Source organism: Klebsiella sp. CN_Kp097 (assembly GCF_040064495.1).
GTDB classification, from domain to species: domain Bacteria; phylum Pseudomonadota; class Gammaproteobacteria; order Enterobacterales; family Enterobacteriaceae; genus Klebsiella; species Klebsiella aerogenes.
This window is the reverse complement of record NZ_JBEAIL010000030.1, coordinates 1-57671: the sequence shown is the minus strand read 5'-3', so window position 1 is coordinate 57671 and position 57671 is coordinate 1. Positions and strand designations below refer to the sequence as shown.

Genomic DNA, 57671 nt, shown 5'->3' with positions numbered 1-57671 from the left:
ACTGTATTCTCGGCGTTGACGATTCGCTGCGTGAAAACCAAAGAGGTGCCTCGCATCGAGGTAATTTCCGTCTGGATTTCGAGCATGTCGTCGAGTCTGGCGGGCGCAAAATACTCCAGCGTCATTTTGCGAACGACAAAGGCAACTCGTTCAGCCAACAGAACCTGCTGACTGAAGTGATGGTGGCGCAGCATCTCTGTGCGTGCTCTTTCATAAAAAGCGACGTAACTGGCGTGGTAAACCACACCACCGGCATCGGTATCTTCGTAGTAGACCCGGACCGGCCATCGAAACAGCGTTGTATTCACTTTACATCCCGGTAATGCAAAAAAAGAGTAGTGCTTTCAAACTTCGCTACTATACGCGCGGGAATCGTGGTTTGGAATGGGAGAAAGTAAACGGCGAGTAAATTTTTATGGGCTTATGCAAGCCCATGCGGTTAACAGACTTCTCTTATACTCTTATCTTTCAAAAGAAGAAAAAGATCAGGCCTGCAAAGAGAACAATATCAGCGATAAGCGGACAGAAAATCCCCTGCCAGTGCACGGCTTTCGGACGGAAGCCCACACCGTGAATGACGCCGGCGCACACCGCCCACATCAGCAAGAAACCATGCCAGATTTCAAGCCCACTGGTCTTCGCCGCAAAGCGCGACGGGTCCCAGAAGATGCAGCCTGCCAGCAGCAGCGCCATTAATAAGGAAAGCGCCCTTAACGGGCGCTTGTCCATCATCGCGTAAAGGGTCGCGATAATTTTCATCAATGCTCTTCTTTACCTGCTTTGGTTGCTTCCACGTGCTCAAGCGCCAGCGCGGTAATCACCCCAAAGGCACAGGCAAGCAGCGTTCCCAAAATCCATGCGAAGTACCACATATATAGCTCCTTACCTTAGTACAGCGAGTGGGTGTTCTTTTCGATGTCTTCGCGGGTAATGCGGCCAAACATCTTCCAGTAACACCAGGTGGTGTAGCCGAGGATAATCGGCACAAACACGATAGCCACGTAGGTCATCACATTCAGCGTCAGCTGGCTGGAGGTGGCATCCCACATCGTCAGGCTCGCATTCAGCATCGTGCTGGACGGCATGATGAACGGGAACATCGCGATACCCGCGGTCAGGATGATGCAGGCCAGCGTCAGCGAGGAGAACAGAAACGCCATGGCGCCTTTATCTGCTTTTGTCGACGCGACGGTCAGCAGCGGCAGCACCACGCCCAGGGCAGGAATAGCCCACAGCGCTGGCATATTGTTAAAGTTAACCATCCACGCGCCGGCTTCACGCGCCACTTCTTTGGTCAGCGGGTTAGACGGACCGGTATGATCCAGCACCGATTTCACCACGTAACCGTCGATACCGTAGTAGACCCATACGCCCGCCAGCGCGAAGCAAACCAGCGTCACCAGCGCCGCCACCGTGGAGACGGTGCGGGTGCGCAGATGCAGTTCGCCTACGGTACGCATCTGCAGGTAGGTCGCGCCCTGCGTCAGGATCATCGCCACGCTGACGATACCCGCCAGCAGACCAAACGGATTCAGCAGCTGGAAGAAATTGCCGGTGTAGTACAGACGCAGATACTCATCAATATGGAACGGTACGCCCTGCAGCAGGTTGCCGAAAGCCACGCCGATAACCAGCGGCGGCACAAAGCTCCCCACGAAGATGCCCCAGTCCCACATGTTGCGCCAGCGGGTATCTTCAATCTTGGAGCGGTAGTCGAAGCCCACCGGACGGAAGAATAAAGACGCCAGTACCAGAATCATTGCCACATAGAAGCCGGAGAACGCGGCGGCGTATACCATCGGCCAGGCAGCAAACAGCGCGCCGCCAGCGGTGATGAGCCACACCTGGTTTCCGTCCCAGTGCGGGGCGATGGAGTTGATCATGATTCGACGCTCGGTGTCATTACGACCGAGGAAACGGGTGAGCATGCCCACCCCCATGTCGAAACCGTCGGCGACGGCGAAGCCAATCAGCAGGATGCCGATCAGTAGCCACCAGATTAAACGCAATACTTCATAATCGATCATTTGACGACTCCTGTCTTAACGTGCCGACTGAATAGCCGCGGAGGACTGTTCAAAGTGATAGCGACCCGTTTTCAGGCTGCTCGGTCCTTTGCGGGCAAACTTGAACATCAGGAACAGTTCAGCCACCAGGAACAGCGTATACAGACCGCAGATCAGCAACATCGAGAAGATCAGATCGCCCGCGGTCAGCGATGAGTTCGCCACCGCTGTAGGCAGCACTTCACCAATCGCCCACGGCTGACGGCCATATTCGGCAACAAACCAGCCCGCTTCAACGGCAATCCACGGCAGCGGCAGACCGAAGAACGCGGCGCGCAGCAGCCATTTTTTCTCGCCAATGCGGTTACGAATCACGGTCCAGAAAGAGGCGCCGATAATCAACAGCATCAGTACGCCGCACGCCACCATGATACGGAAGGCGAAGTACAGCGGCGCTACGCTCGGAATAGAGTCTTTGGTCGCTTTAGCAATCTGCTCTTCCGTGGCGTCGGCGACGTTCGGGGTATAGCGCTTGAGCAGCAGGCCATAACCGAGGTCTTTCTTAACATCATTGAACCGATCGCGTACCGCCTGATCGGTGGAACCGGCGCGCAGCTGTTCCAGCAGCGCATAGGCTTTCATCCCGTTACGAATACGCTCTTCATGCTGCGCCATCAGATCTTTCAGGCCGATAACCGGCTTATCCACCGAGCGGGTAGCGATGATACCCAGCGCGTAAGGGATCTGGATGGAGAAGTGGTTGGTTTGCGCTTCCTGATCGGGAATACCAAACAGGGTAAAGGCAGCCGGCGCCGGCTGAGTTTCCCATTCTGCTTCAATTGCCGCCAGTTTGGTTTTCTGCACGTCACCCATTTCGTAACCGGACTCATCGCCGAGGACGATAACGGAGAGGATAGCGGCCATACCAAAGCTTGCAGCAATCGCGAAGGAGCGCTTAGCAAAGGCGAAATCACGGCCTTTAAGCATGTACCAGGAGCTGATAGCAAGGATGAACATCGCGCCAGTCACATAGCCGGAGGCCACGGTGTGGACGAATTTAACCTGAGCAACCGGGTTCAGGACCAGCTCAGAGAAGCTGACCATCTCCATACGCATGGTTTCAAAGTTGAAATCCGATGCGATCGGGTTCTGCATCCAGCCGTTGGCCACCAGGATCCACAGCGCGGAGAGGTTAGACCCCAGAGCGACCAGCCAGGTCACCGCCATGTGCTGAACTTTGCCCAGACGATCCCAACCGAAGAAGAACAGACCTACAAAGGTAGATTCGAGGAAGAAGGCCATCAGACCTTCAATGGCCAGCGGCGCACCGAAGATATCGCCCACATAGTGAGAATAGTAAGACCAGTTAGTCCCGAACTGGAACTCCATGGTCAAACCGGTTGCGACACCCAGAGCGAAGTTGATACCAAACAACTTGCCCCAGAACTTGGTCATATCTTTATAAATCTGTTTGCCGGAAAGGACGTAGACCGTTTCCATGATGGCCAGCAGGAACGCCATACCGAGCGTTAGCGGCACAAAAAGGAAGTGGTACATCGCGGTCAAGGCAAACTGTAAGCGCGACAGTTCGACTATATCTAACATCATGACTCCTTGCTCATCGCATGAAGACTCCGAGAACGAACCCAAAATTCAGGTTCATACGCATGCCCCAATACAAAATTATTTGCTCCCTGGTACGTTACTGCTCATCTGGCGATGAAACAGTGCCCTCGCAAAGGTTACAAATACGTTAACGAAAAAACCAAATGATTCTCTAATATATTACGCCGCAATAACCTTACAATAAATAGGATTTTATTGTTCCAGCTTTACATTTTTCGACGGTGATCAATATATAGCGAAAATGCCCGGAATAGGCCAATTTGATTTGCGACAATTTAACGTTTTTTGGTGATTTTTTCCAAGGATTAAGCATTGATATAAATCAATTTTTTCTTCTTATGTTAATTATGTGGCGCAATAAAGAATAACGGTGAAATTGATGTTAAAAATGTGTTTAAAGTCTGCCGCTAGCGGTTACTAAAAAGGGGGGAATGAGAATTATAGGTAATATAATTTTAACTTTAACCAATTTAAGGCAAGAAATGATGCGATCCTAATAATGTTAGACCGGTCACACTATTTTTCCCAATCGAAATGCAAAAAAATAACGTCTGCGTTTTCCTGTTTATTTTCACATAAAATTAACCACCTCCCCTCCCCCGGACAAGCGGCGAGTGATTATTCCCAATAATATTCATCAAATCAATAGAATAGCGTTTTTTAACGTAAGAGAGCGCCTGCGGCTGACGACAAGGCAAAAAAAAGGCCACCTGACGGTGGCCAACCATGTCGAAATCGGACATTAGTCTGCTCCTGAGAGCAGTGAGGGTTTACTTGATGATAGCTTTCAGCGCTTCGCCGATATCCGCCAGGCTGCGAACGGTTTTCACACCGGCCGCTTCCAGCGCAGCAAATTTCTCATCAGCGGTGCCTTTACCGCCAGCGATGATGGCGCCTGCGTGGCCCATACGCTTACCTTTCGGCGCGGTAACGCCCGCGATGTAGCCGACAACCGGCTTAGTCACGTGCTCTTTAATGTAAGCTGCCGCTTCTTCTTCCGCGCTGCCGCCGATTTCACCGATCATGACGATCGCTTCGGTCTGCGGGTCTTCCTGGAACATTTTCAGGATATCGATGAAGTTGGAGCCCGGGATCGGGTCGCCGCCGATACCGACGCAGGTAGACTGGCCAAAGCCATAGTCGGTGGTCTGCTTAACCGCTTCATAGGTCAGGGTACCGGAACGGGAAACGATGCCCACTTTACCCGGCTTGTGGATGTGACCCGGCATGATGCCGATTTTGCACTCGCCCGGGGTGATAACGCCTGGGCAGTTCGGGCCGATCATGCGAACGCCAGCTTCGTCCAGCTTCACTTTCACGGTCAGCATATCCAGGGTCGGGATACCTTCAGTGATGGTGATAATCAGCTTAATGCCCGCGTCGATAGCTTCCAGAATGGAGTCTTTGCAGAACGGCGCCGGAACGTAGATGACGGTCGCAGTCGCGCCGGTGGCTTCAACGGCTTCACGCACGGTGTTAAATACCGGCAGGCCCAGGTGAGTGGTGCCGCCTTTACCTGGCGTTACGCCGCCAACCATCTGAGTGCCGTAAGCGATCGCTTGTTCAGAGTGGAATGTACCCTGGCTACCGGTAAAGCCCTGGCAGATAACCTTGGTGTCTTTATTAATTAAAACTGACATTATTTCCCCTCCACTGCGGCAACAACCTGCTGTGCTGCGTCCGTCAGACTTTTCGCTGCAATAATATTCAGGCCGCTGTCAGCCAGTTTTTTCGCGCCCAGTTCGGCGTTGTTACCTTCGAGACGTACAACAACCGGTACGTTAACACCCACTTCTTCAACCGCGCCGATGATGCCGTCAGCGATCAGGTCGCAACGTACGATACCGCCGAAGATGTTAACCAGAACCGCTTTAACGTTGTCGTCAGAGAGGATGATTTTGAACGCTTCGGTTACGCGCTCTTTGGTGGCGCCGCCGCCAACGTCGAGGAAGTTAGCCGGTTCGCCGCCGTGCAGCTTAACGATGTCCATGGTGCCCATCGCCAGGCCTGCGCCGTTAACCATGCAACCGATGTTGCCGTCGAGCGCAACGTAGTTCAGTTCCCACTGCGCCGCCTGAGCTTCGCGCGGATCTTCCTGAGACTGGTCGCGCATTTCACGCAGATCCGGCTGGCGGAACAGCGCGTTGCCGTCAGCGCCCAGTTTACCGTCGAGGCAGATCAGGTCGCCCTGCTTGGTGATAACCAACGGGTTGATTTCGATCAGCGCCAGATCGCGCTCCAGGAAGATGGTCGCCAGACCCATGAAGATCTTGGTGAACTGCTGAACCTGTTTACCTTCCAGACCCAGTTTGAACGCCAGTTCGCGACCCTGGTAAGGCATCGGGCCCGCCAGCGGATCGATGGCGATCTTGTGGATCAGGTGCGGGGTTTCTTCCGCTACTTTTTCGATTTCCACGCCGCCTTCGGTAGACGCCATGAACACCACGCGACGGGAGCTACGGTCAACAACCGCGCCCAGATACAGCTCTTTATCAATATCGGTCGCGGCTTCAACCAGAATCTGGTTTACCGGCTGGCCGTTAGCATCTGTTTGGTAAGTCACCAGGCGTTTGCCCAGCCAATGCTCAGCAAAAGCGCGAATCTCTTCTTTGCTCTTAACTACTTTCACACCGCCCGCTTTACCGCGGCCACCAGCGTGAACCTGACATTTCACTACCCACGGACCCGCGCCGATTTTTGAAGCGGCTTCTTCTGCTTCACGCGGAGTAGTACAGGCATAACCCACCGGCGCCGGTAAGCCATAGCGGGCAAAAAGTTGTTTTGCCTGATATTCATGTAAGTTCATGTGTTCAGTCCATCCTTCAGGTAATAATTATCTTTAAACCTGTAGGCCTGATAAGACGCGCAAGCGTCGCCATCAGGCATCTCATCAACGCCGGATGGCGGCGCGAACGCCTTATCCGGCCTACGGTAGGTAATACTCTTACTGACTACACGTCCAGCAGCAGACGAGTCGGATCTTCCAGCAGCTCTTTAATCGCTACCAGGAAGCCTACCGATTCACGTCCGTCGATCAGACGGTGGTCGTAGGAGAGCGCCAGGTACATCATCGGCAGAATTTCTACCTTGCCATTGACCGCCATCGGACGGTCTTTAATGGCATGCATACCCAGAATGGCGCTCTGCGGTGGGTTGATGATCGGCGTGGACATCAGAGAACCGAATACGCCGCCGTTGGTAATGGTGAAGTTACCGCCGGTCAGGTCATCTACGGTCAGCTTGCCGTCACGGCCTTTCACTGCCAGCTCTTTAATATTCTTTTCGATATCCGCCATGCCCAGCAGGTCAACGTCACGCAGCACCGGAGTCACCAGGCCACGTGGGGTCGAAACCGCCATGCTCACGTCGAAGTAGTTGTGATAAACCACATCGTCGCCATCGATGGAAGCATTCACTTCCGGGTAGCGTTTCAGCGCTTCAACAACCGCTTTCACGTAGAAGGACATGAAGCCCAGACGGATACCGTGACGTTTTTCGAACGCTTCGCCGTACTGCTTACGCAGATCCATAATCGGCTTCATGTTGACTTCGTTGAACGTGGTCAGCATGGCGGTAGAGTTTTTCGCTTCCAGCAGACGCTCGGCAACGCGTTTACGCAGACGGGTCATCGGTACGCGTTTTTCAGAGCGGTGGCCCAGTTGCGCAACCGGCGCCGCAGCAGCGGCTGGCGCTTTCGCTTCAGCTTTCGCCGGCGCGCTCGCCAGATGTTTCTCAACGTCTTCGCGGGTCAGGCGGCCGCCAACGCCGGTGCCTTTAATCGCCGCCGCGTCGAGGCTGTGTTCAGCCAGCAGACGACGGATAGCCGGGCTAAGCGCGTCGTTGCTCTGCTCTTCCAGAGACGCTTGCTGACGCTGAGCCGGGGTGGACTCTTTGGTATCAGCTTTCGCATCAGCGGCTTTACCGGCGCTGTTGCCTTCACGCAGGCGGCCCAGAATCTGACGAGACAGCACGGTGGCGCCTTCGTCTTCCAGTACTGCATCCAGAATGCCGTCCGCTGATGCCGGTACTTCCAGTACCACTTTGTCAGTTTCGATTTCGACCAGAACTTCGTCGCGGACTACCGCGTCGCCCGGTTTTTTGTGCCAGGTGGCGACGGTTGCGTCAGCTACGGACTCAGGAAGGTCGGGAACCAGAATATCTACGCTACTCATTGTGTATCCTTTAATTAATCGACGTTCAGCGCGTCATTGACCAGATCTTGTTGCTGTTTCTGGTGAACGGACATATACCCTACCGCCGGAGAGGCGGAGGCCGGGCGGCCTGCATAACGCAGAGAGGCCCCAAATGGAACTACTTCACGAAGGTGGTGCTGGCTGCAGTACCATGCGCCCTGGTTGAGCGGCTCTTCCTGGCACCAGACAAAATCGTGGACGTGCGAGTAAGCTTTCAGCGCTTCCTGTACCGCCTGATGCGGGAACGGATAGAGCTGTTCGATACGCACGATGGCGACATCTTTTTGCTCGTTTTTACGGCGCTGTTCCAGCAGGTCGTAGTAAACCTTACCAGAGCACAGTACGACGCGTTTCACGGCTTGCGGATCGAGCTCGTCGATTTCGCCAATCGCCGGCATAAAGGTGCCGTTCGCCAGTTCGTCCATGCTGGAAACCGCCAGCGGGTGACGCAGCAGAGATTTCGGCGACATGACCACCAGCGGACGGCGCATACCGCGCAGCGCCTGACGACGCAGCATGTGGTAAACCTGTGCCGGAGTGGACGGTACGCAAACCTGCATGTTCTGCTCAGCGCACAGCTGCAGATAACGTTCCAGACGCGCGGAGGAGTGCTCCGGGCCCTGCCCTTCGTAGCCGTGCGGCAGCAGCATCACCAGGCCGCACATCCGGCCCCATTTCTGCTCGCCGGAGCTGATGAACTGGTCAATCACCACCTGCGCGCCGTTGGCGAAGTCGCCGAACTGCGCTTCCCAGATGGTCAGGGTGCGTGGTTCCGCGGTGGCGTAACCATATTCGAATGCCAGTACCGCTTCTTCAGACAGCACGGAATCCCAGACGCGGAACTGGCCCTGACCGTTGTGTACGTTCTGCAGCGGCGTATAGGTAGAACCGTTGCTCTGGTTATGGATAACCGCATGACGGTGGAAGAAGGTACCGCGACCGGAGTCTTCGCCGGACAGACGCACCGGGATACCCTCATCAACCAGGGTGGCGTACGCCAGGTTTTCCGCCGCGCCCCAGTCGAACAGTTTCTCACCGGCGGCCATCAACTGACGGTCGCCGTAGATTTTCGCTACGCGAGACTGCATCTCAACGGTTTCCGGCACCGTACTGATGCGTTTGGCCAGCTCTTGCAGACGTTTTGGCTCAACTTTATCCGGGTAGCTCTCGTCCCACTCATGGTTGAGGTATGGAGACCAGGTAAAGGAGTGCATGTTCATCGGACGCCATTCCGCTACCACGCAATCGCCGGCATCCAGCGCATCGCGGTAGAGGTTAACCTGTTCGGTAGCGTCTTCCAGCGTCGCGACTTTGTCCTGTTCCAGCTTGTCAGCATAGATTTTGCGCGGAGTCGGATGCTTTTTGATTTTCTGGTACATCAGCGGCTGGGTTGCACTCGGCTCGTCGGCTTCGTTGTGGCCGTGACGGCGGTAGCACACCAGGTCGATGAAGACATCGCGTTTGAAGGTATTACGGAAATCCAACGCCAGACGGGTAACGAAAGCAACCGCTTCCGGGTCATCCGCGTTAACGTGGAAAATCGGCGCCTGAACCATCTTACCGATATCGGTGCAGTACGGCGTAGAACGCGCATCCAGCGGGTTGGACGTGGTGAAGCCAACCTGGTTGTTGATAACGATGCGAACGGTTCCGCCCACTTCGTAACCGCGCGCTTTGGACATGTTCAGGGTTTCCTGAACCACGCCCTGGCCGGCTACCGCGGCGTCGCCGTGGATGGTGATTGGCAGCACTTTGTTGCTGCTCGGCTCGTCCAGACGATCCAGACGGGCGCGTACGGAGCCGATAACCACCGGGCTAACGATTTCCAGATGCGACGGGTTAAACGCCAGCGCCAGGTGAACCAGACCGCCTTCGGTTTCCATATCGGAAGAGAAGCCCATGTGGTACTTCACGTCGCCGGTGCCGAGGTGTTCTTTATGTTTGCCCGCGAATTCGTCGAACAGGTCCTGCGGTTTTTTACCCAGCACGTTGACCAGTACGTTCAGACGACCACGGTGCGCCATGCCCAGCACCACTTCACGGGTGCCGCTTTTACCGGCGTGGCGGATGATCTCTTTGAGCATCGGGATTAACGCATCGCCGCCTTCCAGCGAGAAGCGTTTCGCGCCCGGGAATTTGGCGCCGAGATAGCGCTCCAGGCCTTCCGCGGCGGTCAGCTCGCTCAGGAAGCGCTTTTTCTCTTCCGCGGTGAAGCTCGCTTTGCCTGCTACTGACTCAATGCGCTGCTGGATCCAGCGTTTTTCTTCAGTAGAGGTGATGTGCATGTATTCCGCGCCGATGGAGCCGCAGTAGGTTTGCTTAAGCGCCGCGATCAGGTCGCCCAGCTTCATCGTGTCTTTTCCGATGGCGAAAGAACCTACGTTATAGCTTTCCTGGAAATCGGCCTCGGTGAGATCGTGGTAAGCCGGATCGAGATCCGCCACTCTCTCTTGCTGCCACAGTCCCAGCGGATCGAGATTCGCCTGCTGGTGACCACGGAAGCGGTATGCGTTGATGAGCTGCAGGACTTTAACCTGCTTCACATTGGTATCAGGGTCGGATATCGAAGAAGTGTAACGTGAGGCATCCTTCGCCAGTCGACGGAAATAATCACGCGTTTTCGAATGAAATTGATCCGGTTTAACTCCGGTGCCAGGTAACTGCTGGAACATCGAACGCCAGTTGGCGTCAACAGAGTCAGGATCGGTTAAGAAGTCTTCATAGAGCTGTTCTATCCAGCTCTGGTTCGAACCAGAGAGGTAAGAAGAGTCCAGCCAGGCTTTCATTGCGCCGTTCTGCATCGTGATCCCTTAAGCATTTTTATGCTTATTTCGCCGTAGAAACTACCACGCACACCGAGTGCACGTGCCGGGGTTCACTTGTTGCGGACGAGTTGTGGTTTCTATCCGCTAAGGAACCTTTAAAAACTGTCTAACTATCAGGGGCAGTTTTTAGAGGTTTCCTGCTATCTCTATTGCCTGATGGCGCTTCGCTTATCAGGCCTACACATTACTGGTACATCTTGTGGCGGTTTTTAAAGATTTCCTGCTATATCCCCGGCGGCGCTCAGGCTTGCCGGGGCTACTGCTTTGGTAGCCCGGATAAGCGCACGCGCCATCCGGGACAGACCGTGTTGCTTACGCGCTGCGCTGCAGCAGCATCGACTTAATATGGCCGATAGCGCGCGTTGGGTTCAATCCCTTAGGACACACACTGACGCAGTTCATAATGCTGTGACAGCGGAATACGCTGAAAGCATCGCTCAGACCTTCCAGACGCTCGCTGGTTTCGGTATCGCGACTGTCGATCAGGAAGCGATACGCGGCCAGAAGGCCTGCCGGGCCGATGAACTTGTCCGGGTTCCACCAGAACGACGGGCAAGAGGTCGAACAACATGCGCACAGAATACACTCGTACAGACCATCGAGTTTCTCGCGCTGCTCAGGCATCTGCAGATGCTCGCGAGCCGGAGGATTTTGCCCATTATTCAATAAGTAAGGCTTGATCTTCTCATATTGTGCGTAGAATTGCCCCATGTCTACCACCAAATCGCGGATAACCGGCAATCCAGGCAGCGGACGGATAACAATTTTCTTACCCGGCTGATTCAGCGCGGAGATCGGCGTGATGCACGCCAGACCATTTTTACCGTTCATGTTCAGACCATCGGAACCGCACACCCCTTCACGGCAGGAGCGGCGGAACGACAGCGACGGATCTTTTTCTTTCAGCTGGATAAGCGCATCCAGCAACATCATGTCGCGACCTTCTTCCGCTTCGAGGGTGTAATCCTGCATATGCGGAGCGTCGTCAACATCCGGGTTATAGCGATAAATTGAAAACTCGAGTTTCATATTCCTGTCTCCGCATTAATAAGTACGAATCTTCGGCGGGAATGCCGGACGCAGTTTCGGTTCCATGTTGACCGCTCGACGCGTCATGGATTCCGACTCTGGCAGATACAGGGAATGGCACAGCCAGTTTTCATCATCACGTTCCGGGAAGTCGAAGCGGCTATGCGCGCCGCGGCTTTCGGTACGGAAGTTTGCGGATACCGCCGTGGAATAAGCCGTTTCCATCAGGTTATCCAGCTCCAGACACTCGACGCGCTGGGTGTTGAACTCGCTGGAAGTGTCGTCCAGGCGCGCATTTTTCAGACGCTCGCGGATCTCTTTCAGCTGTTCCAGACCTTTATGCATCGCGTCGCCTTCACGGAAGACCGAGAAGTTATGCTGCATACATTCCTGCAGCGCTTTGCGGATAGCAACCGGGTCTTCGCCGGAACGGGTGTTGTTCCAACGATTCAGACGGTCCAGGGAAGCTTCGACATCGGACTCGCTGGCAGCGCGCAGCGCGCCCTGCTCGGCGATGGATTCCTGCAGATGCAGACCCGCCGCGCGGCCGAAGACCACCAGGTCCAGCAGCGAGTTGCCGCCCAGACGGTTGGCGCCGTGTACCGATACGCAGGCGATTTCGCCAACGGCGAACAGGCCCGGGATCACCACATCTTCGCCCTTCTCGTTCACGGTCAGCGCCTGGCCGGTCACTTTGGTCGGAATACCGCCCATCATGTAGTGGCAGGTTGGGATAACCGGAATCGGTTCTTTAACCGGGTCAACGTGGGCAAAGGTACGAGACAGTTCAAGAATGCCCGGCAGACGGGATTCCAGCACTTCTTTACCCAAGTGATCCAGTTTCAGCTTGGCGTGCGGGCCCCACGGACCATCGCAGCCGCGGCCTTCGCGGATTTCGATCATGATGGAACGCGCCACCACGTCACGACCCGCCAGGTCTTTCGCGTTCGGCGCATAACGCTCCATAAAGCGCTCGCCGTGTTTGTTCAGCAGGTAACCGCCTTCGCCGCGGCAACCTTCGGTGACCAGCACCCCCGCCCCGGCGATACCGGTCGGGTGGAACTGCCACATTTCCATATCCTGCACCGGAACGCCCGCGCGCAGAGCCATACCGACGCCGTCGCCGGTGTTGATGTGGGCGTTGGTGGTGGATTGATAAATACGGCCTGCGCCGCCGGTCGCCAGCACGGTAGCGCGAGCTTTGAAGTACACGACTTCACCGGTTTCGATGCACAGAGCGGTACAACCGACCACCGCACCGTCCTGGTTTTTCACCAGATCGAGGGCATACCATTCGGAGAAGATAGTGGTGTGGTTTTTCAGGTTCTGTTGATACAGGGTGTGCAGCAGCGCGTGACCGGTACGGTCGGCCGCCGCCGCGGTACGTGCCGCCTGCTCGCCGCCGAAGTTTTTCGACTGGCCGCCAAACGGACGCTGATAAATACGGCCGTCATCAAGACGGGAGAACGGCAGACCCATATGTTCCAGCTCAAGAATCGCTTCCGGGCCGGTCTTACACATATATTCGATGGCGTCCTGGTCGCCGATATAGTCCGACCCTTTTACGGTGTCATACATGTGCCATTCCCAGTTATCTTCATGGGTATTACCGAGCGCGACGGTGATGCCACCCTGCGCGGAAACGGTATGGGAACGGGTAGGGAAAACTTTAGAGAGCAGCGCACAGGTCTGTCCGCTCTGGGAAATCTGCAGCGCCGCGCGCATACCTGCGCCGCCGGCACCAATTACAACTGCATCAAATTCTCTGACTGGCAATTTCATTACACACCCCACACCACAACAAATCCATAAAGAACGTAAGCCACCAGCGCCACAACGATAATCAGTTGCAGAACTAAGCGCACGGCCAGTGGTTTAACGTAGTCCGTCAACACCTGCCACATACCGATCCAGGCGTGAATCAGGATGGAAACGAGAGCCAGCAGGGTAAAGACTTTGGTGAACGCGGAGGAGAAGAATCCGGTCCAGATTTCCCAGGAGATCTCACCGGAGGTGGCGAAGAAGCCAACCATGTAGATGATGTAGAGGGTCAGAACGATGGCGGTAGCACGGACCAGAATAAAGTCATGTACGCCGTTGCGTCCCAGTGCTGAGGCGTTGCTTACCATACGAGGACTCCTGCGAGAAGTGAAAGCACGACAGTAATAACAAAAGAAATTTTGGCGGAGCGTGTCCCTGCTTCGAGGGTTTCTTCCAGATAGCCAAAGTCCATCAGCAGATGGCGGATACCGACAACGGCGTGATAAGCCAGCGCGGTGAGGATGCCCCACATGATGAACTTCACGAAGAAGCTATTCATGATGGAAGCGGCCGTCAGGAAGCCCTCCGGAGAGGAAAGGCTGGTGCCCAGCAACCAAAGCAGAATACCGACCGCCACAAAAGTGATCACACCGGATACGCGATGGAGAATGGACGCTATCGCCGTGATTGGGAATCGAATCGTTTGTAGATCCAGATTGACAGGTCTTTGTTTTTTCACATTTCTTACCATGAATAACGCCCACATGCTGTTCTTATTGTTTCCTTCCTCCGGTCTGCTTGCGGGTCAGACAGCGTCCTTTCTATAACCAGAAGTCATGTTAAAACCCCTTTCCAGGAGTAAAAGCGTGACCAAACAACGCTGGGTGGCTCGGGATTGCAGGGTGTTCCGGAGACCTGGCGGCAGTATAGGCCGTTCACAAAATCATTACAATTAACCTACATATAGTTTGTCGGGTTTTGTCCGGAACAGTGATCAAGGTCACGATTACAACATTATTTTAAATTTTAATCACCTGATTTGACAAATATTAAACATTCTTGTTACAACCATTACTAGATTAATGCAATAATGCCCAAAAGTTATGGGGTCACTCTTTCACCTGAGAATAAGTTATGTAACAGTGTGATGGTATTGACCGATGTAATCAGGACAGTTATTAGTGGTATACAGGTTTTAATATTCGGGCTGCTAAAACGCTGATTTGCTGCCGTTTCACTCCCGGGCTGAAGACGTACCATCAAGCGCCTGCGCTCTGTACCCTGCAATTTTCGCGACACAGAGCTGTGAGCAACATAACAATCTGGTAACGTAGTCAGGTTCGGGCCGAATGCAAATCCACCACCCGGCAGTCTTAAGCAATAAAAGGCGCTAAGGAGACCATAAATGTCTGATGCTAAAGCAAAAATCACCCTGGGTGGTGACACTGCTATTGAACTTGATGTGCTAAAAGGCACGCTCGGTCAGGATGTTATTGATATTCGTAGTCTTGGTTCAAAAGGTGTCTTCACCTTCGACCCCGGTTTCACTTCAACAGCCTCGTGTGAATCTAAAATTACTTTTATCGACGGCGATGAAGGGATCCTGCTCCACCGCGGTTTCCCGATCGATCAGCTGGCTACCGAGTCAAATTATCTTGAAGTGTGCTACATCCTGTTGAACGGCGAAAAACCGACTCAACAGCAGTACGACGAATTCAAAACTACCGTTACCCGCCACACCATGATCCACGAGCAGATTACCCGTCTGTTCCACGCGTTCCGCCGCGACTCTCACCCGATGGCGGTGATGTGCGGGATTACCGGCGCGCTGGCGGCGTTCTATCACGACTCCCTGGACGTAAATAACCCACGTCACCGTGAAATCGCCGCCTATCGTCTGCTGTCCAAAATGCCGACCATGGCAGCGATGTGTTACAAGTATTCTATCGGCCAGCCTTTCGTGTATCCGCGCAACGATCTCTCCTACGCGGGTAACTTCCTGAATATGATGTTCTCCACGCCGTGCGAAACCTATGAGGTTAACCCGGTGCTGGAACGCGCGATGGACCGTATCCTGATCCTGCACGCTGACCACGAACAGAACGCCTCAACCTCTACCGTGCGTACCGCTGGCTCTTCCGGCGCTAACCCGTTCGCCTGCATCGCTGCGGGTATCGCCTCCCTGTGGGGGCCGGCGCACGGCGGCGCCAACGAAGCCGCGCTGAAAATGCTGGAAGAGATCAGCTCCGTTGAACACATTCCGGAATTCGTGCGCCGCGCGAAAGACAAGAATGACTCTTTCCGCCTGATGGGCTTCGGTCATCGCGTGTACAAGAACTACGATCCGCGCGCCACCGTAATGCGTGAAACCTGCCACGAAGTACTGAAAGAGCTGGGCACCAAGGACGATCTGCTGGAAGTGGCGATGGAACTTGAGCATATCGCGCTCAACGACCCGTACTTCATTGAGAAGAAACTGTATCCGAACGTCGATTTCTACTCCGGCATCATCCTGAAAGCGATGGGTATTCCATCCTCGATGTTTACCGTCATCTTCGCGATGGCGCGTACCGTCGGCTGGATTGCCCACTGGAACGAAATGCACAGCGACGGTATGAAAATTGCCCGTCCGCGTCAGCTGTATACCGGCTACCAGAAGCGCGATTTCAAGTCCGATCTCAAGAAGTAATTTCAACCCTGTCGGGGTTAGCAAAAAAAATCGGGGACCTTCCCCGATTTTTTTATTTAAGCGTACAAAAAAATTTGAATCACTCAACAACTGGCGTTAGTGCTGGCAGCCAGGGCACCAGTAAAAGGGTCGCGATGACAGCATGGTTTTCTCAATGATACTGCCGCAGCGTTCGCAGGCCTCACCCTCGCGATGAAAAACCTTAAAGCGGAATAGCGCGCCATGATGTTTGTTTTCATCCACTTGCCCGCGGGTGCGGTAAGAAAGGCGCGGGATATCCAGCAGCGCGTGCGCCAGCGCATCGAGCTGCGTGTCATTGAGCTCGGCGGCTCTATGCTGCCCGGTCAGCCCCACCTGCCACAGGATCTCCACCCGCAGATAGTTACCAAGTCCGGCGAGAAACGCCTGGTCCAGCAACAGGCCGGAAAACTGGCGATTGCGAAATTTCGCCGATAACAGCCGCTCTCTGACCTGCCCGGCGGTTAACGTCATATCCAGCACATCCGGCCCGACCCGTTGTAAAAACGGATGATGGGCCAGCTGTTGCGCCGTCAGTATCTCAATCTCGGAGGCGCTATAGAGCAAAATCGCCTTGCGTGCGGTCTGTAACCTGACGCGCAGCACGCGCTTCGATTGCGGCTCAACGCCCGCATCCACCACGCGCCAGACGCCATACAGCTGGTTATGGCTATACAGCGTCAATCCGCCGGAGAAGTGGGTTAACAAGGCCTTGCCGCGGGTGGCGATATGGGTCACCCGCTGACCAATTAGCTGAGTTTGATAAGGTTGCAACTGTGGAAAGGCGAACCAGGCTTCGGTTAACGGTTCGCCTTTGATAGCCGCCTCCAGGGTATCCGCCGCGCGGCGGATCTCCGGGCCTTCAGGCATAGTTTCGTCCTTCTGTTAGTGCGTGGCGCCGCCGCCAATTTTGACGTCGTCATCCTGTTCAAGGGCGACGGTAATCGCCGTTTCCAGCGCCGCGCGTACCGTCTCGACCGACATACTCGCCTGCCCCGGATGGGCCGCCGCCTGTTCAGGCAGATAAGGAATATGGATAAAACCGCCCTTCTGCCCGCTTTTTCCCTGCAGCTGATGCAGCAAACCATACATCACGTGATTGCAGACGAAGGTGCCCGCGGTTTGCGACACCGAGGCCGGGATCCCCTGCTGGCGCAACGCGCTAACGATCGCTTTGATCGGTAGCGTACTGAAGCATGCCGCGGGGCCGTCAGCGACGATCGGCTCATCGATCGGCTGCTGGCCTTTATTGTCGGGGATCCGCGCATCATCGACGTTGATAGCCACACGTTCGACGGTAATATCGACACGGCCTCCGGCCTGCCCGACGGCAATCGTTAGCTGTGGTTGATAGGTTTCCAGCGCGGCGTTCAGCACCGTTAGCGCCTCGCCGAACACGCAGGGTAACTGTTTAGCCACCACCTGCTGCCCGCGAATAATCATGCCATCAAGCTGCTTAACCACTTCCCATGAAGGATTAACCGTTTCGCCGCCGAACGGCTCAAAACCGGTAATTAATACGCCAGCCATCATCCCTCCTTACAGGAACATCAGGAAATAGAGTAAGAATACGTTGACGATCAGCAGCAGGATACCGGTCGGTACCTGGGCTTTGATCACCGCGTTTTTATCCGGCAGTTCCAGCAGCGCCGCCGGTACGATATTAAAGTTCGCCGCCATCGGCGTCATCAGCGTGCCGCAGTAGCCGGAAAACATACCAATCGCCGCCATTACCGCCGGATTGCCGCCGTGCTGCAGAACTAAAATCGGAATGCCAACCCCGGCTGTCACAATCGGGAAAGCGGCAAAGGCATTGCCCATCACCATCGTCAACACCGCCATGCCGATGGCGTACACGGCCACGGCGATAAAACGGTTATCTACCGCCAGATAGTGCTCGGTCAGCCACGAAATGCTGGTTCCGACACCCGCCGTGGTGAACAGCAGCCCCAGCACCGCGAGGATCTGCGGCAGGATAAAGGCCCAGCCGACGGAATCAAGCAAACGGCGCGCTTCCTGCATCGGCTGCGCCACCGTTTCATGGGTCATACGAATCGCCATCGCCAGGCCAATCAGCGTACCGACGGTCATCGAGAACAGGGTAATCAGCGTCGCGTGATTGCCCGGCCCGAAGAGCGCCACCTGCCATGAAGGCAGATTGTTAAACAGCAGCACGCCAATGACGGTGACGACCGGAATCGCCAGCGCCGGATAGAAAAGCTTGTTGCCGAGGCGTTTCGCGCTGGCGGTTTTCTCTTCCTGGCTACGCTGATGGTAGCTGCCGAGGCGCACACCGCCAAAGCCAGCGATCAGCGCCAGTACCACCACCACCCCGCCGACGGCGATATTCACCGTACGCTTATCGCCCACCAGTTGATACGTCCAGTCGCCGAGCAAGAACACCAGCCCGTACAGGCCCCAGAACAGGCCGGTTGTCAGGCGCCGCGGATTGCTTTTGTCGCGCCAGGACATGATAGCCACGACCAGCAGTACCGCGCCGGCCAGCCAATATAAATACGTTTGTTGGAAGTTCATGCCGCACCGCCTTTCGCCTGCCCGGCGTTAACCCGGTCCAGCTCGCGCTGGAGATGGCGATCGAGGCGCCACAGGCGCGCGGCGTGGATCAGGAAGGCGCAGATCGCCGTCGGGATCCCCCACAGGGCAATATGCAACGGCTCGGTCTGGATCCCGCCCGACTCCAGCATAAAGTTGTGCATGAAGATGATCGCGCCAAAGGCGACAAAAATATCTTCACCGAAGAACAGGCCAACGTTGTCGGTCGCCGCCGACATCGCGCGCAGGCGGTAGCGCACATGACCCGGCAGCGGGCCAAAGCGCTTTTCCGCCGCCCCTTCCGCCATCGGCGCCAGCAGCGGGCGCACCATTTGCGGATGCCCGCCGAGGCTGGTCAATCCCAGGGCGGCGGTGGCTTCACGCACAAACAGATAAACGATCAGCAGTCGTCCGGCGGTCGCGCTATGGATCTTCGCGATCCACGCCTGCGCCCGCTCTTTCAGACCATGGCGTTCCAGCAGCCCGATCACCGCCAGCGGCAGCAGCAGAATAAACGGCAGATTACGGGTATTGAGGAAGCCCTCGCCCAGTTTCTCCAGAATAGTGGCTATTGGCATATGCGCCGCCACGCCGGTGACGATCCCGGAGATTATCACCACCAGCACCGGGTTAAAGCGTAATACAAAACCGACCACAATCACGGCAATGCCGATCAGCGGCCAGAGGGATATCGCCTCTTGCATAATAACGTCCTGTTCAGTTGTGAGTGTTGTTTATTGTTTGATTTAATTATTATTAAAATACTCAGGCGGACGATTAATCGATGTCCGCGCTGACGTCAATATTGCGCCCGGCAAACGCGGCGCGCAGGCGTCGGGCGAAATCGAGCGCATGAGCACCATCGCCATGCAGACAGACCGTTTCCGCCTTCACATGCGCCCATTCGCCGCTCAGGCTGCGCACCCGATTGTGCTGCACCATTTCCAGCGTTTGCGCCAGCGCCTGCTCTTCGCTCTCTATCAGCGCGCCCGGCTGGCTGCGCGGCACCAGGCTACCGTCGGCGAGATAACCGCGATCGGCGAAGACTTCCTGGCGCGTCGTCAGCTGATAGCGCTGTCCGGCGCGGATAAGCTCGCTCCCCGCCAGCCCGACCAGCACCAACCCGGCGTCGGCATCGCGCACCGCACGGGCGATGGCATCGGCCAAAGCCGGCTCTTTCGCCGCCTGGTTGTACAACATGCCATGCGGTTTGACGTGCCGCAGCTCGCCGCCCTGGGCATGCACGATTGCCGCCAGCGCGCCAATTTGATACAGCACCTGGGCATAGACCGTCTCTGGCGGTAACTGCATCGCGGTGCGGCCGAAATTTTCCCGGTCCGGGAAGCTTGGGTGCGCGCCAATAGCGACGCCATTTTTCAGCGCCTCGCGCACGCACTGCTGCATGAGCAGCGCATCGCCGGCGTGAAAGCCGCAGGCGATATTGGCGGAAGAGACCAGCTGCAGCAGCGCGCTATCGCTGGCGCAGCCTTCGCCGAGGTCGGCATTTAAATCAATTTTCATCGCTTAATCTCCAGGCCAGTTGTTCAAGGTAACGCTGCTGGTCGGCGCGCGCTTTCAGCGCATCTTCCAGCGAACAGGGGACGAAATGGATCGGCTGACCCAGCGGAATTTGCGCCAGTTGGTACATATCAGCTTCAATAATGCACGCTATACGCGGATAGCCGCCAGTGGTCTGCGCATCGTTCATTAACACAATCGGCTGGCCGTTATGCGGTACCTGTACCACGCCGGGCAGCAGGCCATGGGAGAGCATTTCCCGGTCGGTTGTGCGCTTGAGCGGCTGACCCTGCAGGCGGTAGCCCATACGGTTGCTCTGCGGGCTCAGCTTCCACGGCGAGCGCCAGAAAGACTCCTGCGACACGCTATCGAATTCGTGATACTCCGGCCCCGGCAGCGCGCGAATAATATTGCCTATCGGCAGCTGTTTAACGCCGCGCGAAGCGCTAAAGCGGCGGGAGGATTTCCCAATCTTCAATTGATCGCCATCCTGCAACCGGCGCCCTTCGATTCCGCCGATACCGACTTTCAGATCGGTAGAGCGGGAACCTAAAACTTCAGGAACGTCGATACCTCCCGCCACCGCCAGGTAGCTGCGGATCCCATGCTGAGGATTTTTTAGCACCAGCCGCTGTCCTGCCTTCGCTTCCATTCGCCAACCCAGCCAGACCGGCGCGCCGTCGAGCGTCGCTTCGCAGGCGGCGCCGGTCAACGCGAACCAGCAATGACGGGTAAACTGTACATCGACCTGACCCAGCGTAATTTCCAGCGCCGCCGTCTCCGGCGCATTGCCCACCAGCAGATTGGCAATGGTCATCGCCGGTTTATCCAGCGCGCCGCAGCGGCTAATTCCCCACTGGCGCTGGCCTTCCCGGCCGCCATCCTGTACCGAGGTGTACATGCCGGCGCGGATAAATTTCAACATACCCCCTCCTTCTGCGGCACAAAGCGCACGCGATCGCCAGAACGCAGCAGCACCGGCTCTTCACGCTTTGGATCGAATAATGCCAGCGGCGTGCGCCCCAGCAGCTGCCAGCCGCCCGGCGTCGCCAGCGGATAAATACCGGTTTGCGATCCGCCGATACCAACCGATCCCGCCGGTACCAGTACGCGCGGCTCGGCGCGACGCGGCATCGCCAGCTGCTCCGGCAGGCCGCCAAAGTACGGAAACCCCGGCTGGAAACCCAGAAACCACACCATGTACTCCACCGAAGAGTGCAGTTCGACCACCTGCTTTTCGCTCAATCCGCAATGGCGCGCGACGTCGCCAAGGTCTGGCCCCGCCTCGCCGCCATAGATAACCGGGATACTTATCTCACGGGATTCCGGCTCCAGCGCTTCGCTCTCTTCCCACCAGCGTTGCAGCTTGTCAATCGCCTCCCACGCCATCTCCTGCGGGCGGCGCAGTACAACGGTGATGTTGTTCATCCCCGGTATCACTTCAACCACTTCTTCGTGGTCGGTTAACCGCTGCGTCAGGCCCCAGATACGTTTTTGGCTCTCCAGGGTCACCGGAGGCTCAAGCTCCAGGACCACCGCCGTTTCACCTAATAGATAACAACGCGCTCGCTGCACTTTTTTCTCTCTCATCAGGCCGGGTTAGGGATATCAATAAAGGTGACGTCCAGGTCGGTATTTTCCGTCAACCACTCGCTCAGGGCGCGAATACCGCCACGCTCGGTGGCATGATGGCCAGCGGCATAAAAATGCAACCCTTGCTCACGGGCGGAATGGATGGTCTGCTCAGACACTTCGCCGGTAATAAAGGCATCGACGCCAAAGCGGGCCGCGCTATCGATAAAGCTCTGGCCGCCGCCGGTACACCAGGCGACGCGGGCGACTTTGTCCGGCCCGGTATCGCCGCACCACAGCGGTTTACGTCCCAATCGCGCTTCAATCCACGAGGCCAGTTCCAGCCCGGATACCGGCATAGACAGCTCGCCCCACGGCACCAATGGTTCGATTTCCCCCATTACGTTGATCCCCAGCAGTTGCGCCAGTTGGGCGTTATTGCCCAGTTCCGGATGCGCATCCAGCGGTAAATGCCAGCCATAAAGGTTGATATCGTTGGCCAGCAACGTTTTCAGCCGATTGCGCTTCATGCCGCGGATCACCGGCGACTCGCCTTTCCAGAAGTAGCCGTGATGCACAATCACCGCATCCGCCTGCAGACGCACGGCTTCATCGAGCAGCGCCTGGCTGGCGGTCACGCCGGTAACGATTTTCCGCACCGACTCCCGCCCTTCGACCTGCAGGCCATTCGGGGCGTAATCACTGATGGCCGCGCTATTCAGTTTTTCGTTAATTAATTGTTCCAGTTCGCTATTTTTCATTGCCGCTCCATCAGAAAATCAGTTTGTACAAACCTATAACATAACCACATCCGCCCGAGTCGTCGATAGCGACGCCAAAGGGTCTATTTCAGCCATTCGCATAATCGCCCAAATTGCCTCTTCCCCTCACCGCGCATTAGTGTATATTTATGCACTTATAAAGCATATTAAATAACCAGAAAGCCATTTAGGCCATGAATAACACCAAACAAACGCTATTCATGCAGAAAGATCGACTTTCGTTTTACGGCCAGGAAATGAACGTTACATGAACAGACAAACTTCACAGCCACGGGCGATTTATTACGTCGTTGCGCTGCAAATTTGGGAATACTTCAGTTTTTACGGCATGCGGGCGCTGTTAATCCTGTACCTCACCAACCAGCTCAAGTACGACGATAACCACGCTTATACCCTGTTTAGCGCCTACTGCTCCCTGGTCTATGTCACCCCTATTCTCGGCGGCTTCCTCGCCGACAAACTGCTCGGCAACCGCATGGCGGTGATGCTCGGGGCGCTACTCATGGCTATCGGTCACCTGGTGCTCGGCGCCAGCGAAATCGCCCCCACCTTCCTCTATTTATCGCTGGCGATTATCGTTTGCGGTTACGGGCTGTTTAAATCCAACGTCAGCTGCCTGCTTGGCGAACTGTATGAGCCGACCGATCCGCGCCGCGATGGCGGCTTCTCGCTGATGTACGCCGCGGGAAATATTGGTTCGATCATCGCGCCTATCGCCTGCGGCTACGTGCAGGAAGAGTACAGCTGGGCGATGGGCTTTGCGCTGGCGGCAGTCGGTATGATTGCCGGTCTGGTGATCTTCCTCTGCGGCGGTCGCCACTTCCGCCATACCACCGGCGTTAACCGCGAGGCGCTGTGCGCGCGGACCTTCCTCCTGCCGAACTGGGGCTGGCTGCTGGTATTGCTGGTGGCGACGCCGCTGTTGATTACCGTGCTGTTCTGGCAGGAGTGGTCGGTGTATGCGCTGATCGTCGCGACGGTGATTGGCCTGGCGGTACTGGCGCGTATTTACCTGCGCGCGGAGAACGACAAACAGCGTAAAGAGCTGCGTCTGATTATCGTCCTCACCGGTTTTAGCCTGCTGTTCTGGGCCTTTGCCCAGCAGGGCGGCAGCTCCATCAGCCTGTATATCGACCGTTTCGTGAACCGCCACGTCATGAGCTATGAAGTACCAACCGCGATGTTCCAGTCGGTTAACGCCTTCGCGGTAATGCTCTGCGGTATGGTGCTGGCATGGCTGGTCAAAGAGAACATCAAGGGCAACCGCACCGTGCGTATCTGGGGGAAATTCGCCCTCGGTCTGGGGCTAATGAGCGCCGGGTTCTGCATTCTGACTTTAAGCGCCCGCTGGTCGGCCGCTTATGGCCACTCCTCCATGCCGCTGATGGTACTGGGGCTGGCGGTGATGGGCTTCGCCGAACTGTTTATCGACCCGGTGGCGATGTCGCAAATCACCCGGATCGAAATCCCCGGCGTCACCGGGGTGCTGACCGGTATCTATATGCTGCTTTCCGGGGCGATCGCCAACTATCTGGCCGGCGTCATCGCCGACCAGACGTCGCAGGCGTCGTTTGATGCCGCGGGCGCGGTTAACTATTCGATTGAAGCCTACATCGACGTCTTCAGCCAGATCACCTGGGGCGCGCTGGCCTGCGTCGGCCTGGTGCTGGTCATCTGGCTGTATCACTCCGTGAAGGTCAAAACCCGCCAACTGGCGGTAGAGTAGAAACTATCTGGCGGCTTCCCAGGCCGCCAGCGTCTCCAGCCGCGCCTGCTTATGGTCAACCAGCGGGCGCGGATACCTCAGCGTTACCCCCTGTTTATCCGCCCACAGCCACGGCTGATGCAGCGCTTTCTCTGGCACTTCCGCCAGTTCCGGCAGCCAGCGGCGAATAAACTCGCCCTGCTTATCAAATTTCTCGCCCTGGGTCGTCGGATTGAAAATACGAAAATAAGGAGCTGCATCGGTACCGGTCGCGGCCGCCCACTGCCAGCCGCCGTTGTTGGCCGCCAAATCGCCGTCTATCAGTTGGCTCATGAAATAGCGCTCGCCTTGCCGCCAGTCGAGGCGCAGGTCTTTCGCCAGGAAGCTGGCGACAATCATCCGCAGGCGGTTGTGCATCCAGCCGGTGGCGTTAAGCTGCCGCATGGCGGCATCGACGATGGGGAAACCGGTTTGCCCCTGTTGCCAGGCCCGCAGTTCATCCTCATTGCTGCGCCAGGCGACCTTGTCGGTCCAGGCGACAAAGGGCCGGCCTTTACACAGTTTCGGGTAGTAAACCATCAGATGACGATAGAACTCGCGCCAGATAAGCTCGTTCAGCCAGCTTGCGCCCGCTTCGCCATCCAGCGCGCCGGGCTGCTCCCGTAACAAGCGATGCAGGCACTGGCGCGGCGACAGTACGCCTACCGCCAGACACGGCGACAGTCGGCTGGTTCCTTCTATTGCCGGGAAATCGCGCTGCTGATCGTAATCCGCCGCCGGCTGCTGGCAAAACGCGCGCAATCGAGCCAGCGCTGTTTTTTCATCCGCCGCGAACAGCTCGGTGTCAAATGCCGTTTGCGGATAGTTGATCTCAGGCAGCGGCGGCGCCTGACGGGCGGCTGACGCGCGTGGTTTAGGCGCCGCCACGCACTCCGGCAGCCCTTCACGCAGGCGGCGGATAAAGGCATTTTTAAACGGCGTAAAGACTTTATACATCTCGCGGTTGCCGGTCATCACGCTGCCCGGCGGCAACAGCACGCTGTCGTCAAACCCCTGACAGGTAACTTCTGTCAGGCTTTTCTCAACACCGGCGTCGCGCCGGCGCTCATTAAACTCATACTGATAGTTATAAAATAGATGGCTAACCTGGTGCTGTTTACAGAAGCGCGTCAGCAGCTCGATGCTGGCGGCGAAATCGCCCGCTTCTTCTACCAGCAGCGGAATACCGCGTTCCGCTAATGCCGCGTGCAGGCTGCGTAAATGGCTGGCGATAAAGGCCGCCTGGCGCGGCGCCATATCATGTTGGCGCCACTGCTCTGGCGTGGCGATATACAGCGCCAGCACCTGCGCCTGCGGGTCGCGGCAGGCGGCGGCCAGCGCCAGATTATCGTTAAGGCGTAAATCCATGCGAAACCAGACCAAATGGGTGGCCATAAAACTCCTCACTCTCCGTAAGCAAAACTCAGCACTCAGGCCGGCAAAATAGCGCGCTGCGGTAAAATACGCACCTGCCAATTCTGCCACGGCGCGTGAAAGCTAAGTGTAGACAGCAGACGAAAAAAAACCGCCGGTCGTCAACCGGCGGTTTTGATATTCGTCGCAGCAGCGCGGATTTAGTAGAAGTCATGCGCGGCTTTTTCCGCCTGCGCCATCCATACCGGCTGTTCGCTGGTTTTCGCCCATACCCGATGCAGCCAGCTGTAATAACGGGCGCGATCTTTCCAGAACAGCATTACCGGCAGCGCAGCGACCCCGGCCACGACGGCGAAAGCGCGACGCATCAGGATAATGTGAGCAGGATAAGCTTTGTACAACGCCATAATTTCTCTCCCCTTTGTCAGGCCGGCAAGCAACGCCGGTAAATGTCACAATGTTTGTCTGCACAAATAGTACCGCGCTGGTTGTAATTTTACTACTCATCCGACCACTAAAAAGCACTTATTTATACTTAATTTACATTCACGGCGTAACTGAGTTACAAAAAAGTTAAATTAATACTAACCATTAGTTAAATTGTGCCTTTAGCCATTTTTATACTTTTTTTACACCGCCCGCGGCGATTTTTGCGAAATCTTTGCGCCGAAATTCCTACCCTCTCGGTATATCAATAAGAGACACACCCGGAGGTGGAAAGTGACTACAGGCATCATTGCCGGCGTAACGCTGGTGTTCCTGCTGCTGGCGTATCTGGTCTATGCCCTGATACATGCGGAGGCATTCTGATGGCCGCGCAAGGGTTCTTACTTATCGCCAGCTTCCTGCTGGTACTGCTGGTGCTGGCGCGGCCACTCGGTTCGCTGCTGGCGCGAATGATAAACGACGTTCCGCTCCCGGGGCTTGCCGGCGTTGAGCGCGGTATCTGGCGGCTGGCGGGGATTCGCCGCCAGGAGATGGACTGGCGGCAGTACCTGATCGCCATTGTGCTGTTTAACGCCATTGGTCTCGCGGCGCTGATGGCGCTGCTGATGTGTCAGGGGTGGCTGCCGTTCAATCCGCAGCACTTCCCCAGCCTGTCATGGGATTTAGCGTTGAATACCGCGGTAAGCTTCGTCAGCAACACCAACTGGCAGGCCTACGCCGGGGAAACCACCATGAGCTATCTCAGCCAGATGGTGGGCCTGGCGGTGCAAAACTTCCTGTCGGCCGCGACCGGTATTGCGGTGATCTTCGTGCTGACCCGCGCCTGGGCGCGACAGAAAGTCAGCACCCTCGGCAACGCCTGGGTCGACCTGACCCGCATTACACTGTGGCTGCTACTGCCAATCTCTCTGCTGATTGCGCTGTTCTTTGTGCAACAGGGCGTGCCGCAGAACCTGCAGGCTTATCAGCCGTTCACCAGCCTGGAAGGCGTTCGCCAATGGCTACCGATGGGGCCGGTCGCCTCGCAGGAAGCGATCAAAATGCTCGGTACCAACGGCGGCGGTTTCTTTAATGCCAACTCATCGCATCCGTTTGAGAACCCGACGGCGTTAACCAACCTGGTGCAGATGCTGGCGATCTTCCTGATCCCGGCGGCGCTGTGTTTTGCCTTTGGCGAAGCGGTCGGCGATCGCCGTCAGGGACGCGCCATCCTGTGGGCGATGGCGCTGATTTTCGTGGTCTGCGTGGCGGTGGTGATGTGGGCGGAAACCCGCGGAAATCCGCATCTGCTCAGCCTTGGCGCCGACAGCAGCCTGAATATGGAAGGGAAAGAGAGCCGCTTTGGCATTCTCGCCAGCAGCCTGTTTGCGGTGGTCACTACTGCGGCCTCCTGCGGCGCGGTCAACGCGATGCATGATTCCTTCACCGCGCTGGGCGGTATGGTGCCGATGTGGTTGATGCAGATTGGCGAGGTGGTCTTCGGCGGCGTAGGCTCCGGGCTATACGGCATGCTGCTGTTCGTCATGCTGGCGGTATTTATCGCCGGGTTGATGATTGGCCGCACGCCGGAATATCTCGGCAAGAAAATCGACGTGCGCGAAATGAAAATGATCGCGCTGGCGATTCTGGTGACCCCGACGCTGGTACTGCTCGGCACCGCGCTGGCGATGATGACCGAAGCCGGACGCAGCGCCATGTTGAATCCTGGGCCGCACGGCTTTAGCGAAGTGTTGTACGCCGTCACCTCGGCGGCCAACAACAACGGCAGCGCCTTCGGCGGCTTAAGCGCCGGCACGACATTCTGGAACCTGCTGCTGGCGTTCTGCATGCTGGTGGGCCGCTTCGGGGTGATCGTCCCGGTGATGGCGATTGCCGGGTCGCTGGTGAATAAGAAAATTCAGCCCGCCAGCTCCGGCACGCTCGCCACCCACGACGCGCTGTTTATCGGCCTGCTTATCGGCACCGTCCTGCTGGTCGGCGCCCTGACCTTTATCCCCGCACTGGCGCTCGGCCCGGTGGCGGAACACTTCTCTTTACTTTAAGCGATGCGGAGCAGCCTGTTATGAGTCGCAAACAATTAGCCCTGCTGGAGCCGACGCTAGTGCGTCAGGCGCTGCTGGATGCGGTGAAAAAACTCAGCCCCTCGGTGCAGTGGCGTAACCCGGTGATGTTTATCGTCTGGATTGGCAGCGTGCTGACCACCCTGCTGGCGATGGCCATGGCCGGGGGGTATCTCACGGGTCACGCCGGCTTTACCGCCGCCGTCAGCCTGTGGTTATGGTTTACCGTGCTGTTCGCCAACTTCGCCGAAGCCATGGCCGAAGGCCGTAGTAAAGCGCAGGCCAACAGCCTGAAAGGGGTGAAGAAAACCGCTTTCGCCCGTAAGCTGCGCGCGCCGCAGCACGATGCTCCGATGGATCACGTCCCGGCGGAAGAGTTACGCAAAGGCGATATCGTGCTGGTCGAAGCTGGCGACATTATCCCCTGCGACGGCGAAGTGATCGAAGGCGGCGCTTCGGTAGATGAAAGCGCCATCACCGGGGAATCCGCGCCGGTGATCCGCGAGTCCGGCGGCGATTTCGCCTCGGTCACCGGCGGCACCCGGCTCCTCTCTGACTGGCTGGTGATCCGCTGCAGCGTCAACCCTGGCGAAACCTTCCTCGACCGGATGATCGCCATGGTTGAAGGCGCGCAGCGCCGTAAGACCCCAAACGAAATCGCACTGACGATCCTGCTGATCGCCCTGACGCTGGTGTTCCTGCTGGCCACCGCCACCATCTGGCCATTCTCGGCGTGGAGCGGTAATGCGGTTAGCGTTACCGTGCTGGTCGCGCTGCTGGTGTGTCTGATCCCGACCACCATCGGCGGCCTGCTCTCCGCTATCGGCGTCGCCGGGATGAGCCGGATGCTCGGCGCCAACGTTATCGCCACCAGCGGCCGCGCGGTGGAAGCCGCCGGCGATGTCGACGTACTGTTGCTGGATAAAACCGGCACCATCACCCTCGGCAACCGTCAGGCCTCGGCTTTCCTGCCGGCGCGCGGCGTCGAAGAGCGCGTGCTGGCCGATGCCGCACAGCTATCGTCGCTGGCGGATGAAACGCCGGAAGGCCGCAGCATCGTGGTGCTGGCGAAACAGCGCTTTAATCTGCGCGAACGCGACCTGCAGTCGCTGCACGCCACATTTGTCCCCTTTACCGCCCAGACCCGTATGAGCGGTATCAACATCGACCAACGCATGATCCGCAAAGGGTCGGTGGACGCGATTCGCCGCCATATCGAAGCTAACGGCGGCCACTTCCCGGCCGATGTGGATAAGCAGGTAGAAGAGGTCGCCCGCCAGGGGGCCACGCCGCTGGTGGTGGCGGAAGGCGAACGCGTGCTGGGCATTATTTCACTCAAAGATATCGTCAAAGGCGGCATTAAAGAGCGTTTCGCCCAGCTGCGCAAAATGGGCATTAAGACGGTGATGATCACCGGTGATAACCGTCTGACCGCCGCCGCCATCGCCGCCGAAGCGGGGGTTGATGATTTTCTTGCCGAAGCGACACCGGAAGCCAAGCTGGCGCTGATTCGCCAGTATCAGTCGGAAGGACGGCTGGTGGCGATGACCGGTGACGGTACCAACGACGCCCCGGCGCTGGCGCAGGCTGATGTGGCGGTCGCGATGAACTCCGGCACCCAGGCAGCAAAAGAGGCGGGCAATATGGTGGATCTCGACTCGAACCCGACCAAGCTGATTGAAGTGGTGCATATCGGTAAACAGATGCTGATGACCCGTGGGTCGTTAACCACATTCAGTATCGCCAACGACGTCGCCAAGTATTTCGCGATTATTCCGGCCGCCTTCGCCGCCGCCTATCCGCAGCTGGCGATGCTGAACGTGATGCATCTGCACTCGCCCTCTTCGGCGATCATGAGCGCGGTTATTTTCAACGCCCTGATTATCGTCTGCCTGATCCCTTTAGCGCTGAAGGGCGTGAGCTATCGTCCGCTGTCGGCATCGGCGATGCTGCGCCGCAACCTGTGGGTTTACGGCCTCGGCGGGCTGATTGTGCCGTTTGTCGGTATTAAAGCTATCGACCTGTTGCTGACCCTGACGGGTCTGGTGTGAGGAAACTACCATGTCATTAATTCGTCCGGCACTTGTGCTATTTATTCTGTTAACCCTGCTCACTGGCGGCCTGTATCCGTTGCTGACTACCGCCTTAGGGCAGTGGTGGTTCCCGCAGCAGGCTAACGGCTCGCTGATCCAGATCGAGGGCGAGGTGCGCGGCTCCGCTCTGATCGGGCAGAACTTTACCGCCGCCGGTTATTTCCATGGACGCCCTTCCGCAACGGCAGAGGTGGCGGATAATCCGCTGGCCTCTGGCGGCAGTAACCTGGCGGTCAGCAATCCGGCGCTGGATAAAGCGATTAGCGAGCGGGTAGAGGCGTTACGCGCCGCTAACCCGCAAGCGAATTCGACGGTGCCGGTCGAGCTGGTTACCGCGTCGGCCAGCGGGCTGGATAACAACCTGACCCCTGCCGCGGTTCTGTGGCAGGTACCGCGCGTCGCCAAAGCGCGCAATCTTAGCGATGCGCAGGTGAAACAGTTAGTGGATCAGGCGACGCAAAAACCGTTGCTCAGTTTTCTCGGTCAACCTGTGGTAAATATACTGCAACTGAATATGGCGCTGGATGCCCTGAAGGATTAATCAATGAGTGACGAGCCGCTGCGCCCGGACCCCGACCGTCTGCTGCAACAAACCGCTGCACCGCATCGCGGCAAGCTGAAGGTGTTTTTCGGCGCCTGCGCCGGGGTGGGTAAGACCTGGGCTATGCTGGCGGAAGCGCAGCGGCTGCGCGCTCAGGGGCTGGATATTCTGATCGGCGTGGCGGAAACCCACGGCCGCAAAGATACCGCCGCCATGCTGGAGGGGCTTAGCGCCCTCCCGCAAAAGCGCATTTCCCATCGCGGACGCTACGTCCATGAGTTTGACCTCGATGCCGCGCTGGCCCGCCGCCCGGCGCTGATCCTGGTGGACGAACTGGCGCATAGCAACGCGCCGGGTTCGCGCCACCCGAAACGCTGGCAGGACGTCGAAGAACTGCTCGAAGCCGGTATCGACGTCTTCACCACCGTCAACGTCCAGCATCTTGAAAGCCTCAATGATGTGGTCAGCGGTATTACCGGCGTGCAGGTACGCGAAACCGTCCCCGACCCCTTCTTTGACGCCGCCGATGATGTAGTACTGGTGGATTTGCCGCCGGACGATCTGCGCCAGCGCCTGAATGAGGGCAAGGTGTACATTGGCGGCCAGGCCGAACGCGCCATCGAAAACTTCTTCCGCAAAGGTAATCTGATCGCCCTGCGCGAGCTGGCGCTGCGCCGTACCGCCGACCGGGTAGATGAACAAATGCGCGCCTGGCGCGACCGCCAGGGGCAGGAAAAAGTCTGGCACACCCGCGACGCCATTCTGCTGTGCATCGGCCACAACACCGGCAGCGAAAAACTGGTTCGCGCCGCCGCCCGGCTGGCGGCCAGGCTCGGCAGCGTCTGGCACGCGGTCTATGTAGAAACGCCCGCACTGCACCGTCTGCCGGAGGCCAGGCGGCGGGCGATCCTCGCCGCGCTGAAGCTGGCGCAAGAGTTAGGCGCCGAGACCGCCACCCTCTCCGACCCATCGGAAGAAAAAGCGGTGCTGCATTACGCTCGCGAGCACAACCTCGGCAAAATTGTGATTGGCCGCCAGGGAGAGCGCCGCTGGTGGGAACGAGCCGGGTTTGCCGACCGTCTGGCGCGTCGCGCCCCGGACCTCGATCTGGTGGTGATCGCGCTGGATGAAAAACCGGCCTCCCTGCCCGCCCGCGCGAACGACAATCGTACGGCGCTCGACAAATGGCGCCAGCAGTTGAAGGGCTGCCTGCTGGCCGTGGCGCTGTGCGCCATTATCACCGTAGTCGCCATGCAGTGGCTGATGGCCTTCGAAGCCGCCAACCTGGTGATGCTCTATCTACTGGGCGTGGTGATTATCGCCCTGCTGTATGGCCGCTGGCCATCGGTGCTGGCGACCTTTATCAACGTCATTAGCTTCGATCTCTTTTTTGTCGCCCCACGCGGCACGCTGGCGGTTTCCGACGTCCAGTATCTGCTGACGTTCGGCGTGATGCTGACCGTTGGTCTGGTGATCGGCAACCTGACCGCCGGGATGCGTTACCAGGCGCGGGTGGCGCGTTACCGCGAGCGGCGCACCCGCCACCTGTATGAAATGTCGAAAGCGCTGGCGGTCGGCCGCAGCCGCGAAGATATCGCCGCCACCAGCGAACGCTTTATTACCTCCACCTTTCAGGCCCGCAGCCAACTACTGCTGCCAGATGAGAACGGGCAGCTGCAGCCGATGACCCAGCAATCCGGCGTTTTCTCGTGGGATGATGCGATTGCCCGCTGGAGCTTCGATAAGGGCCAGCCAGCCGGAGCCGGTACCGACACTCTCCCCGGCGTGCCGTATCAAATTCTGCCGCTACAAAGCGCCGCCCGCACCTGGGGACTGCTGCTGGTCGAACCGGAAAATCTGCGTCAGCTGATGATCCCCGAACAGCAACGGCTGCTGGAAACCTTTACCCTGCTGGTGGCCAGCGCCCTTGAACGTCTGACCCTGACCGCCAGCGAAGAGCAGGCGCGCTTGACCAGCGAACGCGAAAGCCTGCGCAACTCACTACTGGCCGCCCTCTCCCACGATCTGCGGACGCCGCTGACGGTCCTGTTCGGCCAGGCGGAGATCCTGACCCTCGATCTGGCCAGCGAAGGTTCGAAGCACGCGCCGCAGGCCAACGAAATTCGCCAGCACGTGCTCAACACCACCCGGCTGGTGAATAATTTACTGGATATGGCGCGTATTCAGTCCGGCGGCTTTAATCTGCATAAAGAGTGGTTAACGCTCGAAGAGATAGTCGGTAGCGCCCTGCGTATGCTGGAGCCAGGGCTTGGCGGCCAGCACATCCAGCTGTCGCTGCCGGACCCGCTACTGCTGGTCCACGTAGACGGCCCGCTGTTTGAGCGGGTGCTAATCAACCTGCTGGAAAACGCGCATAAATACGCCGGCGCGCAGGCGCAGATTGGCATTCACGCCGAAGCGGATAGGCAGCAGTTGATCATTGAAGTCTGGGATAATGGTCCGGGGATCCCGGCAGGCCAGGAACAAGCTATCTTTGATAAGTTCGCGCGTGGTAATAAAGAATCGGCTATCCCCGGCGTCGGTCTGGGGCTGGCGATTTGCCAGGCCATTGTCGAGGTGCACGACGGTAGCATTACCGCCAGCAACCGTCCGGAGGGCGGAGCCTGTTTCCGTGTTACACTGCCGCGAGAAGCGCCCCCAGAACTGGAAGAGTTAACCGAGGACATGTGATTAACGTTTTAATCATCGAAGACGAACATGCTATCCGCCGCTTTCTGCGCACCGCGCTGGAAGCCGACGGTATGCGCGTATTTGAAGCCGAAACCCTGCAGCGGGGGCTCATCGAAGCCGCCACCCGCAAACCGGATTTAGCGATCCTCGATCTCGGCCTGCCGGACGGGGACGGTAATGATTTTATCCGTGAAGTTCGCCAGTGGAGCCAGATGCCGATTATCGTGCTGTCGGCGCGCAGCGAAGAGCATGACAAAATCGCCGCCCTTGACGCCGGCGCCGATGACTACCTGAGTAAACCGTTTGGCATAGGCGAACTGCAGGCGCGACTGCGCGTCGCGCTACGCCGTCACGGCAGCGCGCAGGCCGATGAGCCGGTGGTGCGCTTTGCCGATATTAGCGTCGATATCCCCGCCCGCCGTATCATGCGCGGCAGTGAAGAAATTCATCTGACGCCCATCGAGTTTCGCCTGCTGGCGGCGCTACTGAACAATCCGGGCAAAGTGCTTACCCAGCGCCAGCTTCTGAATCAGGTATGGGGACCTAACGCCGTGGAGCACAGTCACTATTTGCGGATTTATATGGGGCACTTACGGCAAAAACTGGAGGCTGACCCGGCGCGGCCGCAGCATCTGCTGACCGAAACCGGTATTGGCTATCGCTTTATGCCTTGAAGGGAACAAATCAATGACCCCGGCGGTCGGTTAACGCCGCCGGGGTAAACAGGATCAGGCGTTTTTCAGCACTTCACTGACAATCTCTACCGCTTCTTTTTCAATCAGCTTGCGATGCTCTTCGCCAAGGAAGCTCTCGCAGTAGATTTTGTAGGCGTCTTCAGTGCCTGACGGACGGGCCGCGAACCAGCCGTTGTCGGTCATCACTTTCAGCCCGCCGATAGAAGCGCCGTTGCCCGGCGCCGCGGTCAGACGCGCGGTGATCGGATCGCCCGCCAGCGTGTCGGCGCTCACCATTTCCGGCGACAGCTTAGACAGCGCCGCTTTCTGCGCGGAAGTGGCCGATGCCTGCAGACGGTTGTAACTCGGGGCGCCAAAGCGTTCCGCCAGCTCGTTGTAGTGCTCCTGCGGGTTCTTACCGGTCACCGCGGTGATTTCCGCCGCCAGCAGGCACATGATGATACCATCTTTATCGGTGGACCACGGCGTGCCATCGAAACGCAGGAATGATGCCCCTGCGCTCTCTTCGCCGCCGAAGCCGAAGCTGCCATCGAACAGACCGTCAACAAACCACTTGAAGCCCACCGGCACTTCCACCAGCTTACGGCCCAGATCGTTAACCACGCGGTCAATCATCGCCGAGGAAACCAGCGTTTTACCAACCGCAACGTCTTTACCCCACTGCGGACGATGCTGGAACAGGTAGTTGATAGCCACCGCCAGATAGTGGTTCGGATTCATCAGGCCAGCCGGGGTCACGATACCGTGACGGTCGTAATCCGGATCGTTGGCGAAGGCCAGATCGAACTTATCGCGCAGCGCCAGCAGACCCGCCATCGCACACTCGGAGGAGCAGTCCATGCGGATCGCGCCATCTTTATCCAGGTGCATAAAGCGGAACGTCTGATCGACCTGATCGTTAACGATGGTCAGATCCAGCTTGTAATGCTCGCCGATGCGTTTCCAGTATTCGATACCCGAACCGCCCAGCGGGTCGACGCCCAGTTTCAGGCCCGCTTTCTGAATAGCCGCCATATCGACGATATCCGCCAGCCCTTCAATAAACGGCTGTACCAGGTCCTGCTCTTTCACGTGGCCGGAAGCCAGCGCGGCGTCGAGAGAAATACGCTTCACGCCCTGCAGACCGGCGGCCAGCAGTTCATTCGCGCGGTTCTCCACCACTTTAGTCACGTTGGTATCGGCCGGGCCGCCGTTTGGCGGGTTGTACTTAATACCGCCATCTTCCGGCGGGTTGTGCGACGGGGTGATAACGATACCATCCGCCAACGGGCCGCCTTTTTTGTTATGCACCAGAATCGCGTTGGAAACCGCCGGCGTCGGGGTGAAACCGTTGTTTTCCTGAACGATCACATCAACACCGTTCGCCGCCAGCACTTCCAGCACGGAAATGAAGGCCGGTTCGGATAAAGCGTGGGTATCCTTACCAACGTAGCATGGGCCGGTGATGCCGTTTTTCGCGCGGTTTTCCGCAATCGCCTGCGCAATCGCCAGAATATGCTGCTCATTGAAATTGTGGCGCCCTGCGCTACCGCGATGGCCGGAGGTGCCAAACTTAACCGCATGCTCCGCATTACCCGCTTCCGGCTTCAGCACATAGTACTGAGCGGTCAGCTGGGCGACGTTAATCAAATCACTCTGTTGTGCCGGCTGACCCGCACGTTTATCGATTGCCATTGCCTGATCCTTCTGGTGCAAAGTTTAATTAACTAGATCGTGCCGCATACCTTTTCAATCAGCTCCGCAGGGAACTGCATTGATTGCATGATGTGTTCGATCATGCTGCATTTACGGCCGGTATTAGTATTGGTGATAACCCACCACGGCGTACCAGGAACCTGTTTCGGTTTGGTCTGATTACCGCTTTTCAGCAGCGTCCGTGAGTCTTCGGCGAAGTATACGCGGGTGCGTCCGTGCAGAGACTCAGTGGCTTCTGAAAATGCCTTGCTGTCTAACGAGTAAAGCGTAGTCAATACCAGCATGAAGCGGTTAACCGCGCGCTTTTGTTCAGCGTATTCGTCAGATAACAGCAGCTCGCGCATGGCGCGGACTTTATCTTTAACCGGGTTGGCCGGCTTCGCTTCGACGACTGGCGCCGCCGCAGGAGCAGCCGCCGGCGCGGCTTTCGCCGCTGGCGCGCCAGATGCAGGCTGAGAAACGGCGGAAAATTTCAGCATGCGCCGTAAAATGTCGGATGCGCTCTCGCCGATATGCAGAGTGTGGCTGGCAATATAGCGGTAGAGCTCATCATCAACTTCGATTGTTTTCATCTTAATCCAGTGCGATTTCTTTGTTTCTGAATACAAGTCGTCGGGATTAACTATCCTTTGTCTTTCACACTACAGCACAAAAGGCATCAGATAGAGGACAAATCCCAACCGCGAATAGCGTCAAACCAGGATGGCGGTAAAACTCAGAATGCTTCCGGGTCTTGCAGCCTAATGGCAGAATGTCCAACATAATACCCTAACCCGACGGAGCGAAAAAAAGAACTTTGCCATGAAATTAAATAGCCGAGCGCAATCTGCACAAAACCCGCACAATAAATCCCCAATCGTCCTGGTACACGGCCTGTTCGGCAGCCTGGACAACCTTGGGATCCTCGCCCGCGATCTGGTCGCCGACTACGATATATTGCAGGTCGATATGCGCAACCACGGCTTATCGCCGCGTTCACCGGAGATGACCTACCGCGCGATGGCGCAGGATCTGCTCGATACCCTCGACGATCATCAGATCGAGAAAGCGACCTTTATCGGCCATTCGATGGGCGGCAAAGCGGTGATGGCGCTGACCGCGCTGGCGCCGGATCGCATCGCCGGGCTGGTGGCGATTGATATTGCGCCGGTGGCTTATCACGTCCGCCGTCATGATGAGATCTTCGCGGCGATTAACGCCGTCAGCGAATCCGCCGCCAGCACCCGCCAGCAGGCGGCGCAGGTAATGCGCGAGTATATAAATGAAGAAGGCGTCATTCAGTTTCTGCTGAAATCCTTTGTCGACGGCGCGTGGCGCTTCAACGTGCCGGCGCTGTGGGATCAATACCCGCATATTGTCGGCTGGGAAACCGTGCCCGCCTGGCCGCACCCGGCGCAATTTATTCCCGGCGGCAACTCCCCTTATGTCACTGATGAATACCGCGACGCGCTGCTGGCGCAGTTCCCGCAGGCCCGGGCCCACGTCATTGCCGGCGCCGGACACTGGGTTCATGCGGAAAAACCCGAGGCGGTTTTACGCGCAATTCGCCGTTATCTGAGCACAATTGAAGCCTGAGTGGCTAAAAAACGCCCGACCGCGCGGCATAATGCCCGCGGTCGTTGGCGCAGCGGTTCGCCTGATGTATTATGGCGCGCTATCTGCGCCGGCTATAGCCCGGCAGCTTGTTTCCCCGAAGTCACTCTGAATCATGGCAAAAGAACAAACGGACCGAACGACATTAGATTTGTTCGCAAATGAGCGTCGCCCGGGTAGACCGAAAACCAATCCGCTTTCGCGCGATGAACAACTGCGCATCAACAAACGCAATCAGCTCAAACGCGATAAGGTTCGCGGCTTGAAGCGCGTTGAGTTGAAGCTCAACGCCGATGCGGTCGACGCGCTTAATGAGCTGGCGGAAGCCCGCAACATGAGCCGCAGCGATCTTATCGAAGAGATGCTGATGCACCAACTGGCCTGCCTGCGTAACCAGGGCGAAGTCTGAAAAACGCAAAAAAATCGCTTTCATGTAGCAGAGTGTGCACCAGGACGTTATTGCTGTTTCCGCGCCCTTCCCTGTTCTGCTATGATTGCCGTTAACTGTAGGCATAATGCCACTACCACATCATTAAGTTTCAAGAGGTTATTTTACTCATGGCAATCATCGGCATCTTTTTTGGCAGCGACACCGGCAACACCGAAAATATTGCAAAAATGATCCAAAAGCAGCTCGGTAAAGACGTTGCTGAAGTTCACGACATTGCCAAGAGCAGCAAAGAAGATCTGGAAAGCCACGATATTCTGCTGCTCGGCATCCCAACCTGGTACTACGGCGAAGCGCAGTGCGACTGGGACGACTTCTTCCCGACGCTGGAAGAGATCGACTTCAACGGTAAGCTGGTAGCCGTCTTTGGCTGCGGCGACCAGGAAGATTACGCAGAATACTTCTGCGATGCGCTGGGCACCATTCGTGACATCATTGAACCGCGCGGCGCAACCATCGTTGGCCACTGGCCGACCGCGGGCTATCACTTCGAAGCGTCTAAAGGCCTGGCGGACGACGATCACTTCGTCGGTCTGGCGATTGATGAAGACCGTCAGCCGGAACTGACCAACGAGCGCGTTGAGAAGTGGGTGAAGCAGATTTCCGAAGAGTTGCATCTGGAAGAAATCAAAAACGCCTAAGAATCAAACAGCGCAGCTATTAAGCTGCGCTGAATTAATAGATAAAAGCAATCAAACTAATAGCTACAAGTTTTTAACTTTTCATCACATATCTGTACAATGTCCTCTGATTCCACGAGGTCACGTGACACAGTTTGTAGCTGGTAATTCGTTTTTGACAGCTTACAAGGCGCGATGCTTGCAGTTTTCATTTCAGAGTAGCAGCTCTATAATGAGACGCATTACATCGGGTGATTCTCTGTATTGCTTCCCTTTAAAGGAAGCCGATCTTTAGCAACAGGACAGATTCCGCATGACTGACAACAATATCGCATTAAAGAAGGCTGGCCTGAAAGTCACACTTCCCCGACTGAAAATTCTGGAAGTGTTGCAGGAACCGGATAACCATCACGTCAGTGCGGAAGATTTATACAAACGCCTGATCGATATGGGTGAAGAGATTGGTCTGGCTACCGTTTACCGCGTGCTGAACCAGTTCGACGATGCAGGCATCGTGACTCGCCACAACTTCGAAGGCGGTAAATCCGTATTCGAGCTGACTCAGCAGCACCACCACGATCACCTGATTTGCCTCGATTGCGGCAAAGTGATCGAGTTCAGCGATGATTCTATCGAATCCCGCCAACGTGAAATTGCTGCGCAACACGGCATCCGCTTAACCAACCACAGCCTGTACCTCTACGGCCACTGTGCGGAAGGCGACTGCCGCGAAGATGAACATGCCCACGATGCGGTGAATAAATAATTTCCCGTCTCGTATGTAATGAAAAGCCAGCCTTCAGGTTGGCTTTTTTTATGGGCGAAATCCGCCTGAATGCGTATTCTGTCAGAGCCTAACGCCTTGTACGGAGAGTCACTATGGAGCTGCGCCAGCTACGCTATTTTGTCCGCATCGTGGAAACAGGCAGTATGGGCCGCGCCGCGCTCGATCTGAATATTGGCGTCTCTGCGCTCAGCCAGCAAATGGCGCGTCTGGAAAATGAACTCGCTATCCGCCTGCTGCAACGGACTTCGCGCGGCGTAATGCCCACCAGCGCCGGCCTCGCCTTTTACTCGCAGGCGCAACTGGCGCTGCGCCATGCTGACGATGCCATTCTCGCCGCGCGTGAAGCACGCCTTTCCGGTCACGTCAGCGTCGGTATGGCACCGAGCACCGCTTCTGTGCTGGGCGTACCTTTTATCAACGCCATGCGCGAAAGCTACGCCGACGTCCGCCTGCACCTGGTGGAAAGCCTCTCCGGCAATCTGGAACGGATGATCAACACTCGCCAGCTCGATTTAGCCATCGTTTTCCAGAAAGAGAAGATCCTGCGCTGGAGCGCCCGACCCATTCTTGAGGAACGTCTGTTCCTGATTGGCGCCCATGACGTGCTGGCGCCGCTGCCCGGCGATAGCATCTCTCCGGACCAGCTTGCCGCCATCCCGCTGATTATGCCAAGCCAGGGACATGGCCTGCGCGGCAGGCTGGACGCTATTTGCCAGGAGCACGCCATCAACGTTGACGTGGTGGCTGAAATCGATGGCCTGGCCCTGCTGATGCGCGCCGTCCGTGACGGGCTCGGCGCCACGCTGCAGCCGGGCGCGGCGATTTCTCATCTCGACAGCGAGGCGCTAAGAGTGATCGGCGTCGATAATCCGGTACTAAGCCGACCGAATTTTCTGGTCAGTCTTTCCGATGACGAACTCACCCCGGCAGGCCTTGCGGCACGGGTAATGCTGGCAAAAGTCATGCGCCAGCTAGTTGAATCCGGCAACTGGCCGGGCGCCAGTCTTTACACTTCCTAAACCCCTCTTTAGCTTTACGCCATAGCGCCTGTCGTCCCTGCGTCTTACATTTCCATTACAAATTTAACAATTAGTCAAAGCGTAATGGAGCCGATAATGGTGGATGTACTGGTGATTGGCGGCGGCAACGCCGCGTTATGCGCCGCCTTAACCGCCCGGGAAGCAGGCGCATCCGTACTGCTGCTGGAAGCCGCGCCGCGGGAATGGCGGGGCGGTAACTCTCAGCACACGCGTAACCTGCGTTGTATGCACGATGCGCCGCAGGATGTCTTAGTAGACAGCTACCCGGAAGAAGAATACTGGCAGGATCTGCTGCGCGTCACCGGGGGCAACACCAACGAAGCGCTGGCTCGCCTGGTGATCCGCACTTCGTCGCAATGTCGGGACTGGATGCGCCGTCATGGCGTTAACTTTCAACCGCCCTTATCCGGCGCCCTGCATGTCGCCCGCACCAACGCCTTTTTTATGGGCGGCGGTAAAGCCCTGATCAATGCCTATTACCGCAGCGCCGAGCAGATGGGCGTGCAGATCCGCTATAACACGCCGGTGCAGGCGCTTGAATTACGTGATGGCGAATTCGTCGCCGCGCTGGCAGGCGCCGAGCGGATCGCCGCGAAAACCTGCGTGCTCGCCGCCGGCGGTTTTGAATCTAACCGCGAGTGGCTGCGCGAAGCCTGGGGGCAAAATGAGCGCGGCGAGTGGCCTGCCGACAACTTTCTCATCCGCGGCACCCGTTTTAACCAGGGGGTGCTGCTCAAATTTATGATCGACGCCGGAGCCGATATCATCGGCGATCCTTCACAGTCGCACTGCGTCGCCATTGACGCCCGGGCGCCACTCTATGACGGCGGCATCTGTACCCGCGTCGACTGCGTGTCGCTGGGGGTGGTGGTGAACCGCGATGCCGAGCGCTTTTATGATGAAGGGGAGGATTTCTGGCCCAAACGTTACGCCATCTGGGGCCGTCTGGTCGCCCACCAGCCGGGGCAAATCGGCTATTCGATCATCGACAGTAAAGCCGTTGGACAGTTTATGCCGCCCGTTTTTCCGGGCGCCCAGGCCAATACCATCGCGGAACTGGCCCGCCAATTGGGGCTGGATGGCGAACGTTTGTCGCAGACCATCGCCAGCTACAATGCCGCCTGTACGCCAGGCCAGTTCGACCATACCCGTCTTGATAACTGCGCTACCTCCGGCCTGACGCCGCCAAAAACCCACTGGGCGCGGCCTATCGATACGCCGCCTTATTATGGTTATGCCCTGCGTCCAGGGATCACCTTCACCTACCTCGGGCTGTACGTCAATCAACACGCCGCCGTTCACTTTGCCGGTAAGCCGAGCCGCAACCTGTTTGTCGCCGGCGAAATGATGGCTGGCAACGTACTGGGCAAAGGCTATACCGCCGGCGTAGGCATGTCGATCGGGACCACATTCGGCCGCATTGCCGGTCAGCAAGCCGCCCTGGCGGCGCAGCAGGAGAAACATCATGAAGTCGCTTGAAAAGCTGATCATCGAGGCGCAAATCATCACCGAGCCGGAGGCGGAAGTCGAACGGGTGATGCAGGTCTGTAACGCCTGCCGCTATTGCGAAGGGTTTTGCGCCGTGTTCCCTGCCATGACCCAGCGTCTGGCATTCGGCAAGGCGGATATTAACTATCTGGCGAACCTGTGCCACAACTGCGGCGCCTGTCTGCACGCCTGTCAGTATGCCCCGCCGCACGAGTTTGCGATTAATGTTCCCAAAGCAATGGCGGAAGTGCGGCTGGAAACCTATCAACATTACGCCCGGCCCGCCGCTTTCGGCAGTTTATATCGCCGTGCGGGGATCGCCACGGTGCTGGCGCTGGTCGCGGGTCTTGTTCTGTTTCTGCTGCTGGCGATGGGGCTTAAAGGTTCGCTGCTGCACCCGCCGCTGGCCGGTGATTTCTACCAGATTTTCCCGCATAACCTGCTGGCGTGGATGTTCGGTTCGGTTTTCATTGTGGCCATTGGTTTATTGATGAGCGGGGTGATTCGTTTCTGGCGCGAGATCTCGCCTGGCCAACCGCAAGCTGGTGATATCGCCAGGGCCTCGCATGATGCGCTGACGTTGAAATATCTCGACGGTGGCCACGGTAAAGGCTGTAACGAGGCCAATGATGCCTTCACGCTGATGCGCCGCCGTTTTCACCACTTCACCTTTTACGGCTTTATGCTCTGTTTCGCCGCCACGGTTGTGGCTACGGGCTATCACTATTTCGCCGGCTGGGAAGCCCCCTACCCGTTCTTCAGCGTACCGGTGATGCTGGGCACGCTCGGCGGCATCGGACTACTGGTAGGCCCTGCGGGTTTGCTATGGCTGAACCTGCGCCGCTCGCCGCTGCACGGCGACGCGCGGCAAAAACCGATGGATCGCGCTTTTATCCTACTGTTGCTGCTGACCAGTTTTACCGGGCTCGCGCTACTGGCGGGCCGGGACACCTCGTGGATGGGCATTCTGCTTGCTATCCATCTCGGGGTGGTGATGGCGCTGTTTTTAACGCTGCCTTACGGAAAATTTGCCCACGGATTTTATCGCTGTGCGGCGCTACTCAAGTGGGCGATTGAGAAACGCCGCGGAAAACAGGCGGCAGTCGCAGGTGACTAACCCGCCCCTCTTACCTCTATAAAAACAAGATAAAGACAATGGAGAGCACACCCTATGACCCAACCAACCTCGCGCGCCGGTACCTTCGGCGCAATTCTCCGCGTAACCAGCGGTAATTTTCTCGAGCAATTCGACTTCTTTCTGTTTGGTTTCTACGCCACCTATATCGCCAGGACCTTCTTTCCGGCAGAGAGTGAGTTCGCGGCGTTGATGCTCACCTTTGCCGTATTTGGTTCCGGTTTCCTGATGCGCCCCATCGGCGCGGTGGTATTAGGAGCTTATATCGACAGGATCGGTCGCCGCAAAGGGCTGATGGTCACCCTGGCGATTATGGGCTGCGGCACGTTACTGATTGCGCTGGTGCCGGGCTACCAAACCATCGGCGTGCTGGCGCCGGTGCTGGTATTAATTGGCCGTTTGTTGCAAGGATTCTCGGCCGGGGTCGAGCTCGGCGGCGTATCGGTCTATCTGTCGGAAATCGCCAAACCGGGGAAAAAGGGGTTCTATACCAGTTGGCAGTCCGCCAGCCAACAGGTCGCCATCGTCATGGCGGCGCTGATTGGCTACGCGCTGAACGAGACGCTGGGTCACGACGAGATTGCAGAATGGGGCTGGCGCATTCCCTTCTTTATCGGCTGCCTGATTATCCCGCTGATTTTCGTGCTCCGGCGTTCGCTGCAGGAGACCGAAGCGTTTCTGCAGCGTAAGCATCGTCCCGATACCAAAGAGATACTGACCACTATTGTTAAAAACTGGCGCATCATCAGCGCGGGCACCTTACTGGTGGCGATGACCACCACCACCTTTTATTTTATTACCGTCTATACCCCAACTTACGGCAGAGCGGTACTGCATCTGAGCGCACGCGACAGCTTGCTGGTCACGATGCTGGTCGGTATCTCTAACTTTATCTGGTTGCCGATTGGCGGGGCGCTGTCAGACAAAATAGGCCGCCGTCCGGTGCTGATGGGAATTACCGTCCTGGCGCTGCTGACCACCTGGCCGGTGATGCAATGGCTCACCGCCGCGCCGGATTTCACCCGCATGACGCTGGTGCTGCTGTGGTTCTCGTTCTTCTTTGGTATGTATAACGGCGCAATGGTGGCGGCGCTAACGGAAGTGATGCCGGTCTACGTTCGCACCGTGGGCTTTTCGCTGGCGTTTAGCCTCGCCACCGCTATCTTCGGTGGGCTGACGCCGGCTATCTCTACCGCACTGGTCGAAATCACCGGCGATAAGAGCGCGCCAGGCTGGTGGCTGATGTGCGCGGCGCTATGCGGATTCGCCGCCACCGCCATGCTGTTCATGCGTCTGAGCCGCGGCTATCAGCCAGCGGAAATACCGCGTTAAAATAGCGACGGGCGGAGTGTGCGCTCCGCCCGTTTACGCTTAACTGTCTGCTTTACTTAGTGGTGTTATTACTGCGAATCTCCTGCCAGATTTTATCGCAGCGCGCTTTGACCGCCTGGTCATTACCGGTGCGCGTCGCCTGAATACAGGCCTGATAATCCAGCACTCTGACGCTCTCCTGCGTCGCAAACTGCTGATGCGGTTTCTCTTCCTTCAGGACGTTGAGTACGCTCTGACAGGCTTCAATCTTGTCCGGATTACCTTCTGCCGTGTTGATACAGGCGCTATAGGCATCTTTCAATTTGGAATCTTCTTTCGGCGCTGGCGATGGCGCGCAGGCAACCAGACCCGATGCCATGATGGCGATGAGCAGCAACTTTTTCATAGTTATTCTCCCAGAGGGGCGGCAGGCTCACGCCCGCCGCGCAGGCATCAGAAAATGGTGAACGGCGCGATAACCATAAACTTCACGTCACGCTCATCCTGGAAGATGTTGCCGTAACCACCGCTCCAGCTTGGGATGTCGGAGTGGTTGTCGTATTGCGTGAAGTGCAGTTTGAACATCGTTCCTTTCGCCCGGCCTTCCTGCAGGGTGTAGATAGCATCCAGACTGTAGGCGGACTCTTTCAGACGATAGTTAGGATCGTAGTAAGCATCCGGGGATGCCATTCTGCCAGGCTTCGCATCCCAGGCGTAAACATAGGAAGCGCCAAACGCCCAGCCCGGCATATCCCAGTTCTTCATGTCATACATCGCGCCGAAGAATACTGCTTTCTCGCCGTTGGCGTTAAAGTCGGAGCGGTTATCCCACCAGATATCGAGACGACCATTAGAGGAGGCATAGGTTGGCGTCATACGCTGCAGGAAGTAGCCCTGCTGACCATCGGCTTTAACCCAGGTCCCTTCCAGACGCAGATCCAGCACATCGGCCGCTTTATAGCCAAAGGTGATCGCCTGCAGCCACGCGGTGCCGTCGTAGATGTCGTTGACGCCGCCGTTGCTGACTTTATCGCGGGTACCATAGAACTGATAGCTGGCGCTTAACGGCGAACCGGCAATATCAAATTTGTAGCTGGCCTTCGCAAAGTATTGATCGATATAACCTTCAGCCTGGCCAAAAGCGGCTTCCAGCACTAGATCGTTTTTAAAATCGTATTTCGCGCCAAGAGAGTGCAGATAGTCGACCTTGGTTTTCTTATCGTTCTGGTAGAAATCATCCATCTCGATATGCCACGGCGCTTTATATTCGTTGGTCCACATGTAGGAGAAACTCAGCGCGCCGTTATCGCCATAGTCGAAGTTGGCTCCGGCTTCCGCCCCCTGATAGGTACCCGGCATAAAGCTCCAGTGCGGCGCCAGCAGCGTTTGCCCGGTCGGCTGGATATAACCCGCGCGCGCCCACGCCGGGCCGAATTTAAATTTAGCCGCTGCTTTATACAGGCTAATCCCGCTCTTATCGCCGGAATAATCTTCACTGTAGGCACGGTTACTGGAGGAGAAGGCAATTTCGTTCGGGTGGCCGCTATCGCCGTTTTCCGCCATTTCTATCGCGGTAAAGGCAGCAATATCAATCCCGAACATATCAGCGGCATAGCCGGACTGGAAATCCAGGTTGGCGTTCCAGGTAGAATGGGAAAGGTTGGTTTCATACTTGTCGGTTTCTACGTTTTTACGGTCGCGCTCGCGCTGCCAGTAATAGATACCGCCAGTTAAGGTAGAATCATCGATAAAGCCTGCTGCGCTGGCCTGTGGAGCCACAACCCAACCCGACATCGCGGTGACGGCGGCAATAGCCAGCGCCAGCGTACTACGTTTGCCACTAAACGTACGCATGTGCATATCCTCTTTGACGTTTTAAAATTGCGATTGCCAAAGGCAGCTCGCTAAAAAAAATAAAAAAGTACTAAAAGCGGTGCGGTTAAAAGTCCGCGAAACCACTATGGATAGACTATTTTTCGTGACGCGAATTATCAATCTCTTTCGCAGAGCAAAGCTTAAGATTATGACAAAGCGCACATAATTTATGTCTTTTTGTTACAGACTTACTTCTCAGCTTTTTTAACGATAAGTCATGGTTATATCGAAAAAAAATTGATAGGTGCCGGAAGCTGAAACGGTTAAATGTAAATACACCGGCAGGAAGAGATGGGGAATTATTACGGTGTTTTAATAAGATTAATTCGCATCGAAAAAATATCGATTTTTAATTCACTGATTCTGAAATAAAAAAAACGCCGCAATGTGCGGCGTTTCATGAATACGGTGAGCATTACTCGCCGATTTTAGCCCAGGTGTCACGCAGGCCAACGGTGCGGTTAAAGACCAGATGGCCCTCGGTGGCGTAGCGGCTGTCGAGGCAGAAGTAACCTTCGCGCTCGAACTGGTATGCTTTACCCGCCTGCGCTTTCGACAGGCTCGGCTCCGCGAAACCTTGCTTGATGACCAGAGATTCCGGGTTCATTACCGCCAGGAAGTCATCCGCCGCGCCCGGGTTCGGCACGCTAAACAGACGGTCATAGAGGCGAATTTCAACCGGCAGCGCGTGCGCCGCGCTCACCCAGTGGATAACGCCTTTGACCTTGCGGCCATCGGCCGGGTCTTTACTCAGGGTGTCGGCATCGTAAGTACAGAAGATGGTAGTGATGTTACCCTCTGCATCTTTCTCAACGCGTTCCGCTTTAATCACGTAGGCGTTGCGCAGACGCACCTCTTTACCCAGCACCAGACGCTTGTACTGTTTGTTAGCTTCTTCGCGGAAGTCCGCGCGATCGATCCAGATCTCAGCGCTGAATGGTACTTCGCGGCTGCCCATCTCCGGCTTGTTCGGATGGTTCGGCATCGCCACCATTTCGCTTGCGCCCTGCGGATAGTTTTCGATAACCAGTTTAACCGGATCGATCACCGCCATCGCGCGCGGCGCGTTTTCATTCAGATCTTCACGAATGCACGACTCCAGCGACGCCATCTCAATGGTGTTGTCCTGCTTGGTCACGCCGATGCGTTTGCAGAACTCGCGGATGGATTCAGCGGTATAGCCGCGACGGCGCAGCCCGGAAATAGTCGGCATACGCGGGTCATCCCAGCCTTCCACATGCTTTTCGGTCACCAGCTGATTCAGCTTACGCTTGGACATCACGGTGTATTCGAGATTCAGGCGCGAGAATTCATACTGACGCGGATGCACCGGAATACTGATGTTGTCGAGCACCCAGTCGTACAGACGACGGTTGTCCTGGAACTCCAGGGTACACAGCGAGTGGGTGATACCTTCCAGCGCATCGCTGATGCAGTGGGTGAAGTCGTACATCGGGTAGATGCACCATTTGTTGCCGGTCTGATGGTGTTCGGCAAATTTAATGCGATACAGCACCGGATCGCGCATCACGATGAATGGCGACGCCATGTCGATCTTCGCGCGCAGGCAAGCCTTACCCTCTTCAAAACCGCCGGTACGCATTTTTTCGAACAGCGCGAGGTTCTCTTCCACGCTGCGATCGCGGTATGGGCTGTTTTTACCCGGTTCTTTCAGGGTACCGCGGTATTCGCGGATCTCGTCGGCGGACAGTTCGTCAACGTAGGCCAAACCTTTGTTGATCAGTTCAACCGCATACTGATGCAGCTGATCGAAGTAATCAGAGGAGTAGCAGACATCGCCGGACCAGTGGAAACCTAACCACTGCACGTCGTTTTTAATCGACTCCACGTATTCGATATCTTCTTTCACCGGGTTGGTGTCATCGAAACGCAGATTACATTGACCTTGATAATCCTGAGCGATGCCGAAGTTCAGGCAAATGGATTTTGCATGGCCAATGTGCAGGTAACCGTTCGGTTCCGGCGGGAAGCGGGTATGAACGGTGGTGTGCTTACCGGTAGCCAGATCTTCATCGATGATCTGACGGATAAAGTTAGTCGGGCGGGCTTCTGCCTCACTCATCACGGGTTCCTCAAAGCGTAAACAACGTATAACGGCACATGATCTTACAAGCAGGGCGCAGAGACAACTATTAGTTACGCAAAATACGTATCTGTTGTTGGATATGGGGGTATTTGCTGCAAAAAAAAGCGGCGCAGGTTTCGCTGCGCCGCTGAGGCAAAACTCTACTCAGGAGCCTTACTTGCCTTTAATCTCGAACAACGGCGTTTGGCCGGCGACAACGTTACCCGTTGCCTGAATCACCAGCGCGCTGTAATCATCGCTGTTGCTGCAGACGACCGGACTGATCATCGAGCGGGCGTTGGCGTTAAGGAACGCCAGATCCATTTCCAGGATCGGCTCGCCGGCTTTCACCTGTGCGCCCTCTTCAACCAGACGTTTAAAGCCTTTGCCTTCCAGCGCGACGGTATCAATGCCCATATGGACGACGATTTCCGCGCCGTTATCGGTTTCCAGGCAGAATGCGTGGTTGGTGTTGAAGATTTTCACCACCGTACCGGCCGCCGGCGCGACAACGATGTTATCGGTCGGTTTCACCGCGATACCGTCACCAACGGCTTTGCTGGCGAAGGCTTCATCCGGTACCTGCTCAAGCGCCACCACTTCACCGGTGATCGGGGAAACCAGCGCTTCGACGGTTTTGGCGTTCGCGACCGCCTGCGGTTTGGCCGCAGGCGCGGCGGCTGGCGCGCTGTCAGTCGAAGCAGCTGCAGCAGCAACCGGACCACGGGCAACCACTTTCTTCATGGCGTCGCCAACGGATTCCGCTTTCGCGCCAACAATGACCTGGATGGTCTGTTTGTTCAGTTTCACCACCCCGGAGGCGCCGAGACGTTTACAGGCGGCATCGTTGACTTTCGCCGAGTCGCCGACGGTCAGACGCAGACGGGTGATACAAGCATCAATGGCTTTCAGGTTATCGGTACCGCCTACGGCTGCGATGTAGTTGGTCGCCAGCTGAGTCAGACCTTCTTCGGTGTTGCTGTTAGCTTCTTCAGTCACGACGTCGTCGGTTTTATCTTCACGACCCGGCGTTTTCAGGTTGAACATGCGGATAACCGCGCTGAACAACAGGAAGTAAACGAAGAAGAACACCACGCCCATCACCAGCAGCATCCAGACGTTTTTGCTGGCTGCCGGCAGGCTGTACATCAACACGTAGTCGATAGCGCCCGCGGAGAAGGAGAAGCCCGCGTGGATACCCAGCGCCGTTGCGATGAACAGGCTGATACCGGTCAGGATAGCGTGCAGGAGGTACAACAGCGGAGCCAGGAACATGAACAGGAATTCCAGCGGCTCGGTCACACCGGTCAGGAACGCGGTGATGGCCACGGACAGCAGCATACCGCCGACCATCGGACGACGCTCTTTCGGCGCAGCCATGTACATTGCCAGCGCAGCGCCCGGCAGACCGAACATCATGATCGGGAAGAAGCCGGACATGAACATCCCCGCGGTGCCGTCACCGGCATAGAAGCGGTTGATGTCGCCGTGGAAGACCGCACCCGCGGCGTTGGTGAACTCGCCAATCTGGAACCAGGCGATGGTGTTCAGCACCTGATGTAGACCGGTTGGTATCAGCAGACGGTTAATGAAACCGAAGATACCGGAACCCAGCGCGCCCGCAGACACGATCCATTCACCGCCCGCATGAATAGCGTGCTGCACCGGCGGCCAGACATAGCCGAAGATGGCAGCCAGCACCAGACAGAAGAAGCCGGTAGCGATCGGTACGAAGCGTTTGCCGCCGAAGAAGCTCAGGAAGTCTGGCAGTTTAATGCCGGCCCAGCGGTTATAAACAGCACCCGCGACCAGACCGGTAATGATACCCGCCAGTACACCCATGTTAATTTCCGGGTTGATGGTGACCATCGCTTTGGTCATCACGAAATAACCTACCGCGCCGGCCAGCGCCGCAGAACCCGCGTTATCTTTGGACCAGCTTGATGCCACGCCGATGGCGAAGATCAACGCTAAGTTGTCAAAGATTGCCCCACCCGCTTGCGCGATGAAGGGTACGTTCAGCAGATCCGGTTGCCCGAATCGCAGCAGCAATGCCGCGACCGGCAGCACTGCGATAGGGAGCTGTAATGCCCTACCCAGCCGCTGAAAGAAACCTAAAATATTCATCTTATTCCCCCTATGAGACCCCGATGAGGCTCATTTCAAAGCCACTTTTTTATTGTGTAACAAGGTCGGATTTATCACTTACCGGCAAAGTGTGTGAAAAATTAATTCGTATCGCAAATTAAACGGGTATTTTTTGTGACTATAATCACCAAATATCGTATTCACCCCTCCCTTTGACTGGCTAACATCGAAAACTTATTTTATCATTCAAAAAATCAACACGGATTGACCCCGGTCGGCGCAGTTGCTGCAATACTCTTCATAGTATGCTGGCGCCAATCCGCCAGGTTCTAATTTAACTATAGAGGTGAAGAATGAGACTGATCCCCCTGGTAACAGCTGAACAAGTAGGTAAATGGGCTGCCCGTCATATCGTTAACCGCATTAACGCGTTCAAACCGACCGCGGACCGTCCGTTCGTACTGGGTCTGCCTACCGGTGGTACGCCTCTTACCGCTTACAAAGCGCTGGTTGAAATGCATAAAGCAGGCCAGGTTAGCTTCAAGCACGTTGTTACCTTCAACATGGATGAGTATGTCGGCCTGCCGAAAGAGCATCCGGAAAGCTATCATAGCTTCATGCACCGCAATTTCTTTGACCATGTTGATATTCCAGCTGAAAATATCAACCTGCTGAATGGTAATGCGCCGGATATCGATGCAGAATGCCGTCGTTATGAAGAAAAAATCCGCTCCTACGGTAAAATCCACCTGTTTATGGGCGGCGTAGGTAACGATGGTCATATCGCGTTTAACGAACCGGCCTCTTCTCTGGCGTCCCGTACCCGTATCAAAACCCTGACCCATGACACCCGCGTGGCCAACTCCCGCTTCTTCGATGGCGATGTGGATCTGGTGCCGAAATATGCGCTGACCGTGGGCGTGGGTACCCTGCTGGATGCAGAAGAAGTGATGATCCTGGTGCTGGGCCATCAGAAAGCGCTGGCGCTGCAGGCGGCGGTCGAAGGTAACGTCAACCACATGTGGACCATCACCTGTCTGCAGCTGCATCCGAAAGCGGTTGTGGTCTGCGACGAGCCGTCCACGATGGAACTGAAAGTGAAGACCCTGAAATATTTCAACGAATTAGAAGCTGAAAATATTAAAGGTCTGTAATGTAGTCCGTCCCGCGCCCTGGCGTGGGACCATCTTTTTCTTTGTATGCAACGCCAGAACAATGCGAGTTGCGCTGGTGGGGCGTATATACCGGGGGTCGTAATGTATGCATTAACCCAGGGCCGGGTTTACACCGGTCATGAAATTCTCGATGACCATGCGGTCGTTATCGCCAATGGCCGTATCGAACGTCTCTGTCCGCTGGCTGATTTGCCGTCTGAAATTGAGCAACGCTCGGTCAACGGCGCGATTATTGCCCCCGGTTTCATCGACGTCCAGCTGAACGGCTGCGGCGGCGTGCAATTCAACGATAGTCCGGATGCGGTCACCGTCGAAACGCTGGAAATTATGCAGAAAGCGAATGAGCGTTCCGGCTGCACCAACTTCCTGCCGACGCTGATTACTTCCAGCGATGATCTGATGAAGCAAGGCATCCGCGTCATGCGCGAATACCTGCAAAAACACCCCAACCAGGCGCTGGGTCTGCATCTGGAAGGGCCGTGGCTGAATATCGTCAAGAAAGGCACCCATAACCCGGACTACGTGCGTAAACCGGACGCCGCGCTGGTCGACTTCCTGTGCGACAACGCCGACGTTATCACCAAAGTGACGCTGGCCCCTGAGCGCGTCGAGCCGGAAGTGATCCGTAAACTGGTCGCCGCCGGCATCGTGGTTTCGGCAGGTCACTCTAACGCTACGCTGAAAGAAGCGAAAATCGGTTTCCGCGCCGGTATCACTTTTGCGACGCACCTTTATAATGCCATGCCATACATTACCGGCCGTGAACCAGGTCTGGCCGGCGCCATTTTCGACGAGCCGGATGTCTACTGCGGTATCATCGTTGACGGCATGCACGTCGATTATGCCAACGTGCGTAACGCTAAACGCCTGAAAGGCGATAAACTGTGCCTGGTGACTGACGCCACCGCGCCGGCAGGGGCTAATATTGACCAGTTCATTTTTGCTGGTAAAACAATATACTACCGTAATGGTCTGTGCGTGGATGAAAACGGCACTCTCAGCGGTTCTTCGCTGACCATGATTGAAGGGGTACGTAACCTCGTTGAACATTGCGGCGTAGCGCTGGACGAAGTGCTGCGTATGGCGACGCTCTACCCAGCGCGCGCGATTGGCGTGGACAAGCAGCTCGGCAGCATTGCGCCGGGTATGGTCGCTAACCTGACCGCTTTCAGCCGCGATTATAAAATCATCAAGACCATCGTTAATGGTAACGAGGTCGTCACTGAGTAAGTAAAAGTATGACAGCAGGCGGACAAGCTCAAATTGGTAACGTCGATCTGGTAAAACAGCTGAACAGCGCGGCCGTCTATCGGCTGATTGACCAACATGGTCCCATCTCGCGCATTCAGATAGCGGAACAAAGTCAGCTTGCCCCTGCCAGCGTAACCAAAATTACGCGTCAGCTTATTGAGCGCGGCCTGATCAAAGAAGTCGATCAGCAGGCCTCCACCGGGGGGCGCCGCGCCATCTCTATCATTGCGGAAACCCGCAATTTCAACGCTATCGGCGTGCGGCTTGGCCGCTATGACGCCACCCTGACCCTCTATGATTTAAGCAGTAAGACGCTGGAAGAAGAGCACTTCCCGCTGCCGGAGCGTACCCAGGAAACGCTTGAGCACGCGCTGCTGAATATCATCGCCACCTTTATTGAAAATTGTCAGCGCAAAATCCGCGAGCTCATCGCCATTTCGGTCATTCTGCCGGGGCTGGTCGATCCGGAAAGCGGCGTTATCCGCTATATGCCGCACATTCAGGTAGAGAACTGGGGGCTGGTCGAAGCGCTGGAAAAACGCTTTAACGTCACCTGTTTTGTCGGCCACGACATCCGCAGCCTGGCGTTGGCCGAGCACTATTTTGGCGCAAGCCAGGATTGCGAGGACTCTATTCTGGTGCGCGTACACCGCGGTACCGGCGCGGGCATTATTTCCAACGGGCGCATTTTTATCGGCCGTAACGGTAACGTCGGCGAAATTGGCCATATCCAGGTTGACCCATTAGGCGAACGCTGTCACTGCGGCAACTTCGGCTGTCTGGAAACCGTCGCCGCGAACGCCGCTATTGAGCACCGCGTCCGCCATCTGCTTGAGCAGGGCTATCAAAGCCGCATCACGCTTGATGACTGCAATATCAAAACTATCTGCAAAGCGGCAAATAAAGGCGATGCGCTGGCCTGTGAAGTGGTCGAATACGTTGGCCGTCATCTGGGCAAAACCATCGCCATCGCCATCAACCTGTTTAATCCACAAAAAGTGGTGATTGCCGGTGAAATCGTCGAGGCGGAAAAGGTGCTGCTGCCGGCCATCGAAAGCTGTATCAACGGCCAGGCGTTGAAAGCGTTTCGCCACAATCTGCCGGTGGTACGCTCGACGCTCGATCACCGCTCCGCCATCGGCGCCTTTGCGCTGGTCAAACGCGCGATGCTCAATGGCATCCTGCTACAGCATTTGCTGGAAAGTTAATCCAGCTTTATAGTTTCGCCTTTCGTTAATGATGTTGGACTGTCCATGACCATTCAAAACGTAATTTGTGATATCGACGGCGTGCTGATGCACGATAACGTGGCTGTTCCCGGCGCCGCTGAATTTATCAAACGCATCCTGGAAAAAGGCATGCCGCTGGTGATGCTGACCAACTATCCTTCGCAAACCGGGCAGGACCTGGCCAACCGCTTCGCCACCGCCGGTATCGAAGTGCCGGATACCGCGTTCTACACCTCCGCCATGGCCACCGCCGATTTCCTGCGTCGCCAGGAAGGTAAAAAAGCCTATGTGGTTGGCGAAGGCGCGCTCATCCACGAACTGTATAAGGCCGGCTTCACCATCACCGACGTTAACCCTGATTTCGTCATCGTTGGCGAGACCCGCTCCTTTAACTGGGAAATGATGCATAAAGCGGCTTTCTTTGTCGCCAACGGCGCGCGTTTCATCGCCACCAACCCGGATACTCACGGCCGTGGCTACTACCCTGCTTGTGGTGCACTCTGTGCGGGAATCGAAAAAATCTCCGGCCGTAAACCGTTTTATGTCGGTAAGCCGAGCCCGTGGATTATCCGTTCCGCGCTCAACAAAATGCAGGCCCACTCCGAGCAAACGGTGATCGTCGGCGATAACCTGCGTACCGATATCCTCGCCGGCTTCCAGGCGGGCCTTGAGACCATTCTGGTGCTCTCCGGAGTCTCCACGCTGGACGATATCGACAGCATGCCGTTCCGCCCGTCGTGGATTTATCCGTCGGTCGCCGAAATCGACGTTTTTTGAGCCGAAACCACGTCCCTGGACGTGGTTTTTTATTTTTGGTGCCGCCAAAAATAGATTCATCTAATGAAAATGGCTTATCGCTAAATAATCATCAATAAAGCCGAGATAAACATACTCATTTTTCAACATCCGGCAATCAGCATTGCACTTTTTACTTTTCTGCCGGTAAATCTCTTGCGCCCCACTCTCCTTTACGGCATTTTCTTTAACACGCACTAAGACCTTGCAAGAGACGAGGTCTGCATAACATCACTACACGACAGGGTAACGGAGAAGGCTATGTGTTCTATTTTTGGCGTACTGGATATTAAAACTGACGCAGGCGAACTGCGTAAAAAGGCACTGGAACTTTCCCGCCTGATGCGCCACCGCGGACCGGACTGGTCCGGCGTTTATGCCAGCGATAAAGCGATTCTCGCCCACGAACGTCTGTCGATCGTCGACGTCAACGCCGGCGCCCAGCCGCTCTATAACCAACAAAAAACCCATGCGCTGGCGGTCAACGGTGAAATCTACAACCACCAGGCGCTGCGCGCCGAATATGGCGATCGCTACCAGTTCCAGACCGGTTCCGACTGTGAAGTGATCCTCGCGCTGTACCAGGAAAAAGGGCCTGAGTTCCTCGATGAACTGCAGGGGATGTTTGCCTTCGCGCTGTATGACAGCGAGAAAGACGCTTATCTGATTGGCCGCGACCATATCGGTATTATTCCGCTGTATATGGGCCACGACGAGCACGGCAACTTCTACGTCGCCTCTGAAATGAAAGCGCTGGTGCCGGTCTGCCGCACGATTAAAGAGTTCCCTGCGGGTAGCTACCTGTGGAGCCAGGATGGCGAAATTCGCCAGTACTATCAGCGCGACTGGTTCGACTACGACGCGGTAAAAGACAACGTCACGGATAAAAACGAACTGCGTCAGGCGCTGGAAGAGTCGGTGAAGAGCCACCTGATGTCCGACGTACCTTACGGCGTGCTGCTCTCCGGCGGCCTGGACTCGTCGGTGATTTCGGCCATTACCAAAAAATACGCCGCCCGCCGCGTTGAAGATCAGGAGCGCAGCGAAGCCTGGTGGCCGCAACTGCATTCATTCGCGGTCGGCCTCGAAGGCTCCCCTGACCTTAAAGCGGCGCAGGAAGTCGCAAACCACCTCGGCACCGTGCATCACGAAATTCACTTTACGGTGCAGGAAGGGTTGGATGCGATCCGCGACGTTATCTATCACATCGAAACGTATGACGTGACTACCATTCGCGCCTCGACGCCGATGTACCTGATGTCGCGTAAAATTAAAGCCATGGGCATTAAAATGGTGCTCTCTGGCGAAGGTTCCGATGAAGTATTCGGCGGGTATCTCTACTTCCACAAAGCGCCGAACGCTAAAGAACTGCATGAAGAAACGGTGCGTAAACTGCAGGCGCTGCACATGTTTGACTGCGCCCGCGCTAACAAAGCGATGTCCGCCTGGGGGGTAGAGGCCCGTGTACCGTTCCTCGATAAGAAATTCCTCGATGTGGCGATGCGCATCAACCCGCAGGATAAAATGTGCGGCAACGGCAAAATGGAAAAACATATTTTGCGCGAATGCTTTGAGTCCTATCTGCCAGCCAGCGTCGCCTGGCGCCAGAAAGAGCAGTTCTCCGACGGCGTGGGCTATAGCTGGATTGATACGCTGAAAGAAGTGGCGGCAAAACAGATTAGCGACCAGCAGCTGGAGACGGCAAGCTTCCGCTTCCCGTACAACACGCCGACCTCTAAAGAAGGTTATCTGTACCGCGAAATCTTCGAAGAGCTGTTCCCGCTGCCCAGCGCGGCGGAATGCGTACCCGGCGGCCCGTCCGTTGCCTGCTCTTCAGCGAAAGCCATCGAGTGGGATGAAGCGTTCAAAACCATGAACGATCCATCAGGACGCGCGGTCGGCGTCCACCAGTCAGCTTATAAATAAGCCATTCTGGCGAACAACGGACCCTACGGGGTCCGTTTTTTTTATGCCAAAATTGGCAAATAAAAACGATAAATAATCAATTCTTGCCGATTATTGCACCATGCTGTTCGCAACCTAACCAAACAGTCACATTACGACGATTTTCCTTGAAAAAGTGGTTGACGCTCGCAGGCCCAATACGCATAATGCGCCCCGCAACGCCGATAAGGTAACGCGAAAAAAAGATGGCTACGTAGCTCAGCTGGTTAGAGCACATCACTCATAATGATGGGGTCACAGGTTCGAATCCCGTCGTAGCCACCATCTTTTTTGCGGGAGTGGCGAAATTGGTAGACGCACCAGATTTAGGTTCTGGCGCCGCAAGGTGTGCGAGTTCAAGTCTCGCCTCCCGCACCATTCACCAAAAAGCGTTGCACGGATGGGGTATCGCCAAGCGGTAAGGCACCGGTTTTTGATACCGGCATTCCCTGGTTCGAATCCAGGTACCCCAGCCATATTTCTTCGATATTTGCGGTTAGCCGCGACGGTATTGGGGTATCGCCAAGCGGTAAGGCACCGGTTTTTGATACCGGCATTCCCTGGTTCGAATCCAGGTACCCCAGCCATCGAAGAAACAGCATGACAATTTGGCTACGTAGCTCAGCTGGTTAGAGCACATCACTCATAATGATGGGGTCACAGGTTCGAATCCCGTCGTAGCCACCATATTCAGGACTATCGGTTAATATCGGTAAATCCGTAAAAATTTGTTGGGGTATCGCCAAGCGGTAAGGCACCGGATTCTGATTCCGGCATTCCGAGGTTCGAATCCTCGTACCCCAGCCAAATTCAAAAGACGTTCCTCTGTGAACGCAGCCTGTTGGGGTATCGCCAAGCGGTAAGGCACCGGATTCTGATTCCGGCATTCCGAGG

51 protein-coding genes, 6 tRNA genes and 1 pseudogene (1 of these 58 running past the window's edge) are annotated in these 57671 nt (G+C 56.5%); 28 read left to right on the top strand and 30 right to left on the bottom strand.

Going from position 1 to position 57671, the window contains the following annotated elements:
• From ybgC to sdhC, 14 genes are all read right to left on the bottom strand, one after another.
• Positions 1-308: the 5' portion of a tol-pal system-associated acyl-CoA thioesterase gene (gene ybgC / locus ABLV07_RS22335; RefSeq protein ID WP_004859689.1), read on the bottom strand. The gene continues 97 nt to the left of window position 1, outside the view; only the first 308 of its 405 coding nucleotides appear in the window; its start codon is at positions 306-308; the stop codon falls past the left edge of the window.
• Between the two features lie 160 nt (positions 309-468).
• A complete protein-coding gene (ybgE, locus tag ABLV07_RS22330) occupies positions 469-759 on the bottom strand; it encodes a cyd operon protein YbgE (protein WP_015367664.1) in 291 nt (96 codons plus the stop codon).
• The gene (gene cydX, locus ABLV07_RS22325) at positions 759-872 is read right to left on the bottom strand and encodes a cytochrome bd-I oxidase subunit CydX (protein ID WP_004100325.1); all 114 of its coding nucleotides are present in this window, start codon (positions 870-872) and stop codon (positions 759-761) included. The genes ybgE and cydX overlap by 1 nt, the downstream gene beginning before the upstream one ends.
• Positions 873-887: 15 nt before the next feature.
• Positions 888-2027, bottom strand: coding sequence for a cytochrome d ubiquinol oxidase subunit II (gene cydB / locus ABLV07_RS22320; RefSeq protein WP_015367665.1), 1140 nt, complete (start codon positions 2025-2027; stop codon positions 888-890).
• A gap of 15 nt (positions 2028-2042) precedes the next feature.
• Positions 2043-3611, bottom strand: a complete 1569-nt coding sequence (gene cydA / locus ABLV07_RS22315) for a cytochrome ubiquinol oxidase subunit I (protein WP_015367666.1) — start codon at positions 3609-3611, stop codon at positions 2043-2045.
• 602 nt (positions 3612-4213) lie between these two features.
• Entirely contained in the window at positions 4214-4375 is a 162-nt protein-coding gene (locus tag ABLV07_RS22310) for a hypothetical protein (protein ID WP_080758832.1), read from the bottom strand.
• Positions 4376-4402: 27 nt separating this feature from the next.
• Positions 4403-5272, bottom strand: coding sequence for a succinate--CoA ligase subunit alpha (gene sucD / locus ABLV07_RS22305; protein WP_015367669.1), 870 nt, complete (start codon positions 5270-5272; stop codon positions 4403-4405).
• Positions 5272-6438, bottom strand: coding sequence for an ADP-forming succinate--CoA ligase subunit beta (gene sucC, locus ABLV07_RS22300; RefSeq protein ID WP_015367670.1), 1167 nt, complete (start codon positions 6436-6438; stop codon positions 5272-5274). Before sucC ends, sucD begins: the two co-directional genes overlap by 1 nt.
• Before the next feature lie 145 nt (positions 6439-6583).
• Positions 6584-7804, bottom strand: a complete 1221-nt coding sequence (odhB, locus tag ABLV07_RS22295) for a 2-oxoglutarate dehydrogenase complex dihydrolipoyllysine-residue succinyltransferase (RefSeq protein ID WP_020079338.1) — start codon at positions 7802-7804, stop codon at positions 6584-6586.
• Between the two features lie 14 nt (positions 7805-7818).
• Complete coding sequence (gene sucA / locus ABLV07_RS22290; RefSeq protein WP_015367672.1) at positions 7819-10626, bottom strand: 2-oxoglutarate dehydrogenase E1 component; 2808 nt, start codon at positions 10624-10626, stop codon at positions 7819-7821.
• A 336-nt stretch (positions 10627-10962) separates the two neighbouring features.
• On the bottom strand, positions 10963-11679 hold the full coding sequence (sdhB, locus tag ABLV07_RS22285; RefSeq protein WP_008805686.1) for a succinate dehydrogenase iron-sulfur subunit SdhB: 717 nt from the start codon (positions 11677-11679) through the stop codon (positions 10963-10965).
• A 15-nt stretch (positions 11680-11694) separates the two neighbouring features.
• Positions 11695-13461, bottom strand: a complete 1767-nt coding sequence (gene sdhA, locus ABLV07_RS22280; protein WP_032707635.1) for a succinate dehydrogenase flavoprotein subunit — start codon at positions 13459-13461, stop codon at positions 11695-11697.
• On the bottom strand, positions 13461-13808 hold the full coding sequence (gene sdhD / locus ABLV07_RS22275; protein ID WP_015367674.1) for a succinate dehydrogenase membrane anchor subunit: 348 nt from the start codon (positions 13806-13808) through the stop codon (positions 13461-13463). The genes sdhA and sdhD overlap by 1 nt, the downstream gene beginning before the upstream one ends.
• On the bottom strand, positions 13802-14206 hold the full coding sequence (sdhC, locus tag ABLV07_RS22270) for a succinate dehydrogenase cytochrome b556 subunit (RefSeq protein WP_020079340.1): 405 nt from the start codon (positions 14204-14206) through the stop codon (positions 13802-13804). The genes sdhD and sdhC overlap by 7 nt, the downstream gene beginning before the upstream one ends.
• 639 nt (positions 14207-14845) lie before the next feature.
• Between sdhC and gltA the strand changes: the two genes are divergently transcribed.
• A complete protein-coding gene (gltA, locus tag ABLV07_RS22265) occupies positions 14846-16129 on the top strand; it encodes a citrate synthase (protein ID WP_015367676.1) in 1284 nt (427 codons plus the stop codon).
• 96 nt (positions 16130-16225) lie between these two features.
• On the opposite strand, the gene nei is transcribed toward gltA, so the two are convergent.
• The 8 genes from nei to ybgI all read right to left on the bottom strand — a co-directional run bounded on the left by nei (position 16226) and on the right by ybgI (position 22551).
• Positions 16226-17017, bottom strand: a complete 792-nt coding sequence (nei, locus tag ABLV07_RS22260; RefSeq protein WP_020079341.1) for an endonuclease VIII — start codon at positions 17015-17017, stop codon at positions 16226-16228.
• A gap of 15 nt (positions 17018-17032) precedes the next feature.
• Positions 17033-17677 (bottom strand): pyroglutamyl-peptidase I, encoded by a 645-nt coding sequence (gene pcp, locus ABLV07_RS22255; RefSeq protein WP_020079342.1) that lies wholly within the window; start codon positions 17675-17677, stop codon positions 17033-17035.
• Positions 17678-17686: 9 nt separating this feature from the next.
• Complete coding sequence (locus ABLV07_RS22250) at positions 17687-18682, bottom strand: DUF979 domain-containing protein (protein ID WP_020079343.1); 996 nt, start codon at positions 18680-18682, stop codon at positions 17687-17689.
• Positions 18679-19404, bottom strand: coding sequence for a DUF969 domain-containing protein (locus ABLV07_RS22245; protein ID WP_015704763.1), 726 nt, complete (start codon positions 19402-19404; stop codon positions 18679-18681). The genes ABLV07_RS22250 and ABLV07_RS22245 overlap by 4 nt, the downstream gene beginning before the upstream one ends.
• A gap of 73 nt (positions 19405-19477) precedes the next feature.
• Positions 19478-20221, bottom strand: a complete 744-nt coding sequence (gene pxpA / locus ABLV07_RS22240; protein ID WP_045362033.1) for a 5-oxoprolinase subunit PxpA — start codon at positions 20219-20221, stop codon at positions 19478-19480.
• Positions 20211-21143 (bottom strand): 5-oxoprolinase subunit PxpC, encoded by a 933-nt coding sequence (gene pxpC / locus ABLV07_RS22235; protein WP_015704761.1) that lies wholly within the window; start codon positions 21141-21143, stop codon positions 20211-20213. The genes pxpA and pxpC overlap by 11 nt, the downstream gene beginning before the upstream one ends.
• Positions 21137-21793, bottom strand: coding sequence for a 5-oxoprolinase subunit PxpB (pxpB, locus tag ABLV07_RS22230; protein WP_015704760.1), 657 nt, complete (start codon positions 21791-21793; stop codon positions 21137-21139). The genes pxpC and pxpB overlap by 7 nt, the downstream gene beginning before the upstream one ends.
• 14 nt (positions 21794-21807) lie before the next feature.
• Positions 21808-22551 carry a radiation resistance protein YbgI gene (gene ybgI, locus ABLV07_RS22225; protein ID WP_015367684.1) on the bottom strand — a complete coding sequence of 248 codons (744 nt, stop codon included), beginning with the start codon at positions 22549-22551 and terminating at the stop codon, positions 21808-21810.
• A 268-nt stretch (positions 22552-22819) separates the two neighbouring features.
• On the opposite strand from ybgI, the gene ABLV07_RS22220 reads away from it, so the two are divergent.
• On the top strand, positions 22820-24298 hold the full coding sequence (locus ABLV07_RS22220) for an MFS transporter (RefSeq protein WP_015367685.1): 1479 nt from the start codon (positions 22820-22822) through the stop codon (positions 24296-24298).
• Between the two features lie 3 nt (positions 24299-24301).
• Here the strand turns inward: ABLV07_RS22220 and phrB are convergent, their stop codons facing one another.
• Positions 24302-25711 (bottom strand): deoxyribodipyrimidine photo-lyase, encoded by a 1410-nt coding sequence (phrB, locus tag ABLV07_RS22215; RefSeq protein WP_020079347.1) that lies wholly within the window; start codon positions 25709-25711, stop codon positions 24302-24304.
• A 179-nt stretch (positions 25712-25890) separates the two neighbouring features.
• Complete coding sequence (locus ABLV07_RS22210) at positions 25891-26097, bottom strand: DUF2517 family protein (RefSeq protein WP_015367687.1); 207 nt, start codon at positions 26095-26097, stop codon at positions 25891-25893.
• Positions 26098-26410: 313 nt separating this feature from the next.
• Between ABLV07_RS22210 and kdpF the strand changes: the two genes are divergently transcribed.
• From kdpF to kdpE, 6 genes are read left to right on the top strand one after another with little or no spacing between them, the layout of a single operon-like run.
• On the top strand, positions 26411-26500 hold the full coding sequence (kdpF, locus tag ABLV07_RS22205; protein WP_020079348.1) for a K(+)-transporting ATPase subunit F: 90 nt from the start codon (positions 26411-26413) through the stop codon (positions 26498-26500).
• Positions 26500-28179, top strand: a complete 1680-nt coding sequence (gene kdpA, locus ABLV07_RS22200) for a potassium-transporting ATPase subunit KdpA (protein ID WP_042893276.1) — start codon at positions 26500-26502, stop codon at positions 28177-28179. Before kdpF ends, kdpA begins: the two co-directional genes overlap by 1 nt.
• A gap of 20 nt (positions 28180-28199) precedes the next feature.
• The gene (gene kdpB, locus ABLV07_RS22195) at positions 28200-30248 is read left to right on the top strand and encodes a potassium-transporting ATPase subunit KdpB (protein ID WP_042893278.1); all 2049 of its coding nucleotides are present in this window, start codon (positions 28200-28202) and stop codon (positions 30246-30248) included.
• 10 nt (positions 30249-30258) lie between these two features.
• Positions 30259-30831, top strand: a complete 573-nt coding sequence (gene kdpC / locus ABLV07_RS22190) for a potassium-transporting ATPase subunit KdpC (RefSeq protein ID WP_032411860.1) — start codon at positions 30259-30261, stop codon at positions 30829-30831.
• A 3-nt stretch (positions 30832-30834) separates the two neighbouring features.
• Positions 30835-33522: a two-component system sensor histidine kinase KdpD gene (gene kdpD, locus ABLV07_RS22185; protein WP_042893280.1), complete on the top strand. Its 2688-nt coding sequence runs from the start codon at positions 30835-30837 to the stop codon at positions 33520-33522.
• Complete coding sequence (gene kdpE / locus ABLV07_RS22180) at positions 33519-34196, top strand: two-component system response regulator KdpE (RefSeq protein WP_020079352.1); 678 nt, start codon at positions 33519-33521, stop codon at positions 34194-34196. The genes kdpD and kdpE overlap by 4 nt, the downstream gene beginning before the upstream one ends.
• Before the next feature lie 54 nt (positions 34197-34250).
• Here kdpE and pgm read toward each other — a convergent pair whose 3' ends face one another.
• Together pgm and seqA are read right to left on the bottom strand one after the other, a co-directional pair.
• Positions 34251-35891 (bottom strand): phosphoglucomutase (alpha-D-glucose-1,6-bisphosphate-dependent), encoded by a 1641-nt coding sequence (gene pgm / locus ABLV07_RS22175; RefSeq protein ID WP_015367693.1) that lies wholly within the window; start codon positions 35889-35891, stop codon positions 34251-34253.
• A gap of 32 nt (positions 35892-35923) precedes the next feature.
• Complete coding sequence (seqA, locus tag ABLV07_RS22170) at positions 35924-36484, bottom strand: replication initiation negative regulator SeqA (protein WP_015367694.1); 561 nt, start codon at positions 36482-36484, stop codon at positions 35924-35926.
• 229 nt (positions 36485-36713) lie between these two features.
• Between seqA and ybfF the strand changes: the two genes are divergently transcribed.
• The 8 genes from ybfF to ABLV07_RS22130 all read left to right on the top strand — a co-directional run bounded on the left by ybfF (position 36714) and on the right by ABLV07_RS22130 (position 44355).
• Positions 36714-37487, top strand: coding sequence for an esterase (gene ybfF, locus ABLV07_RS22165; RefSeq protein ID WP_015367695.1), 774 nt, complete (start codon positions 36714-36716; stop codon positions 37485-37487).
• Positions 37488-37620: 133 nt separating this feature from the next.
• Complete coding sequence (gene ybfE, locus ABLV07_RS22160) at positions 37621-37914, top strand: LexA regulated protein (protein WP_015367696.1); 294 nt, start codon at positions 37621-37623, stop codon at positions 37912-37914.
• A 149-nt stretch (positions 37915-38063) separates the two neighbouring features.
• The gene (gene fldA / locus ABLV07_RS22155; protein ID WP_015367697.1) at positions 38064-38594 is read left to right on the top strand and encodes a flavodoxin FldA; all 531 of its coding nucleotides are present in this window, start codon (positions 38064-38066) and stop codon (positions 38592-38594) included.
• Positions 38595-38886: 292 nt separating this feature from the next.
• Complete coding sequence (gene fur, locus ABLV07_RS22150) at positions 38887-39339, top strand: ferric iron uptake transcriptional regulator (RefSeq protein WP_015367698.1); 453 nt, start codon at positions 38887-38889, stop codon at positions 39337-39339.
• Positions 39340-39452: 113 nt separating this feature from the next.
• On the top strand, positions 39453-40379 hold the full coding sequence (gene tcuR / locus ABLV07_RS22145; protein ID WP_015704753.1) for a tricarballylate utilization LysR family transcriptional regulator TcuR: 927 nt from the start codon (positions 39453-39455) through the stop codon (positions 40377-40379).
• A gap of 96 nt (positions 40380-40475) precedes the next feature.
• Positions 40476-41879, top strand: coding sequence for an FAD-dependent tricarballylate dehydrogenase TcuA (tcuA, locus tag ABLV07_RS22140; RefSeq protein ID WP_045362012.1), 1404 nt, complete (start codon positions 40476-40478; stop codon positions 41877-41879).
• Complete coding sequence (tcuB, locus tag ABLV07_RS22135) at positions 41866-43005, top strand: tricarballylate utilization 4Fe-4S protein TcuB (RefSeq protein WP_015704751.1); 1140 nt, start codon at positions 41866-41868, stop codon at positions 43003-43005. Before tcuA ends, tcuB begins: the two co-directional genes overlap by 14 nt.
• Before the next feature lie 54 nt (positions 43006-43059).
• Positions 43060-44355: an MFS transporter gene (locus ABLV07_RS22130; protein ID WP_015704750.1), complete on the top strand. Its 1296-nt coding sequence runs from the start codon at positions 43060-43062 to the stop codon at positions 44353-44355.
• A gap of 52 nt (positions 44356-44407) precedes the next feature.
• Here the strand turns inward: ABLV07_RS22130 and chiQ are convergent, their stop codons facing one another.
• Complete coding sequence (chiQ, locus tag ABLV07_RS22125) at positions 44408-44740, bottom strand: ChiQ/YbfN family lipoprotein (RefSeq protein ID WP_015367703.1); 333 nt, start codon at positions 44738-44740, stop codon at positions 44408-44410.
• Positions 44741-44787: 47 nt separating this feature from the next.
• Positions 44788-46188, bottom strand: coding sequence for a chitoporin (gene chiP / locus ABLV07_RS22120; protein WP_015704749.1), 1401 nt, complete (start codon positions 46186-46188; stop codon positions 44788-44790).
• Between the two features lie 106 nt (positions 46189-46294).
• On the opposite strand from chiP, the pseudogene ABLV07_RS22115 reads away from it, so the two are divergent.
• Positions 46295-46372 (top strand): annotated as a pseudogene (locus tag ABLV07_RS22115) (methionine synthase); the annotation flags it as partial.
• Between the two features lie 252 nt (positions 46373-46624).
• Here the strand turns inward: ABLV07_RS22115 and glnS are convergent.
• Together glnS and nagE are read right to left on the bottom strand one after the other, a co-directional pair.
• Positions 46625-48292, bottom strand: coding sequence for a glutamine--tRNA ligase (gene glnS, locus ABLV07_RS22110; RefSeq protein ID WP_015704748.1), 1668 nt, complete (start codon positions 48290-48292; stop codon positions 46625-46627).
• Positions 48293-48469: 177 nt separating this feature from the next.
• Positions 48470-50422 (bottom strand): PTS N-acetyl glucosamine transporter subunit IIABC, encoded by a 1953-nt coding sequence (nagE, locus tag ABLV07_RS22105; protein WP_015704747.1) that lies wholly within the window; start codon positions 50420-50422, stop codon positions 48470-48472.
• Between the two features lie 314 nt (positions 50423-50736).
• Here nagE and nagB point away from each other — a divergent pair, with 314 nt between their 5' ends.
• From nagB to ABLV07_RS22050, 11 genes are all read left to right on the top strand, one after another.
• Entirely contained in the window at positions 50737-51537 is an 801-nt protein-coding gene (nagB, locus tag ABLV07_RS22100) for a glucosamine-6-phosphate deaminase (protein WP_015367707.1), read from the top strand.
• Positions 51538-51639: 102 nt separating this feature from the next.
• Entirely contained in the window at positions 51640-52788 is a 1149-nt protein-coding gene (gene nagA / locus ABLV07_RS22095) for an N-acetylglucosamine-6-phosphate deacetylase (RefSeq protein ID WP_015367708.1), read from the top strand.
• Positions 52789-52796: 8 nt separating this feature from the next.
• A complete protein-coding gene (locus tag ABLV07_RS22090; RefSeq protein ID WP_015367709.1) occupies positions 52797-54017 on the top strand; it encodes an N-acetylglucosamine repressor in 1221 nt (406 codons plus the stop codon).
• A 45-nt stretch (positions 54018-54062) separates the two neighbouring features.
• Entirely contained in the window at positions 54063-54815 is a 753-nt protein-coding gene (locus ABLV07_RS22085; protein ID WP_015367710.1) for an HAD-IIA family hydrolase, read from the top strand.
• 279 nt (positions 54816-55094) lie between these two features.
• The gene (gene asnB, locus ABLV07_RS22080; protein WP_015367711.1) at positions 55095-56759 is read left to right on the top strand and encodes an asparagine synthase B; all 1665 of its coding nucleotides are present in this window, start codon (positions 55095-55097) and stop codon (positions 56757-56759) included.
• A 226-nt stretch (positions 56760-56985) separates the two neighbouring features.
• Positions 56986-57062 (top strand) — tRNA-Met (locus ABLV07_RS22075).
• 8 nt (positions 57063-57070) lie between these two features.
• Positions 57071-57155 (top strand) — tRNA-Leu (locus tag ABLV07_RS22070).
• 23 nt (positions 57156-57178) lie between these two features.
• Positions 57179-57253 (top strand) — tRNA-Gln (locus ABLV07_RS22065).
• A 36-nt stretch (positions 57254-57289) separates the two neighbouring features.
• Positions 57290-57364 (top strand) — tRNA-Gln (locus tag ABLV07_RS22060).
• Between the two features lie 23 nt (positions 57365-57387).
• Positions 57388-57464, top strand: a tRNA-Met gene (locus ABLV07_RS22055).
• A 45-nt stretch (positions 57465-57509) separates the two neighbouring features.
• Positions 57510-57584: transfer RNA gene (locus tag ABLV07_RS22050), tRNA-Gln, on the top strand.
• The last annotated feature ends 87 nt before the right edge of the window (positions 57585-57671 follow it).

Bases quoted from the DNA above. Each gene is read 5' to 3' on its own strand.
- cydA (WP_015367666.1), bottom strand. From the start codon at position 3,611: ATGTTAGATATAGTCGAACTGTCGCGCTTACAGTTTGCCTTGACCGCG.
- tcuR (WP_015704753.1), top strand. From the start codon at position 39,453: ATGGAGCTGCGCCAGCTACGCTATTTTGTCCGCATCGTGGAAACAGGC.
- odhB (WP_020079338.1), bottom strand. From the start codon at position 7,804: ATGAGTAGCGTAGATATTCTGGTTCCCGACCTTCCTGAGTCCGTAGCT.
- sdhB (WP_008805686.1), bottom strand. From the start codon at position 11,679: ATGAAACTCGAGTTTTCAATTTATCGCTATAACCCGGATGTTGACGAC.
- sdhA (WP_032707635.1), bottom strand. From the start codon at position 13,461: ATGAAATTGCCAGTCAGAGAATTTGATGCAGTTGTAATTGGTGCCGGC.
- ABLV07_RS22130 (WP_015704750.1), top strand. From the start codon at position 43,060: ATGACCCAACCAACCTCGCGCGCCGGTACCTTCGGCGCAATTCTCCGC.
- sdhD (WP_015367674.1), bottom strand. From the start codon at position 13,808: ATGGTAAGCAACGCCTCAGCACTGGGACGCAACGGCGTACATGACTTT.
- fldA (WP_015367697.1), top strand. From the start codon at position 38,064: ATGGCAATCATCGGCATCTTTTTTGGCAGCGACACCGGCAACACCGAA.
- sucA (WP_015367672.1), bottom strand. From the start codon at position 10,626: ATGCAGAACGGCGCAATGAAAGCCTGGCTGGACTCTTCTTACCTCTCT.
- sdhC (WP_020079340.1), bottom strand. From the start codon at position 14,206: ATGTGGGCGTTATTCATGGTAAGAAATGTGAAAAAACAAAGACCTGTC.
- kdpB (WP_042893278.1), top strand. From the start codon at position 28,200: ATGAGTCGCAAACAATTAGCCCTGCTGGAGCCGACGCTAGTGCGTCAG.
- glnS (WP_015704748.1), bottom strand. From the start codon at position 48,292: ATGAGTGAGGCAGAAGCCCGCCCGACTAACTTTATCCGTCAGATCATC.
- gltA (WP_015367676.1), top strand. From the start codon at position 14,846: ATGTCTGATGCTAAAGCAAAAATCACCCTGGGTGGTGACACTGCTATT.
- asnB (WP_015367711.1), top strand. From the start codon at position 55,095: ATGTGTTCTATTTTTGGCGTACTGGATATTAAAACTGACGCAGGCGAA.
- nagA (WP_015367708.1), top strand. From the start codon at position 51,640: ATGTATGCATTAACCCAGGGCCGGGTTTACACCGGTCATGAAATTCTC.
- kdpC (WP_032411860.1), top strand. From the start codon at position 30,259: ATGTCATTAATTCGTCCGGCACTTGTGCTATTTATTCTGTTAACCCTG.
- chiP (WP_015704749.1), bottom strand. From the start codon at position 46,188: ATGCGTACGTTTAGTGGCAAACGTAGTACGCTGGCGCTGGCTATTGCC.
- ABLV07_RS22085 (WP_015367710.1), top strand. From the start codon at position 54,063: ATGACCATTCAAAACGTAATTTGTGATATCGACGGCGTGCTGATGCAC.
- ABLV07_RS22210 (WP_015367687.1), bottom strand. From the start codon at position 26,097: ATGGCGTTGTACAAAGCTTATCCTGCTCACATTATCCTGATGCGTCGC.
- sucC (WP_015367670.1), bottom strand. From the start codon at position 6,438: ATGAACTTACATGAATATCAGGCAAAACAACTTTTTGCCCGCTATGGC.
- ybgI (WP_015367684.1), bottom strand. From the start codon at position 22,551: ATGAAAAATAGCGAACTGGAACAATTAATTAACGAAAAACTGAATAGC.
- cydX (WP_004100325.1), bottom strand. From the start codon at position 872: ATGTGGTACTTCGCATGGATTTTGGGAACGCTGCTTGCCTGTGCCTTT.
- ABLV07_RS22310 (WP_080758832.1), bottom strand. From the start codon at position 4,375: ATGTCCGATTTCGACATGGTTGGCCACCGTCAGGTGGCCTTTTTTTTG.
- kdpA (WP_042893276.1), top strand. From the start codon at position 26,500: ATGGCCGCGCAAGGGTTCTTACTTATCGCCAGCTTCCTGCTGGTACTG.
- ABLV07_RS22245 (WP_015704763.1), bottom strand. From the start codon at position 19,404: ATGCAAGAGGCGATATCCCTCTGGCCGCTGATCGGCATTGCCGTGATT.
- seqA (WP_015367694.1), bottom strand. From the start codon at position 36,484: ATGAAAACAATCGAAGTTGATGATGAGCTCTACCGCTATATTGCCAGC.
- sucD (WP_015367669.1), bottom strand. From the start codon at position 5,272: ATGTCAGTTTTAATTAATAAAGACACCAAGGTTATCTGCCAGGGCTTT.
- pxpC (WP_015704761.1), bottom strand. From the start codon at position 21,143: ATGTTGAAATTTATCCGCGCCGGCATGTACACCTCGGTACAGGATGGC.
- tcuA (WP_045362012.1), top strand. From the start codon at position 40,476: ATGGTGGATGTACTGGTGATTGGCGGCGGCAACGCCGCGTTATGCGCC.
- pxpA (WP_045362033.1), bottom strand. From the start codon at position 20,221: ATGAAAATTGATTTAAATGCCGACCTCGGCGAAGGCTGCGCCAGCGAT.
- pgm (WP_015367693.1), bottom strand. From the start codon at position 35,891: ATGGCAATCGATAAACGTGCGGGTCAGCCGGCACAACAGAGTGATTTG.
- tcuB (WP_015704751.1), top strand. From the start codon at position 41,866: ATGAAGTCGCTTGAAAAGCTGATCATCGAGGCGCAAATCATCACCGAG.
- ABLV07_RS22250 (WP_020079343.1), bottom strand. From the start codon at position 18,682: ATGAACTTCCAACAAACGTATTTATATTGGCTGGCCGGCGCGGTACTG.
- ABLV07_RS22220 (WP_015367685.1), top strand. From the start codon at position 22,820: ATGAACAGACAAACTTCACAGCCACGGGCGATTTATTACGTCGTTGCG.
- kdpD (WP_042893280.1), top strand. From the start codon at position 30,835: ATGAGTGACGAGCCGCTGCGCCCGGACCCCGACCGTCTGCTGCAACAA.
- nagB (WP_015367707.1), top strand. From the start codon at position 50,737: ATGAGACTGATCCCCCTGGTAACAGCTGAACAAGTAGGTAAATGGGCT.
- nei (WP_020079341.1), bottom strand. From the start codon at position 17,017: ATGCCTGAAGGCCCGGAGATCCGCCGCGCGGCGGATACCCTGGAGGCG.
- nagE (WP_015704747.1), bottom strand. From the start codon at position 50,422: ATGAATATTTTAGGTTTCTTTCAGCGGCTGGGTAGGGCATTACAGCTC.
- ABLV07_RS22090 (WP_015367709.1), top strand. From the start codon at position 52,797: ATGACAGCAGGCGGACAAGCTCAAATTGGTAACGTCGATCTGGTAAAA.
- cydB (WP_015367665.1), bottom strand. From the start codon at position 2,027: ATGATCGATTATGAAGTATTGCGTTTAATCTGGTGGCTACTGATCGGC.
- fur (WP_015367698.1), top strand. From the start codon at position 38,887: ATGACTGACAACAATATCGCATTAAAGAAGGCTGGCCTGAAAGTCACA.
- pcp (WP_020079342.1), bottom strand. From the start codon at position 17,677: ATGGCTGGCGTATTAATTACCGGTTTTGAGCCGTTCGGCGGCGAAACG.
- ybfE (WP_015367696.1), top strand. From the start codon at position 37,621: ATGGCAAAAGAACAAACGGACCGAACGACATTAGATTTGTTCGCAAAT.
- chiQ (WP_015367703.1), bottom strand. From the start codon at position 44,740: ATGAAAAAGTTGCTGCTCATCGCCATCATGGCATCGGGTCTGGTTGCC.
- ybfF (WP_015367695.1), top strand. From the start codon at position 36,714: ATGAAATTAAATAGCCGAGCGCAATCTGCACAAAACCCGCACAATAAA.
- ybgE (WP_015367664.1), bottom strand. From the start codon at position 759: ATGAAAATTATCGCGACCCTTTACGCGATGATGGACAAGCGCCCGTTA.
- phrB (WP_020079347.1), bottom strand. From the start codon at position 25,711: ATGGCCACCCATTTGGTCTGGTTTCGCATGGATTTACGCCTTAACGAT.